Origin of the sequence: Brevibacillus sp. Leaf182, from assembly GCF_001423865.2 — a bacterium.
Lineage (GTDB): Bacteria > Bacillota > Bacilli > Brevibacillales > Brevibacillaceae > Brevibacillus > Brevibacillus brevis_C.
In genome coordinates this window covers 1-57671 of the sequence record NZ_LMPN02000025.1, presented here as the reverse complement: position 1 = coordinate 57671, position 57671 = coordinate 1, and the positions used below count along the sequence as shown (strand labels likewise).

Genomic DNA, 57671 nt, shown 5'->3' with positions numbered 1-57671 from the left:
ATCCCAGCCAGCTCTCAGGCGGTCAACAGCAGCGAATTGCCTTGGCGCGAGCGATTGCACTATCGCCGGATGTCCTGCTTTTAGATGAACCACTATCCGCATTAGATGCAAAGGTAAGACAAAAGCTGCGCCGGGAGATTCGGCGTTTGCATGAGCAGTACGGTATGACAACAGTGATGGTCACCCATGACCAGGATGAGGCATTGACCATGGCTGACAAGATCGTTGTCATGGATCACGGCGAGGTCGTTCAGGTAGGCGCACCCGAGGAGATCTATAACAAACCAGCCACTCCGTTTGTTGCTGATTTTATCGGAGCGATCAACTTTTTTGAGTACAGTCGCTTTGAGAAGGCACAATCTGATCCGAATCGCTTACTTGCAATCAGACCGGAGCATGTGCGGCTTTTGCAGCAAGAATCCGAATGCGCCATACCTGCGACAATTTCCGAGATAGAATTTCGCGGTGCTTTTTACCGAATCTTTCTGGAATGGCAAGAGGAAGGCCAGATAAAAAAAGAGCTTCTGACAATCGATTTGATAGCGGCCGAGGCACAAAGACTTGGAATTGCCCGAGGCAAAAAGGTGTGGCTGGAGTTTCCGCTGGAGAATTTGCTGACCTTTGAGCATGCGCCAGCCATAGAGGAACAGGGGTGAGCAGCATGAAGGAAATGACATCGATCTTCGATGGAAAAGCCATGCAAAAGTGGCTCATCGCTCTCGTCGTACTTGGATTGTCAGCGAGTGTTCTGTTGCCACTTGGCCAGTTGTTTTCCAAAGCATTCTATAACAAGAACGGTCAGTTCATCGGCCTGGACAATTTCGTTACGTACTTTTCCACTCCGGCACTGGTAGGGTCGCTGAATAACACCTTGTATATTTCTGCGATGACGACGTTGATCGCAGTCACACTCGCTTTTCTGTTCGCGTATGCCTTGACGCGCAGCGGGATTCGCGGAAAACGAGTCTTTCGGGCAATCGCGCTGCTGCCGCTGTTTGCGCCGACGATGATGCACGGAATTGCCCTGACTTACCTTTTTGGAAATCAAGGGCTGGTGACGACAGGGATCTTCGGATTGCTCCCGTTTCAATGGGACATCGATCTGTACGGCCCGGTGGGGATTATTTTGGCGGAGATCGTTTATGTATTCCCGCAAGCGTATTTGATTCTTGCTGTTTCCCTTGCTTTTGCCGACTATCAATTGTACGAAGCGGCGGATACGCTCGGGGCGAACCATTGGCGCAAGTTTTTTGTAGTGACGATTCCCAGCGTGAAATACGGTATCGTCAGCGCCTGCTTTGTCTGTTTTACTCTCTCTTTTACTGACTTCGGAGCACCAAAGGTTGTCGGCGGACAGTTTTCCGTACTGGCGACAGACGTCTACAAGCAGGTTATCGGTCAGCAAAATATGACGATGGGCGCAACGGTTGGGCTGCTCTTGATCATTCCCGCTCTCGTGGCGTTTGTCGTGGACCGGATTGTTGAGCGGAAGCAGCACGCGGCTGTAACAGCCAAATCCAAGCCGTATCGAATTAAGGAAAATCGTTTGCGCGACTTGTTTTACTTCATCCTTTGTGTGAGCGTCAGCGGATTTTTGCTGCTTCTCATGGCTGCGGTGGTACTGGCTTCTTTCATCAAAGTATGGCCGTACAATCTGACTTTTGGCTTGGATCATTACGACTTTTCCAACGTAGCCGGAGAAGGGATTGAGCCACTGTGGAACAGCATTCTCGTCGCCTTGCTGACGGCAGTGATCGGGACGGCAGTCACGTTTATTACCGCGTACACGATTGAAAAATCCCAAGTGTGGAAGGGGCTTCGCCAAGCTGGATACTTCCTGTCGATTCTCCCGCTGGCATTGCCGGGGATGGTCATTGGGCTAGCGTACATTTTCTTCTTCAATAATCCGTCGAATCCATTTCACAGTATGTACGGAACGATCTGGATTTTGATTTTGGCAAACGTCATTCATTTTTTCGCAGTCGGCTTCATTACAGCAACGAGCGCGTTGAAAAAGCTCGATCCCGAGTTCGAGCAAGCGGCAGAGTCTATGGGGGTCTCGCAGACAAAGCTATTGTGGCGCGTCACGATTCCCGTCTGTATGCCGGCGATTGTAGAGATGGCGGTGTACTTTTTCATCAACTCGATGGTGACGATCTCGGCGGTTGTTTTTCTGTACGCAGCGGATTTCAAGTTGGCATCTGTCTCCATCGTCAATATGGATGACGCAGGGGATGTGGCTCCAGCAGCAGCGATGTCGGTATTGATCGTCTTCCTCAACATCATCGCACGTGCTGGTGCAGAATGGATCGCATCCAAACTTCGCAAGCGGACAACAGGGTCCTACCAAGAGAAAGGTCAGGTGGCATAAAGCATGAAAGCAGTAGTATTTGATTGGGCAGGAACGATGGTAGATTACGGATGTTTCGCTCCTTTAGCTGTCTTTTTGCAGGTGTTCAAAAAACGGGGGATTGAGCTGACAGCAGCAGAAGCGCGCGAACCGATGGGGATGCTCAAGCGCGATCATATCCAGGCGCTGTGCAAAATGGAACGGGTAGCAGCGCTATGGCAAGAGCGTTATGGTCGACTTCCGAATGAAGCGGATGTGGACGAATTGTACGCTGACTTCGAACCGATGCTGATGGCGACGCTGCACGAGTATGCCACTCCTGTTCCGGGAGCAATGGAATTGGTAGGACGACTGCGCGAGCAAGGAATCAAAATCGGCTCGACCACAGGCTACACGAGGGAAATGATGAATGTAGTAGCGGCATCGGCTAAACAACAGGGCTACGAACCAGATGCACTTGTCACTCCAAGTGAAGTGCCTGCTGGACGTCCATATCCATGGATGTGCTATCAAAATGCGATCCTGCTGGACGTATATCCAATGAACGAGATGGTCAAAGTCGGTGATACGACGAGCGATATGAAAGAAGGAAGAAACGCCGGGATGTGGACGGTTGGTGTTCTGAAGGGTGGAAGCGAGCTTGGCCTGTCCTTGGAGGAAGTGACGAGCATGCCACAGGAAGAGCTGGATAAAAGGCTGGCTATCGCAACAGAGCGACTAATGGCGGCGGGTGCGCACTACGTGATCGAGGAGATCGGATGCCTGGATGAGGTTCTAAAAAACATCGAGATGCGTCATGCAGAAGGAGAGAGACCATGAATCAGACAAGATCAACCGATAATCCGTACCTGTTGCTCACCCCTGGACCATTGACCACTTCCTCAACCGTACGCGAAGCAATGCTCCGAGATTGGTGCACGTGGGATCGTGATTACAATGAACTGGTACAGGCAATCCGTCAGAAGCTCGTCCGATTGGCAACCTCGCAGGTAGAGGAGTATACGAGCGTTTTGATGCAAGGAAGCGGGACCTTTTGTGTGGAAGCGGTGGTGAGCAGTGCGATTCCCGCAGACGGCAAACTGCTCGTCCTGACGAATGGCGCCTACGGGGATCGGATCGTGGAAATGGCACAAGTCCATGGAATCGCAACGGAGGTCATTGATTTTGGCGAAGTGACAAAAGCCGATGCAGAGGCATTGGAGCAGAGATTAGCGGCGGATGCAACGATCACGCATGTGGCTGTCGTGCATTCAGAAACGACTACGGGCATGCTCAATCCCATCAAAGAAATTGGAGAAGTCGCCAAGAAGTACGGAAAAGTCTATATCGTAGATGCGATGAGCAGCTTCGGTGGCATTCCAATGGACGCAGCAGCGCTCTCAATCGACTTCCTGATCTCAAGCGCAAACAAATGCATCCAAGGTGTGCCTGGCTTCGGCTTTGTCATTGCCAAAACGTCTGCGCTCATCAAATGCAAGGGGATTGCCCGTACGTTGTCCCTCGATTTGTACAGCCAGTGGAAGACGATGGAGGAGCAAAACGGAAAGTGGCGCTATACTTCTCCGACTCATGTCGTGCGCGCCTTTTATCAAGCCCTGATAGAGCTTGAGGCAGAAGGGGGAGTTGAAAAACGGTACGAGCGTTACCAGCGAAATCAGCAGCTACTCGCAGAAGGCATGGAGCGCATCGGTTTTCGCATCCTGTTGCCAAAAGAATCGCAATCGCCCTTCATCACTTCCTTTTATTATCCTGATAGCGAGGCATTCACCTTCGCGCAGTTGTATGAGCGGCTAAAGCAGGCAGGCTTCGTCATTTATCCGGGCAAAATCTCGCAAGCGGACACGTTTCGGATTGGCAATATCGGAGAGGTTTACCCAGAGGATATCGAGAGATTAATTGCAGCAATGGAAAACAATCGTTTCTGGCTGGAGTAGATAATAGGAGGCTAGCGTGATGAGAGTGTTTTGCTTGGGTGGAGCGGGAAATATTTGTCGAGAAGCTGTGCTCGATCTCGTGATGCATTCCGATTTTGAGCAGATTACGATCGGCGATTTTAATGAAGAAGAAGGTCGCAAGGTAGTCGAGTGGCTGAACGATCCACGCGTAGATTTTGTACCGGTAAATGTACGCGATCATGCGGATACGGTCCAAAAAATGCGCGGTTACGACATCGTTATGGACGGAACCACCATCACACTGAACGGTCTGTCTACTGCTGCGATTGCGGAGGCTGGCTGCCATGGCATCAATTTGAACGGGTTTGGGGAAGAAAACGCATCGGATGCGATCTTCCGCGCTCATGGGAAGACCTGCCTGCCTGGCTTTGGCATGACGCCTGGACTGACCCAAATGATGGCGATGCATGCAGCGAACCAGCTCGATGAGGTCGACGAAGTCCGCGTCAGTCACGGCTCCTTTCGTCCGATTGCCTTTTCCAAATCGATCACGGAGACGACGACCTATGAGTATGATCCAGATCTGCCAGGGCGCGTCGTCTATGAAAATGGCGCATTCATTCAAGTCCCGCCATTTGCTCGTCCACGCGAAATAAAGCTTCCCGAGCCGTATGGAAAAACAATTCAGTACATCATTCCTCATGCAGAGACAAAAACGCTCGCACAGGCTTTGTCTCCAAAAGGGGTAAAGCTGATCGAGGTGCGGGGAACATGGCCGAAGCAAAACATGGAGCTGGTCAAAGCCCTCTATGATTATGGCTTTTTACGGAACGATCCCATCATGGTAGGGGAAACAAAGGTGGGAATCCTTGATTGTATCTCCCAATACCTCTACAATTCTAGAGAGGGAAAAGAGACGGCATTATACGGGTATTCGCTTCATGTCGAGGTAACAGGTACCAAGGACGGTCGCAAAGTCGGACACGTCCTGTACCATACACATCCGGCATCTGACGGCTCTGTAGCTGACTGGGCTGGGCTGCGCGCCTATACCCGCAACGTAGGAATCCCGCTGGCGATTGCGACTGAGCAGATCGCAAAAGGAAACGTAAAAGCTGTTGGCGTCATAACACCAGAAGAAGCATTTGATCCGGCTGTGATTTTTCACGAGCTGACAAAACGTCAGATTTACATCCATGGCGAGAAGATCGAAATGACGTAAAGTACGATATAGGGGGACATTCGGCGTGTCGTTGTTCGGGGAAGAGCGGAAGCAAATCATTTTGCAGTTGATCAATTCCAATGGCAAGGTGCGGACCAATGAGTTGGTCGAAAAGCTGCAAGTCTCGTCTGAGTCGATCCGCAGGTATTTGGAAGAGCTAGAGGCGGAGAAAAAACTGAAGCGCGTTTATGGCGGAGCAGTAAAGCTGACAGTGGAGCGCTCTGAGCCTTCTCATTTTGCCCGTGAAGTCTTGCGAGCAGAAGAAAAGAAACGGATTGGGCGGCTGGCGGCGGACTTGGTGCAAGACAGCGATACCATTGTCATTGATGAAGGGACAACGCCTTTGCAAATGATCAGCTTTCTCGAGACGAAAAAAGATTTGACGATCCTCACTAGCTCGATCACGGCGCTGAATCGATTAATCGAGTACCAAAACAATGGAATGCTTGCGGCAGACATCTACTTCCTGGGTGGAAAGGTGAGCGCCAAGCATCATCGGGTAAGCGGGACCTATGCAGAGAAGATGATGAAACAATTTTATGTGGACAAGGCGTTTATTGCGGCTGACGGCATCTTGCTTCAAAAAGGCTTGACTTGCTATGAGCCGGATCGAACGGAACTCGCCCGTTGTTTCATCGAAAATGCCAATGAAAGTATTGTGCTAGCGGACCACTCCAAGATCGGCGTCAGCACATTGTGCAAGATCGCAGACTTGGGAGAGGTCGACATCGTGATCAGCGATATGGCAGCACCAGCAGAATGGAATAAAGGACTCCAAGCAAAAAATGTAGCATGGATGGTAGCAGAGGAGTAGTAGTGAGCAGGCCAGCGATTCCCCACGACAGGGAAGCTGGCCTGTTTGCTTCAGGAAGAATGGCGCAGCAAACGTGGCAGCATATGCAGCAATCTCTCTCTGGTAAGAGCAGCGCCGTAATTCCATTTTTGCGCTTCTACAAAATAGACATAGCCGTTTTGAACGGCAGGCAGACTGTGCCACCTTTCACTTTGGATGAATGCGGTGGTAGCCTGACGCGATTCGGGGTCTTCGGACAGCAGCATAAAGATCCGATCACCTGCGTACAGGGGAATGTCCTCCTCTCGAATTTCGATAAAACCGTAGCCAGCTTGCAGTACTTTTTGAATTTTATCCACAGGAGAAAAACCGTTTGGATGGTAAAGGGCGGAGGAAAGTCCTGAAGTGCCCATTACGAACAGACGCCCACCATGCTCATGGATAAAGACGGATGCCGTCTCACCCGGCACAAGCTCGGAGCGTAGCTGATTCCACATAGTAGTAGCATTCGTGTGGTACTTTCTGAGCCATTCTCGCGCCTCATCCTTTTTCCCCAGCCAATCTCCGAGTGTATGTAACCGTTCCTCCAGCGAAGCAAATGAATGAAAGGAGAGCGTTGGGGCAATCCGGCTCATCTGCTTGTATTTGTCTTCTTCTGCGTTCGCGAAAATGATCAGATCTGGCTTCAATGTCGTCAAATAATCATAGTCAACGGGAAAGGCGATATCCTGCATGTGTCTTACCCTGTCTCGGTAGATCGTTCGTTCCATCCAGGTAAAATTCCCACCGACGATATTTTCCACCTGGAGCGCGAGCAAATCATTAAACGTCTCCCCAATATAAATGATACGTTGTGGCTGAAGGGGGATCTCTACCTCATGACCGGCCCAGTCCTGCACGAGCTCCCTGCGGTGAGTCAGCCTGGAATATTGCCTTGGCGTATAACCGGTCGACTTTCGAAAGCGACGATTGAAATAATACTCATCCGTGAAGCCGACCTGCGAGGCGATGTCCCGTAATGAATCGTTCGAGCTTTTCAAGAGCTTTTTCGCATGATGAATACGCTGCTCGGTCACATATTCCAAAGGCTTTTTACCCGTCAACTGGCGAAAGAGCAGCGTGTACTGCCACGATGGCACATTGGCCAGTTGTGCCAATTGCTTGACCGTTATGTTCTCTTGATAATTTTGCTGGATATAACGAATGCTGTTCTCGACCTCTTTGCTCTTGTTAGGGATAAGGTCAGGAGAGAGATTTTGCTCCAGCAAAAAACCGAGCAGCTTCTGGAACCGCAATTGCTGCCAAAAGCTGTCCATTTCAGATGAAGTGGAACTTCCCAAGAGCAAAGCGTCACACAAGCGCAAAAGCCGGGAAGAGGGGTGAGCGGACAGCTCGATACGGCCATCTAGCAGTGCGTATGGGTAAGAGTGGGGCCTATTGTCTGCATCGAACAAGATGACGGTAAACGAGATTTGGTAGCAATCAATCGTGCTGTCGTACAAGGATTCGATAGCAAAAGGAGTAGACGGTGAAAGCAAAAAACACTTTCCTGCCAAAGGTGAAATCGTTTGGTCGTGGATACGGAGGCTGCCGTAACCTTTTGTGAAGAAGAGCAGGGTATGGAAGGGAGTGGGGGAAGGACTAGCCGTCCGCTCTACTTTACACAACTGAAAATGAAGGGAACCGAGCAGGGGCTGAGGTGGTATAGAGTGAAGCATCGGTTGTACCCTCCTTATTTTGTGAGAATCATTATCATTCGTTCTATCCATCGTATACAAAAGAAAGAAGCTTTTCAATCATTGTTGAAAAGCTTCTCCTATTTCATTCCTTCGCCAGGATTTCAGGAATCTTTTGCAGGAGCCACTCTCTTGTTGTGGCATCACTGCTAGATTTTTCGATGTCGATAAAGTAGACAGATCCGTTTTTCACCGCAGGGAGGTCTCTCCAGATGCGTGATTTTAGCAGCTCCTGCGTTGATTTCTCAGCTTCCTCGCTCGAAGTATTCAGAATGAAAATACGATCTCCCGCTATTTCAGGCAAACGTTCTACAGAGATGAGCTCAAATCCTTTTTGTGCATCGAGTATTTCCTGAATGGGCGCGGTGGGCTTGAATCCGTTTGTATCGTAGAGGACTTGGGAAAGCCCTGTTCTTGCCATGACAAACAGCCGATCACCTGGATAATAGGTAAAGACGGAAGCGGTTTCCCCTTCTTTCATGCTGCCAGACTCCTTCAGCTTCTTCCACATTTCCTCCGATTTGCGCTTGTAATCAGCAAGCCATTTGGTAGCTGCTTCCGGTTCCCCAAGAATATCACCGAGCTGGGTCATCCGTTCTTCCAAAGGCGCGAATGTATCAAAAATGACGGTAGGGGCGATTTTGGCTAGCTGTTCATATTCTTTTTCTTCGGTATTTGCATGGATAATCAGGTCGGGCTGTAATTCCAGAACCTTTTCGAAATTAATGGGAAAACCGACATTCTCGACATCGTGCAGTTGGTCTTCAAAGATTTGGTTGGCGTACCCGAATCCCCCAATCGGCTTTACGCCCAACGCGAGCATATCGCCAAATGTCTCACCGGAATAGATGATTCGTGCAGGGGAGACCGGGATGTTGCCTGCATGCCCGAGATAATCCGTATATGGTCGCGTCTGGTTTTTCTGACTTGCCGCGCTGTTCGCTTCGCTCGTTGTCTGAGAAGCAGATGGACTGCATCCAATGAGCAAGCTGCCAGCCAGTACGAAGATTCCTAGCGTTCCGCTTATACTGCGCATTTGGTTCATTTTCATTTTCCTCCAGTAGTCGTTCGAAACAGTTTGCTTTCAATGATAATCATTATCAGATATAGCTTGCCAGCTCAATGGACAAACGTCAGATACCCATCATTGATTTTGTACAAAGGGAAGGATTTTACATGGACCGTTGTGGAGTTTGGACAAAAAATAATGGAGAAAATGCATTGTCAGATAGAGAGGAAACAAATATGATCAGGATGCAAATAGTGAGAATGAATATCAATTCGATAATCATCAACAGATGCGAGAGAGGGTAGAAAGATGGTCAGAACGGTTCGGAATGCAGGATTGGCAATGATAGCATTAATGTTGATTATGATGCTCGTGTTAACTGCGTGTACAGAAAAAGCAGCGGAGCCAACATCCACTGAGCAGAAAGCATCGACAGAGCAACCAGCATCGACGGAGAACAAGGCTGTGAAAACCAAAGTGGTGAAAGACGCCTATGGCGATGTAGAGATTCCGGTAAAGCCAGAGCGGGTAGCGGCGATTTATCAGGAGGACTTCTTGACAGCACTGGGCGTGACTCCCGTTGTCCAGTGGTATCACCCGGCGTGGGGCAAACAGGATTACCTCGGTCTGGACGTGCCGCTTTTTGATATTACAGGAAGTATGGAAGCGTTACTTGCAGCCAACCCGGATATCATCATTGTGGATGGCTACGCTGATCCCAAGAAATACGAGGAATTCAGCAAGGTAGCACCTACGTACAAGCTACCGGATGAACTCCGTAACGACACGATTGGAAGACTCAAGAAAATCGCCGAGGTCCTAGGTGTTCCAGAAAAAGCAGACGAAGCGATCCAAAAGTACAATGAGAAAATTGCGGATACCAAGGCAAAGCTTGAAAAGGCAATTGGCAACGAAACGGTGGCCGTCATTCGTTTGAACGTGGGAAATAAGCCGAATTTGGCCCTTTTCGGAGATGGCAATGTTTACACAGGCATGCTCTATAAGGAGCTGGGACTTACGCCGTATTCTGCTGCCAAAAATCAAGAAACGCACGTAGTGTTATCAGAAGAAGCTATCCCGGCTATTGATGCAGACCATATCATTGTGTTCCCGTCGAACGGTACGTGGACTTCGGAAGAAAACAAGGATGCGCTCAAGATTTTGGAGAGCCCCATCTGGAAATCTGTTCCTGCTGTGAAAAAAGGTCATGTCTACCCAATGGAGCGGACACATTGGCAATCTGGTGCCATGCTGGCCAATATGAAGAAGGCAGACGACTTGGTCAAAGCGTTTGTAAAGTAATCGAGTTCAAGAGAGAAAGCGCGTCATTTGGGTTGATGCGCTTTCTTTTTCATTTGTGGAGCTTGTCGTCGGGATGTTTACTCATTATAATAGTAAATGATAATCATTCTCACGAAAGGGGTGAGGGAGATGAATAACGAAGCATCCAGGGCCAAGCTATCTCCACCATCATTTTTCGCAATGACGTCCATCCAAAAGGTAAATGTGGAAAGATGGCAGGACTATCAAGAGCCGGAAGACTACGCGATGATTGTAGTAACAGACGGAGAGGGGCTCATTGAAATCGAATCATCAACATATCGGTTCTCTCGGGAGCGTTGCTGGATTGCAGCACCGCGTCAGAACGTTTGGATCAGTTGCACGAGTCACGTTCTCGACTACTATTATCTGACTTTTCGTGTCGTCCACACGGGAGCTCTGATGGAGGAGCAAGCTGCCGAGGCTTTTTTCTGTATGGGGGAGTTGACCTGTACGCCTTTTTCACGTGTCGTTGAATTGATTGCGGAGATTTACAAGCATCGGGATGCCACGGAGGCGCTGCAACGATTTTATAATCACGTGCGGTTTGAGGAATTGCTATGCGTTTTGGCCCTGCAAAATGTACCAGGCAAAACAAGTTTGGACCCGAGGCGGGCTGTTGAACGTTCAATTGCGTATGTAGAGGAGCACTATCAAGAGCCGCTGACCGTAGACCAGCTAGCACAGGAAGCGAATGTTCCACGTTGGCGGTATACGCAACTCTTCAAGGAAATGACGGGAGAAATACCGCTCGATTACATGAATCAACTGCGGATCAATCGGGCGAAGCAACTCTTGCTCATGACAGGTGATCGGATCAACGAGATTGCCCAAAACGTCGGATTCAACAGTGAGTATTACTTCAATCGTCGTTTCAAGCAGCGTGTAGGGCTTGCGCCAGGTAAATATCGCAACATTCATCGGGATGATTTACGAGTCGTCTCTCTTTATATGGAGGATTATTTGCTGGCCCTTGGCATTCGACCCGTCGTTCAATGGGCGCATACATATTGGGGCAAGCAGGACTATTTGGGCCTGCATGATGTACCGACGTACGATGTGCTGACAGATGACGTGCAGCTCTTGTCCAGTCGTGCCCCGGATGTCATTATGCTTCGGGAGTGTACAGGCTGGCAGGCAGATGTGTATGCCAAATGTGCCCGGATTGCCGTTACATGCGTGATTCAGCAGTTCGGTCCTGAGTGGCGAAAAACATTGCGTACCCTCGGTGATCGGTTGGGCCGAAGCGAATTGGCAGAGCAGTCAATCGAACAGTATGAACAAAAAGTAAGAGCTGCCAAAAATGTAATAGGACGCAGTCTCAAAGGGCAGAAAGTAGCCTTTTTGCGCATCTCGGCTGATCAAATCCTCGTGGAGAAAAACTACACATCGCAGGTGTTGTTTCAAGATTTGGAAATGGAGCCGGCTCCTTTCGTAATAAAACAATTTGCCAAGCAGGTGAGAGAAGGGGTATCGTGGGAAGAGCTGTCTACGCTGGATGCTGATCATATTTTTTTCGCCTTTGACAAATGGCATGAGGGAAAATCAGGTGCCGAACAGCTACAGCTCAACCATCCCGTGTGGCAAGCGCTTCCTGCTGTCCAAAGCAATCGGGCGTATCAGGTGGATTTCATGACCTGGATGAATCACGGTGTGATCGCCAACGGAAAAAAGGTCGATGAAGTCCTAAAAGTATTAGCGTAAATGTACAAAGACAAGTTCGCGATTGTCCATTGACACAGTTTTCATGCATCGCCTAAAATTCTTTTATGATAATAAGAATCAATATCACCAAAAGCAACTTAGCTCCAAACTAACGAAAAAAAGGTGGCACGTATGAGTCAACACGCACATTCTCTGAAAGAGGGGAATAACGGAAAGCCGGTTGCGTTTCGCTCTCGCCCTTGGGCAGCGACGCTCATTTTGACTGGCGGGGTTTTCGCATTAATACTGGGGATGTTTTTGTCTGTGTCATTTGGAGCAGCCGACATCCACTTTGCTGTCGTATGGGAAGCTATTTTTCAATTCAATCCTGATATTACGCAACACCAAATTATTCAGGAGATTCGTTTGCCTCGTCTGCTCGGCGGTGCAATGGTCGGGGCCAGCCTCGCTGTTGCAGGTGCGATCATGCAAGGGATGACACGCAACCCGCTGGCAGATTCCGGATTGCTTGGGTTGAACGCAGGGGCCGGATTTGTTTTGGCTCTCTGCTTCGCTTTTTTCCCGGGTCTGCCGTTCATGTACCTGATTCTCTACAGCTTTTTGGGTGCTGGCGTTGGGGCTGGTATGGTTTACGGGATTGGTTCCCTGGCAAAAGGCGGCTTAACTCCGGTGCGCCTCGTTTTGGCGGGAGCCGCATTGACCGCCCTTTTGTCTGCGTTAAGCGAAGGGATTGCCCTTTATTTTAAAATCGGACAAGATTTGGCCTTCTGGTATGCAGGCGGTGTGGCGGGAACCAAGTGGTTTCAGCTTGAAGTCATGTTTCCGTGGATTCTCGCAGCTCTTATTGGAGCGATGATGCTGTCGCGTTCCATTACGATGCTCAGTCTTGGAGAAGATGTAGCGAAAGGATTGGGGCAGCGTACGGCGTTAGTGAAACTGGCAGGCATGATCATCGTCCTGATTTTGGCTGGATCAGCAGTCGCCGTTGTTGGGGCTGTAGGTTTTGTTGGATTGATCGTTCCTCATTTGACCCGCTTTTTGGTTGGGGTCGACTACCGATGGATCATTCCTTGCTCAGCCATTTTAGGCAGCCTGCTCGTTGTTTTCGCCGATTTGGCCGCAAGAATGGTAAATCCGCCGTATGAGACGCCGTTAGGGGCACTTATTGCGCTTATCGGTGTACCGTTCTTCCTTTACTTGGCGCGTAAAGAAAGAAGGGAGATGTAATCATGCAGCATATTGTTTCCCATTACCAAACGCGTAAAAGAAATAGAGCTTTTGCGGTTATGACGATACTCGCTATCCTCATTTTTATCGCGTTTATCATCAGTATGAACACAGGCTACATACGGTTGTCACCAAGCGATCTCCTAATGACGCTAATCGGTTCTGGAACAGACAAACAAAGCTTGATCTTGTTTGAATTCCGCTTGCCGCGGATTGTTATTTCCCTCCTGATCGGGGCAGGACTTGCCGTATCCGGGTGTATTATTCAAGGGATTTCTCGCAACGCGTTGGCCGAACCTGGTATTTTAGGGATCAACGCTGGTGCTGGCTTGATGGTGATGTTGTTCATTTCGTTTTATCCATCAACGTCTGCGGCACCTGTTTTTTTGCTGCCAGTGTTGGCGTTGATTGGAGCCAGCGTGACAGCAGCGCTGATCTTCGCATTGTCCTATAAAAGGCATAAGGGATTGTCTCCAACCCGTATCGTATTAACGGGGATTGCCGTGGCGGCTGGGATGAGTGCTGCGATGATCGTCTTGACGCTGAAGCTGAGTCCGGACAAGTACCAGTTTGTGGCGACTTGGCTCGCGGGTAGTATTTGGGGGACCAACTGGAAGTTCGTTCTTTCGTTGCTGCCTTGGATCGCCATTTTAATCCCCTATGTTTTTTACAAAGCACGTGTTATGAACGTGCTCAATTTGGGAGAAGAGTTGGCGAAAGGCTTGGGTGCACCCGTTGCCAAAGAGCAATTGAAGCTGCTGGCTGCCGCAGTCGGGCTTGCCGCTGCCTGCGTGGCAGTGAGCGGAGGCATCGGTTTTGTCGGGTTGATCGGTCCGCATTTGGCCCGCAGACTAGTGGGGCCAAAGCATGAGATGCTTTTGCCTACATCAGCGCTGACGGGTGCGCTATTGGTCATCGTGGCTGATACTATCGGACGCTGGATCATGCAGCCGTCAGAGATTCCGACTGGTATCGTGGTAGCCGTTATCGGTGCTCCGTATTTCTTGTACTTGCTGGCACGTTCAAAAGCATAGTTTTTGCAAGTTGTGGATTTTGCGAGCGTTTTCCCGTCTAGGTACGAGGAAGACGCTCGTTTTTGTATAGGGAGAAGTGGGGATGAGGCAATTTGGGAATTGAAAAGAGGGAAATGTTGGAGGACAATGGGGAGAAGAAGCAACCGCCTTGTGTTTGCTATAATAACAGCATGAGCATGTATCGGGACGAGAAGGAGTAAAGGCATATGATCGATCGATTAGACCACGTGGTTTTGACGGTAAAAGACATCGAAGCAACCTGTCACTTTTATGAAAAAGTCCTGGGAATGAAGGTTGTAACCTTTGGCGACGGCAGGAAGGCTCTGCACTTCGGCCAGCAAAAAATCAATTTGCATCAACTCGGACAAGAATGGGAGCCAAAAGCGATGCATCCAGTCGCAGGCTCCGCTGATCTTTGTCTTGTCACATCGCTTTCACTGGAGCAAGTCATTCAGCATATTCATGCATGCGGCGTCCATTTGGTGGAAGGACCTGTTCCAAAAACAGGCGCCATTGGGCCGATTCGTTCGGTGTATTTCCGTGATCCGGACCATAATTTGATCGAGGTTTCCCAGTACCTACCACTAGAATCAGGGGCGGCTTCCCTTGCTCCTGCTATCAAGGAGATTTCCAAGAGATTGCAAGAACGTGAACGAGGGACGATCGGCGCATACAGTGTCTTGCTCCCGCTCGTCAACATGGCTGATAACCAGCTAGGCATTTTATTTGAAAAAAGAGCCAGTACCATGCGGCGACAGGCTAATGAGGTATGTTTTCCGGGCGGGCGAGCTGAGAAGAGCGACGAATCTCGTTGGGCGACGGCTGCTCGGGAAACAAGCGAGGAGCTGGGTATTCCACTTGAGCAGATTCATTATGTAGGCGAGCTCGATCAGGTGATTGGGCCAGGCTCCTCTATCATTACGCCTTTTATTGGATACGTGGAAGGAATTCCTGATATGAAGCCGAATCCAGACGAGGTCGGAGAGGTCTTTATCCTTCCACTTGATCGTCTGTTGGCAACGCAGCCAGCGAAGTATCTTTCCTCTGTCATGACCGAGCCCGAAGAGGATTTTCCCTATCATCTGATCCCGGGTGGCAAGCGATATCCGTGGCGAAAAGGGACGGTTGAGCATTTGTTTTACGAGGTGGACGGGCGTGTCATCTGGGGGTTAACCGCCCGGGTGTTGGCTCAGTTTCTTGAATGGATTCGAAGCGACGACCAATCAACTAAGTAAACCAATATAGAGGAGTGAGAAAAACCATGTGGACAAACAATCCTATCACTTCGCGTTTCCATTTGAAATGGCCGATTATTCAGGCGCCAATGGCAGGGGGAGCGACCACACCTGCCCTGGTAGCCGCTGTCTCAGAAGCGGGGGGACTCGGAACGCTCGGTGCCGCATATATGTCTCCTGAGCAGATTCGTGGGGCGATTAAGTCCATTCGGGCGTTAACGGACAAACCGTTTGGCGTGAATTTGTTTATTCCCGAAGATTTCGATGCCGATCAGCCGATCGCAGAAGGCGTTGCCCAGGCCATGAATGATGTGCGAGATCGATTGGGCATCCCGCATAATCCGCAGGTGACGCAATTTACAGAGCCGTTTGCTGAGCAGATGGCTGTCGTCTTGGAGGAACAGCCCGCTGTTTTCAGCTTTACCTTTGGTGTTCTGGATCATCGCTTGATGGCAGAGTTGAAACAGCGGGGAATCACTGTCATCGGAACAGCGACAACCGTTCGCGAAGCGATTGCATTGGAAGTGAGCGGAGTCGATATGATTGTCGCCCAAGGCAGCGAAGCAGGCGGGCACCGAGGGTCCTTTTTGCCGGATTCACCAAGCAATATGATTGGAACAATGGCGCTCGTCCCGCAAATCGTGGATCGGGTCAAGATTCCCGTAATCGCGGCTGGAGGGATCATGGATGGGCGAGGGATCGCAGCAGCACTCGCGCTAGGGGCACAGGCGGCTCAGCTCGGAACGGCTTTTCTGACCTGCAAGGAGAGCGGAGCACATGCCCTGCACAAGAAAGCCATTTTGGAGACGAGAGAAGAGTCCATCGTGATGACACGTGCTTTCTCTGGAAAATGGGCAAGGGGCATTCAAAATGAGTTTATGACAACACTCGCCCCGCTTGATCCTGAGATTCCGACCTATCCGGTACAAAATGCCCTGACCAAAGACATTCGAGCCGCTGCAGGTAAGCAGCAGCAAAGTGCATACATGTCGATGTGGGCGGGGCAGGCAGCTCCACTCAGCCAAGAAATTAGCGCGGGTGAGCTGGTTGAAAAGCTGGCAGCGGAGACGACGAGGATTTGCAGCAATCTGGGGCAACCTCAGTAGAATAAAAACGCGCAAAGAAAGCCACGCGAAAGACGGAGGAAATCAAATTGAATCAGGAATACGCTCTCAAGGGTAACCTTGTCGCAGATGGACAGGAAATGCATAATGGTCTCGTCGTCGTGGGAAATGGAACGATCTCCTATGCTGGCAAGGCCGATGCGTATGGAAAAGCTTTGCCAGATCATGTGGTGACAGTAGAGGATGGCTGGATTTGCCCTGGCTTCGTCGATATGCACATGCATGGGATTGACGGATACGACACGATGGACGGGACGCCGGAATCACTTCAGGCCATCTCGACTGCACTCGCGCGGCATGGGGTGACGTCGTTTTTGGCGACGACGATGACGGCTCCTTATGATCAATTGGAGAAGGTGCTGGTAAACATCGCGCAGAACAGCAGGGAAGGACTTCCGGGGGCACAAGCGATCGGTATCCATCTGGAAGGTCCGTGGATCAATCCTCGTTATAAGGGAGCGCAAAAAGAAGAAAACATCGCGATACCCAAGCTCGATGCAGTGCAAAAGCTTTACGGACTATCAGAAGGTCTGATCAAGGTCGTGACGATTGCGCCTGAACAACCGGAAGCACTTGAAGCGATTGCCTGGTTAAAAGAACGCGATGTCATCGTGTCTGCTGGACATACAGGCGCTACGTTCGCTCAAGCGACGGAAGCGGTAGATGCGGGCGTACGCCATTTTACCCATTGCTTTAATGCCATGACAGGGCTGCATCATCGGGAGCCGGGCGTAGTGGGCGCCGCGATGTATCATGAGCAGTTGAGCACAGAGCTGATCGCAGATGGCATCCATGTGCATCCAGCAGTCATGAAGATTTTGTATCGGGTCAAAACGGCAGAACGTCTCGCCCTCGTCAGCGATTCCATGCGGGCAGCCGCGATGGGCGAAGGGACGTACGACCTCGGTGGACAAGAGGTTCACGTTCAAGACAATCAGGCGAAGCTCGCTGATGGGACGCTTGCCGGAAGCATTTTGACGCTGAATCGGGCGGTCGGCAATATGGTGACGCTGAGTGGTGTCTCTGTGCCAGATGCAGTGGAAATGGCTTCCCTGACACCAGCAAGCATCCTTGGCATCGGTGAGCGAAAAGGACGTCTGACGGCAGGGTATGATGCGGATATTACGGTATTGAATTCACAATTTGACGTGACCATGACGTTTGTTGCGGGTAAAGAAGTCTATCACCAGTCAAAATAGTTTCTAAATAAAAAAGCAGTCCCCGGACGGTTGTGGTCGGGGTGAAGCCCGGTCACATGTTTTCCAGTCGCCTGTATCCTCACTTCGTTCGGGCGGTCTCCTTCCAAACATGTGACCGGACTTCCGTACAGCTTTCGTTTCCTTCCTGGTTTTACCCCATTTTTAGAGGTCAACTCAATCCTTCGAAGAATGGCTTCTAGCATCACCTTTTTTACAAAAGCTGCGTAGGAAGAAGTGCATTTCCAGTCCAAGCGCCTCTGGAGCCCGCCCCAGCGTAGGAAAAAATGGCGGGGAATTTCAGCTTCACCCATGGGCTACTTCCTCGAAACTTCTACGTTTGAAGCGCTCCCGCCATTTTTTCCGAAGCGGACAGTCAATCCCTCTTGCGGGGCGGAGGCCGAAGCGCAGACTGGAAATGCACTTCTTCCCCCTCCACAGCTCCTTTTCACAACTGCTGCTGCAACGCATCCGGTTGAAACCAGATCTTATGAAAGTCCAGCCAGCCCGACGAATTGATCGACACGCCTCGTAGAGACTTGTGGAACGACGTAAGGGTCTTTTTCTGAACCAGATACAAAACAGCATAGTTTTCTTTAATCATGGCCTCAATCCTGGCGAGATGGTGCTCTCGCGCAAGCCTGTCTGGCTCCTGAAACGTCAAGCAAAGCTCCTTGTTGATAGCCAAAGCCAACGATTCATCAAATGCGGGGAGAAAGTAATTTCTTTGCAAATACATCTCCAGCTCGCTAATTTGATCGCTGCTAAACACATTGCCGTACAACTGGCAGTCATGTTCGGGCAAACAGTCGCGATTCGAAAATTCCCATGGTTCTCTCACAGCGACTTCCAGATGAATGCCATACTCACGGCATCGTTGTTGAATCCATAGCGCATCTTCTTCATGGTAGGCTGTTGTCACGAGACGCAATGTCTCTCCCTGATAGTTGCTTTCCTGTAGCAGGGACATGATTTCGGCATGGCAGGGCTGCTCGTTCTCTTTCGCTCTTACCTCCCTTAAAACAGGGTGATACGTGCGGAAGCCTTTTGCCGGATAGATGCGATCACCGCCCAAATCGGCAATCATTTGATCGCGATCAATCAGCTTATCAAGCGCCTGACGGAATTTGAAATGATTGTGTGGACCGCTCTTCCACTGGTTAAAAACAAGCAAATTACAGCACGAAAAAAACGCCTCCGTATCGCACCAGTCCTGACCATCCTGAATGACGGCTTCCTTCAATGCTAGTGCTTTCGACTGGACACCGTGCGACACCATTACAGAGGCCCAATTTGGTTCTTTTAGGCACCCCATGTCCAACTCGGGAAAGATCAAAATTTCCACACGATCCAACTGCGGTCTCCCCAGAAAATGAGCAGGAAATGCCTCTAGAATACAGATCCCCTCGTTAAGTCGGACCAGTTGAAAGGGTCCTGTTCCAATTGGCTTTTCTCCAAAGCCTTTCTCATCCTGCCGAACGATTTCTTCTGGAACAATGCTTGCGGGTATCGTCGCCAACAGCCTCAGAAGCAAGTAATTCGGTTCTTTCAGCAGGATACGCACAGTTCTGTCGTCAATGGCTATAAGCTGATCTATGTCACGAAACATCCAGCTTGCTTCATACGTGTCTGGATGCAAGCGAAGCCGATTCAGGGAAAAAACGACGTCATGAGCAGATAGTTCCCGTCCGTGATGAAACAGCACGTTTTTTTTCAAATAAAAGGTCCATGCCGTGGCATCTGGACTGCTTTCCCAAGAGTGGGCGATGGAAGGTAAAATCGAACGACTATTCAGATCGTAAAGAACGAGCGTATTAAAAATTTGGCCCGCGAGATGTGCATCGAAGTGGTAGTAAACCAGACCAGGGTCCAGCGTCACAATCCTGCGGTAAACGGGAAAGCGCAGGATATCTTGGGAACGGTTCGATACAGAGTCGCTGGAGAAGCCCATTCCTTCCGAGAGCCAATCCATGATCTGGTCTTTGACGGCTGTTTTGCCGTAGCGATTCATGAGCTCCATTGCTTCTTTGATGTCGCCCTTGTCTATTTGCAGCTTGACCTCGGCCAGAAGAATTTCATCGGAATCAGAATGGAGCGTCATGACCGAGACATTCCCTCGCCCGCGTCCCGCCTTCCATTCGGCCCACCCCAGCTCGACTAGCTTACGGACAATCAGCTTGGCGTAGCGAGGCGTACAGTGCCAAATCCCAGCCAGCTTTTCGATAGTGACAGGGAATGGTTTCCCGATTTCTTCTTGATGAAAAAACGAACGAAGCTCTAAAAAATGCAGAACGGTAACCATGCAGGCCCTCATTTCTCAGATAAAAATGCATGCTCGAAAAGGTGATCGGATTCAATCAAATCGAACCCTTTTTCCCCTTTTTCTAGTTCCATATACTGAAGATAACACGAGAGATAACAAACGGGAATGGGAAAGAGAGATGGGGAGAATGAGATTTCATCCAGTAGCATGGGGAGTTATTATCGGAACATTTTTGTCACGCACAGGATTTTTTATGACGCTTCCGTTTTTGGGCATTTATTTAGGAAAAGTAAAAGGAATTGATCCAGCGATCGTTGGCTCGATCCTCGCACTCAGCTTGCTGGTTGGGACGATTAGCAGCTTTGCTGGGGGAGCACTGTCAGACCGATTGGGCAGATATCCTGTGATGATTACTGCGATGGGAGCGTGGAGCATCGTCTTGATCGGGTACGTTTTTGCGACGGAGACGTGGATGTTCTTTGTTTTAAGTGCCTGTAACGGTCTTTTTCGAAACGTATTTGAGCCCACAGCACGCGCCCTGCTGGCGGATGTCACGTCTGATGATCAGCGGGCAGCGGTTTTTAACGCCAGGTATTTTGCGATCAACCTGGGCGGAGCAATCGGTCCGTTAATCGGCTTGCAATTGGGCGCAGGGAGTACGTCCTTGTTACCGTTCCTCGTCACAGCCATCATTTTTGCTGTGTACGCAGTTGTGTTGGTGGTGTTTATGGTCATGTTCAAGGAACAATTGAAGAAGGACGTGGCTGCTGATCCGGTCACTATGAATCAGATGGCACGCATTGTTTTTACAGACAAAGTATTTCTTTACTTGTTGCTCGGGAATTTGTTCGTTGCTGGAGCCTACTCTCATCTGGACACGACACTCTCCCTGTACATTGGGCATGATCGCATAGAGGCGTATTCCTTTTTATTTGTAGTGAATACCATCTCGGTTTTAGCGCTTCAATATCCGCTCGCCAAGTTTATGAAGCGGTACTCATCGATGACCGCGTTGAAGCTGGGTTGTCTCTTGTTTGGATTAGGGCTGTTCGGTTTCGGGCTATTTGCGAATTTGTTTTGGCTGTCCGTGTCGATGGTGGTATTTACGATCGGCGAAATCTTGTGCTTTGTCGTCGGAGATATCCTGATCGGGGAGATCGCTCCCCAGCATTTACGTGGAGCGTATTACGGAGCCAGCGGTTTAGCCTTCCTGGGACAGAGTGTGTGTGCCTGGATCGGCGGGGTGTTGCTCCAGGTACTCGGCTTTGGACAAGGGCCGCTCATTTTCGCAATCCTTATGCTGTTGACCTTTATCGCGCTTCCGTTTTATCAACGCGGCCAGTACTTATGGGAGCAGCGGCAACAGCAAAGAAAAAGCTGTGAAAAGTCTTCCCAAGTTATGATTTGAATAGGGTGCGATCTCTTGTTTTCCATATCCAACTGACTAGTTGTTCTTCTGAATGACGCCCCACATGTTTCCGCTCGGGTCAAAAAACTTGAGCACCCATCCGAAGCCATCGTTTTGGTAGTGGGTAATCGAGACTTCATGGGCCTGCAAATAATCATGGAGTGCATGCACATCGGAAGTAGTGTACAAAAAGACGGGCATGGGTTGATGATCAACGGTAAAGGTTGTGGTCGTCTCTTCATCCGTTTCCCATATCATCAAGGTGGGTCCGGCAGACAGGGCAAGAAAAGCGGAAGTACGATACCGCGCCTGTAAGGAAAAGCCAAGGTGATTGCAGTACCAGACAATGGCCTCATCCAAATTTTTCACGGGAACTTGTACGTGCAACAACGATTCCAAATGTGCCATGATCAATCATTACCCTCTCATCCTTTTTCTTTATATTGCCATAATCCCCCATCATTCGTTATCATTTTTTGAGAGGAAAGATAGGGGAGGCCATGACATGGGACAGGTAGAACGGGAAAGAGGTCTGAAAAAAGGCACGATCCTGCAAAAAGCTTATCGGATCAAAAAGATCATTTCCACAAGTGAGCTGTCGAATGTGTATGTGGTCTACCATATGAAAAGCAAGCGGACACTCATTCTCAAAGAGTTTTTCCCTCAAGCATTGGCGATGCGAGATTTGGATCACGTGAAGGTCATTTGTCGCAGACCATCGTTAAAAACCAAATTCGACATGCTGCTAGACGGCTTTTGGCAAGAGGCGTCCCTACACAAAGAACTGAATCATGAAAATATCATCGGATACATCGATCATTTTGCCGAAAATGGCACAGGTTATCTCGTCGTGGACTATTGCAAAGGGAAGACGCTGGATGCGTATGTATTAGCACAAGCAGAGCTTGATCTGGGAGCATTTTTGCATGAGACGGTACTTCCGATATTTGACGGATTAGACTATTTGCACAAAAAAGGCATCATTCATCGCGATATCAAGCCCCAAAACATCCTGGTTACCGAAGCTGGCCAGCCTGTGCTGATTGATTTTGGCTCGGCGATTTATTTTGTGAGTGATGAACCCAAGCCGATTGTGACGACAGAAGGGTATTCACCGCTTGAGTTTTACTCGGGTCAATCCAAGCAAGGAGTCATCTCGGATATTTACAGCCTGGCTGCCACGCTGTATTACTGTTTGACGAAAGAGCGTCCCGTTGATGTGGCGGCAAGAGTCATTGAGGATCGCTTGCCATCACTTCGAACGATCAACCCTGAGGTTCCGCTGCTGCTGGCGAATGTCATCATGTGGGGATTGGCTGTCGACTCGAAAAAAAGATGCCCCACACTCAAGCTGTTTGCGACAGCAATTCGTGCAGAGCATCTGATTTGGAAGGGAAAGACGCGCTTCTCTCTTAGGAAGCTTCCTCATTAGACGATTTCTTAAAGCGAATTTCGATCTCCGTCATCCGATCCTCGAAGGTCACATACACCTTGTCGTTGTATTGGAGGACGAGCTTTTTATGTCGGGGCATGGTTTCCTTGCCCCGCTCAACTGTGCAGTGACTATGGTTGACCAAGAGTAGCGTCTGATTTTTTCCAGGCTGGAAGTAAATCTTCTGCGCTTCGGGCAAATGCTCATTCACATCCAAGCTGGTAAACAGCTCCTGCAACGTGATTCGCTGTTTCTTGCCAAAGGAGGCGAGAGGCCAAAACTTGACTGGTATGTCGTGACCGCTTGCCGTGTGCAGGAAATACCCCTCCAGACGACCTACAAAGGCTGGTTTGGGACGTGTAAGCAGGTAAACACCGTAGCCGATCGCTGCTACGAGTAACACAATTATGCTGATGGTGATGTAGCGATCCCATACCGAATGCACGGTAATGACGAGCGGGCCTGTGACGCTTGCTCCTTCCGCATCCGTGGCGGTAATGGTGATTTCTGATGTGCCACTTTTCTCTGGTGACAGCTTCAGAGCCGCGTCTTGGATCGTAGCAACAAATCGTTCGTCTGGATCAGCGGTGACTATGGTATAGGTCAGCTTGTCGTTATTGGCATCTGTGAAGAACGAACTCAAATCGATAGCCTGCTCGCCGTTTTCCTTCTCGATTGTCAAGGTATTGACCGAGGCAGCAACTGGCGCGATATTCGTCATATCAAAAACGCTCGAAGCCGTCTCCCGATAAAAGTCCGGGCCGCTCATAAAGATTTTCCACTCGTACTTGCCTGTGTGAGGGAAGACGTAGTCGACCGTAAAGCTATCACCAAGATTCTTCATCGGGACCTTTTCTTCTTTTTTCCCCGCGAGATCGTTTACGATCAGTTCTGCTTGCATGGATGCGTACACATCCTTGTCATCCAGTCGTTTGCCCCCCTCCAGATGGTGGAGATAGGTAGTAAACGTAGCAGGATTCCCCTTGATAACAGGTTCAGGCTTGACCTCTACACCCGCCATCAAGCTGTAATTCCCCAGTAAATTGATTTTCACCAAATCCCCGGGTTTGCCCCTAAATTTAACGAGATAGTTGCCCTTCTTCGGCTTTTCGATTTTCATCAGCGAGTATTTTTTCGATTTCATAAAATGAACATTTTGCGATTGATAGTACACTTGCGATTCCAGCAGCGGATTGTTGGACAACAGGATGATGTTCGCTTCCTGCATGCTGGAGTTAGGAATGGTCACGGTCACTTCCTGCAACCCCCCGGTAGCTGTCATGGCTGCCACCGACACGAGCTGCGATTGAATATGCTTGGCAAAAATCTGATTGAAGATTTCGGGCAGGTCATCCGTACTCTGTGTGACAAAGGAAGTTCCGCCTGTTGCCTCTGCGATTTTTTTCAATTGATCCTTTTGGACGGAGCCATCGCTATTGAGGCCAATCGTATAGATCGGATAGCCTTGCGCTTTTGCTTTCGAGATAGCTGTTTCCGCATCCTTGTTGGATGCTGCCACACTCCTGCCACCCGCATTTTGTCGCAAATCTGTTCCCCCGTCTGAGAGAAGGATCAAAAATGGCTTGCGAGCCGGGTCCTTTGCTTTTTCTATCATCTCTGCCCCTCTGCGCAAACCGAGCCCCAAATCCGAATACCCGGAGTAACGCAACCCTTGAATGGTTCGCTTGAGCTGTTCCCGATTTCTTGCTTCGGCCATGCTCGCAGGAGACTGAGCTTGTACAATCCGATCATTATAGGCGACAAAGCCAATGCGGGTACGCGTGGCCTCGCTCATATCAATGAACATACTCATGACCTCTGCGGCTGTTTTGCCGGGGTCCGTTTTGTTCATGGAATTACTCGTATCAACGACAAAGACCGCGTCTACTCCTGCATCTACTGTTCCATTTGCCCCCGCAGTAAGAGGGGCGGACAAGAAGAGCATGGGGAGAAGCAGTCCGATGACCACCATTCGAAAAAGTGGCGGCAGAGAGAGGGTTGACTGACGATTTTTGTACATACATTCACCTTTTTTCTGAAAAAAATTTTAAAAAGTTCATGACTTACTAAAATGGGACGATTTACCTATAAATGTTTGTTCGTATAAAAGATCGGTTTCCTATTGCCGATGTATATAAAAGTTAATAACACCCATTTTTGTAAATATGAGGTGAATGCATAATTCTCCCCAGCGGCAACTAGGGAGAATTATCTATCAGTCCTTGTGCTTCTTTCCTAGCAAGAGAGGGGACAAGGCGAGGCTTACCCCTACTTTTCCGAAGACCTAGGAAAGGAGACTCGGTGTCTTCAGCATAAAACGGGAATCCAAGAAAAGGAAGATTTGTGGAATAAAATGGGTCTAAATACTGAGAATGGTCGCAGAGGTATAGGAAATTTGTCACAATCGGCGGAATGTTGACAAATAATGCGGGCAAAGTTTAATTTAGAGGCAAGATTTTTTGTTTGTTTTTGGTATAAATGTCACGATTTGTATCTTTATTCGTGCAGTAGGACTCATCATTTATCAAGTAGGACTAAGTGGTTATGCAGACAACAGAAAGGGGCCATTTATGGACATTATTAACCAGACCAACCGAACCATGCTGTTCGAAGAGATCAACCCGGAAAAATTGGACCTCATCACCATTGTTGGAGATGTAAAAGGCATCGACAGTCTCAGCGATGACAAAATCAAGGAGATCAACGAGCATCTCCTCGTGCGCAGCTTCGATGAGTTTTTGGACAAGTTCTCCCCGAGTGTGTATTCGTTCTACAATGCAGCAAACCAAAAAGTGATGTACACCTTGAAAAAGCCTGATGGAATTGCAGAGGATGCGATTTCCGAGATCAAGATCGATCAGAGCAACGACTTCTTGAAAATGCTCTTTACCCTGATTGATACGAAGCGCAGCCAAGGAATCACCAATGTGGATTTCAAATTCGAGAATTTGCTCGATATGATTTCCCCGAAAAAAGTGATGGATGACATCCGTCAGGTGCGCAAAGAGATTCACTACTTGTACGGCCATTACGAAAAACTCGATGATGGCGATCCGAAGAAGCTCGATCTCGGTGACAAGCTGAACACGATGTTCGAGGATGCCAGCAAAAACTACAACAACGTCATGGCAATGCTGCCGCTGGCGATTGAAGATATCAAAACACGCCTGCTCTTGGGCGGCGCACAAGAAGAGAACCAATCAGAAGCGATTCAGATCGGGATGCTGACGATTGGGGAAGACGGAGAACTGAAGATCATCGAGGCACCGAAGAGTGACAGCCGCGAGCTGATGGTTCTCGATGAAAACAGCGGAAACGGACTTATGAACGTTTTCGAAGAGGATTACGAGTCGATTACAGAGACGCCATCCTCCTATGTAAAAGATCTCGTGGTGCGCACCTTCTGCCCGCTGCCGACGGTACATACCGAAGTCAACATTGAGACAGAAGTACAGAACTACAATACGTATCTGGAGTTTTACAAAAACGCCAAGGACGACTTCGTAAAAACAGTGAAGCCTTTGGTTGAGAAGATTTTGGGCGTGAAGATGTTCTTCGATCAGTACGTGACCAAGAACAAAGGCATGCAGCCAGCGATGCTGATCACGAATACGAAGCTCGACATGCTCGTGAAGTCCAGCAACATTCCACGTCTGGAGACTTACCTGAACACGGTTAACGCGAAAAACGATTTCACGGATACAATCTGGTTCGGAATCGTTCCATCGGTTGATATGGATTCCGCCGGAAAAGCACAAGTGACTCGCGAGCGTTTCCGTGGGAACGAAAAAGTCGTCAAGCAGGACGGCAATACGATGGAATCGCTCACCATGCTGCTCCAAGTCGTCAAGGACTTCAAGGTACAAGTGTTCTTCAGCTTCAGTACAGGTGAAGAAACGACCTTCAACAGCATGGCGACAGCGGGCATTGATAAATACATCGACAAGTGCGGAATCCTGGTGCGCAAAGAATTCAGTGAATTCGCTATCCCGTGCATTCCGAACTTCACGATTATTCCGAAAGATAAATCAGGAGTTGTCATCGATAGCAGAATGCTGCAAACCGAAGACGGCGTGAAGCTGTCCCAGGAAAAAGAAGACATCCTGAAGCTGTGGATCGAGGGTGTTTATGTCGGTGCCAGCTATGTAGCTGCTGGTATCGTGGCAGCGTACCAGTGTCCAGAGTACTTGCGCGAGACATTCAAAGTGGTTAGCCGCGAATATCCAGGTGTGCGCTTTGACATCGAAGCAGGTGAAAATGGACTCCGCGCTGTCACCACAATGGCCAAAGAAATCTCTGGCTTTACCAACAACATCAAAGACTCCATCAACCGCAAAAACTTTGGATTCGTCTTCTCTTCGGAAAATGCACAAATCCAAGGCAAAGATATCAAGCGCATTACAGTGTACAAGGCACGCAGCCTCGCTATGGCAGAGGACGGCTTTGATTCCATCTACAAAACACTGGTCAGCACCTATATCGAGCGGATTCTCCGCTTCCAGACGGGTGATTTCAAACACGACAACATCGTGAAGTTCTTCAGTAACAATCCGAGCAGCCAAAAAAGCAAATGGCTGGGCACACGCGGCTTCGTGAACTCCATCATTCACGATGGAGATGACATGAGCTACATCATCGATGACAAGAGCAATCTGTGCCATATCGATCTGGTGTTCAACGGCAATGTGAAAAACCTGGAGGTCACCATCACCAAAGGAACGACTCCGGTCAAAGCATAGCATTGATCCCCTGGAGAGCTGTTTATGAAACTTTTTGACACATTACGCAGGTGGTTAGAGGTGTGTTTCCCAAAACGCACCCTTACACATAAGCCTCGAAGCCAATCAGGTAATTCGAGAGCAAGATTTCATTCCAAGGAGGTTTTATTCATGGGTTTTCGACTCAAAGTAGAAGGTTCTGAAACAATTGAGCTGGGCATGGACAACATTCAGACAGTAAAGTACGACACTGACACGCCAGACGATTCCAACGCGCGTTCCACAGATGTGGGTGCAACACTGAAACTGACTGGCAAAATCATCACTGCAACAGATGGTGACAGTGCGGATGACACCATGAAGCTGGCTCTCTGGTCTTTGGTACCAGCAGAAAAAGCGGATTGCTACCGAAAAGTAACACTGGAAGTAATCGCTGCTGATCAAGTGATCCGCAAAATCTACTTCCCGAACGCATTCGTAGTGGATTACAACGAGAGCTTTGGTGATACCGAGGGTGTAGGAACATTCAGCATCTTCATCAAGCAAAAGAAAGACAAAACCGAACTCACCAAAATCGAAGGCGGCTACGCTGTTTAGGTTTTGCATGAAGTAAGGTAGGAAGAGCCGTATCTCGAAAGCCGTGTTCGAGGTACGGCTCTACAAAATAACCAAAATCATTGCCAGACAGAGGGTGCATGCATGAAAAATTATTACGAGATTCTGGGGCTAACCAAACAAGCTTCCACGAATGACATCAAAAAAGCATACCGTCAACTGGCAAAGCAGCATCATCCGGATGTCAATGCCGGGAGCAGTGAGTCAGAGCGAATCTTTAAAGAAATTACCGAGGCCTATCAGACATTGCAGGACCCTGCCTTGCGCGAGGCGTACGACGCGCGTTACGAAGCTTTTCAGCAGAAGAAGCAACAACAGACTAGTCATACAGGCAGCACAAAACAAGGGCAAAGCAAACAGCAAGCACAGACTGCAACGGGTGTGAACTTCGAAGATTTGGGGAGCACCTTTGAACGATTTTTTGGTTTTCATCCGAAGACAGGCGAGATTAATCCAAACACCATGAAATCCGACAAGAAAAATCCACTGGATACGACGGATATGTTTGAACAGTTTTTCCGCATGAAGAAAAAATAAGAGGGAAAAATCGGGCTTGGATGACAGCTCTTTCATGACATAGAGGTAGTTGCAACCTGCTCCTGTCTTTGGATGGATGTCTATACATACACCATTCGCCCAAAGCTCGGAGCATTTTTCTTAAAAAGGAGTTTAAAAATTCATCTTTTGATCACGAGCATACATAGGTAGTTGATTGGGGGTTAAGACGTGGCGAAGAAAAAAGGGTACCAAAAGTCCATCAGAGTGAAGCTCATAGAGCTGCTGATTTCCATTCTTGTGATTAGTGCACTCATTTATGTCTTTGGTTATACGGACAGCAACACTCTGAAAATTATTACGGGAATTGCCTTCGGACTCTTTTTGTTCGGGGTCATTATCGTCAGATTCGGAAGCCCCGACGAACCGGAGCCAAAGAAAGAGGATGGCGTCACCAAACTGGTTCTGTTAGATGAAGAGGGAGAGAGCGTGAAGGAGTGGTTCATCCAAGGGGAGACATCCCTTTTGATCGGGAAAAGCTCCGCGCAAAACGAGGTCGACATCGACTTGGCCGACGCGGAATATGCTGCCTTGATCAGCAAGCAGCATGCGGTTCTGAATCAAGCGTCTGGGGACTGGTTCATCGAGGATATTCATTCCAAAAACGGCACAGGTATCAAGCAGCCGAACAAACGTGACAAGAGCAAGCTGGAGATTGAACAGCCGCATAAAGTGAAGGCTGGCGACATCATTTACATAGCCAATACCCGCTTGTTGTTGAAATAACAACGGGGTAAACATCACTTTTACACACATACATATCGTCCTTGCACGGAACGAAACGGGGGAGCAGAAGAATGAGTTTGACAAGATGCGCGAATGGTCACATGTTTAGCACCAGAAAACACGGAAGCACCTGCCCTTATTGCAGTATGGTCGTCGAGCCTGGGGCAAAGCCGGACAACAAAGCACCAGCAAGAGTGGCAGACGACGATAAGACGATGCCGTACCTGGGGGAAACGGAAGGGATCGAACCTGTTACCGGATGGCTGGTATGCATTGAGGGGCCGCAACAAGGTCAAGATTACCGCATTATGGCGGAGAAAAACTTCATTGGTCGTGCAGAAGATATGCATATCCGAATCGTCGGAGACAACACGATTTCTCGTCGCAATCATGCGGTGATTGTCTACGATCCGAAAAAACGCAACTTTTACTTGCTCCCGGGCGATGCGTCGGGGCTTGCCTATCATAACAATGAAGCAGTGTATACACCAGTCGAGCTAACCGCGTACGATGTACTCCAGCTCGGAAAGAGTACCTTTATTTTCATCCCGCTGTGCGGTGTTCACTTCGAGTGGGACAACTCCAACAAAGGCAAGGAATGATGAGCATGTTTCAACAGGGCGCAATCCCGTATCTGGTCGTCCTTGGCGTGATCATTGCCATTACTCTTTTGTTTCGTCTGCGTGCAGCTTTGATCCGGCAAGAAAAGAATCCCGTCATACAGATCGGAAATGGCCAGACGATCGGCAGACGAGAAGAACAGGATGATTACTTTTCGACAGCAACATCATCTCATGGGACGATTGCGGTCTTGGCTGATGGAATCAGTGGACTGGCTAACGGCAGACTTGCTTCAACGCTTGCCGTGACTACATTTATCCGCGAGTTTACAAAGCTGGACAACCCGAAGCATACATCCCTCTTCTTTTCACGGGCTGCTTCTCTTGCCAATTCAGAGATTTTGCAGGCACTGAGAGGAAGTCGGGGTGGGACAACACTGGTGGCTGGCGTAATCGTAGAGGACAAGCTGTATTGGGGAGCGGTTGGAGACAGTATCATTACCGTTTTCCGGAATGGAGAATTCATCCCGATCAATCAAAAAGACATTTATGAGTCGGTGCTGGAGGCGCGTTTTCTGTCCGGCGAGATTACGAAGGACGAGGCGTTGGAGCATCCACAGAAAAAACAGCTGATCAACTACTTGGGCTACGAGAGTTTTCAAAATATCGAAATTGGCCGTGAGCCGTTTCCTCTTGAGAAGGGAGACAAGGTCATTCTGTGTAGTGACGGTGTCTACGATACGTTAACCGAGATGGAGCTGGAGCAGATTTTGTTTCAAAATATCGCTGCCCATGACGCGGCTGACCAAATCATTGAAGCGGTGGAAAGCAAGCAAAAAGCCAATCAGGACAACGCAACCATTCTCATCCTGGAAAAAGGCTGGTAACGGGGGAGCGGGTAGTACGAATGAGAAAGGACAACAGTGAATTCATTACCGGGTTTCTATCCGAATCAGGCAGCTTCGTTCGCAACAAGGATTACTTTGCCTACGCCGAGCTGGATGATATCGCGTGCTGGGTAATCGCCCGCGGATTGGACAATGATCAGGAAGTAGAAAGCGCGGAGTTGGCGGCGAAAAGCGTTCTGGGCTACTTTTTGCAGAAGCCGTCCATTTCACGTTATCGCATTCGCCGCTATTTGCAGGAGGCCCATCGTGTCCTGCAAGCGGAGAGCCATCGCGTCAGACTAAAAGCGAGCTTGACCGTAATCGTAACGGACTATGCCAGAGTGAGGTACGGGGTCGCTGGTAACACCCGGCTGTATCAGTTTCGCAATGGCCGATTGCAATGGCAGAGCAAGGATCAGAGTCTCGCCCAACAAATGGTAGATGGGGAGGAAATCGCAGAGGACACGCTTGATCAGCACGAGGAGCGACATAATCTCTTGAGCTATTTGGGGACACCCAATGAATTTCGTCCGTTTGTCTCCAAGAAGCTCCCGCTCTATGACGGTGATGTTTTTCTGCTTGCCACACCAGGTCTGTGGGAGAGGGTAAATCCGGCCGAAATGCAGGACGGGCTTCAAGAGGCGACAGATCCTGAAGCATGGATCGATACGCTGGAGGACGTGCTTTTGAGCAAGCAAGAGCATGTCGTTCAAAACTACACGGCAGCCGCTATTTTTGCGAACAAAATTTTCAAGACAGACCCGCAAAAAAAATGGCGGATTATCAAACGGGTGGCACTCATCCTTCTCGTGCTTGCCTTGGCTGGAGGCGGAGCTCTGCTGTACAAGATGAAGGAAGCAGAGCGCATCGCGGATGCTGCGACAGGGATGTTCGAGCATGAAACAGCCGGAGACGCTTTCATTGCGGAGGGCGATTATCCGAAGGCACTCAAAGCGTACAGCGATGCCCGAAATGCTGCAAATATCGTCAAAAACAAAGTTCAGGCCGCTCTCTTGGCGAAAAAAATTCGCATTACTCAGTTGATCGTAGATGGGGATACGGCTGTAAAAGATGAGCAGTACGCCAAAGCATTGGATAAGTACGACAAGGCGCTCAAAGAAATGAAAGGGCGCGATGATTTTAACGAACCGGAGATTTTGGAGAAAAAAGAAAAGACGCAATCGTATGTGCTCGTCATGCAGTGGAAAAAGGAAGGCGATCTCTTGTTTGAGGCGCAGGATTACGCTGGTGCGGAGGCCTATTACCAAAAGGCTCGCAAGCTGGCATTGGAAACGTCTTTTGTAACAGGAGAAAAGGAGCTTCGCACCAAGCTGGACGAGGTAGCTTCCAAAAAGACCGGCATCGATAAGGAAAAGAAGACGCTCGACGGCGACAAGCTGGAGAAGCAAGGCGACGAGAGCTATGCGGCGCAAGACTTCGAGGGAGCGATCCAATCGTATACGATGGCGCAGGAAATTTATCAGGAGATTGGTGTGCTGGAAAAAGTTTTGGCGATGGAGCGCAAGGTGACAAAGGCAGAGGAGAAGCTGAACCCTCCTGCTGCTCCGCCTTCGGCAGGTGCGCCAGCAGGTCAGCCGCCTGTGCAAGGGACGGGTGCTGCGAGTCAACCACCGGCAGCTCAGGTGAATCAAACGGCCCCGGTTAATCAAACCGCACCAGGTAACCAGACGGCTCCTGTAAATCAGACGGCACCGGTGAACCAAGCGGCCCCGGTTAACCAGTCAGTCCCAGTCAATCCGGTGGCTCCAACGTATCAGCCAGTTCCGGCGCCTCAAGTAGTGCCGACCAATCAAGCAGTTCCGCCAGCCACGACAGCTCCGGCGACTCAGCCAGTTCAGCCACCACAAGCTAATCCACCAGCTACAGCCAATCCGACACAGGAGGAGGCAGCGAAAACGCCATGAAAGAGATCGTACTGGATCGTTTGAACAAAATGGAGGAGCTGGAGCAGCGCAGGTTGCTCAAGCAGATCATGAACGGTGTCTTCCTCAACCTGGTCGAGTATCAGGAGGAGATGCAGAAAAAGCTGGAGGAGCGTGTTTTTACCGAGATCGAGGACAAGGAAGATAAGCATGACATCTACGTGACCCTCTGTCATCGCGATGACTTTGATCCGATCCACGAGTATTTGTACCCGATGATCCCTGGCGATGAGGAAAAGAAGATATGTGATCGCAAAGAGTTGGCGGTCAAGCTCAGCAACCAGGAAGAAGCGGTCATGATGACGATTTTTTTAGAGTGTGAGTACGACAAGATTCAGGCGCTGATGATGAGTAAGCGAACCTTCAAGGGACGTCTGAACACGGCAGGCAACCACTATCCAATCGAAGTGCGCCTTCAACAAAGTCGTGTCTATATGGATGAGCTGGAAAAGCTGTACAACATGTTTCAAAAGAACGGAATGCCGTGGAAAACGGTGAATCACCCTTACGCCAGCAAGTTTTTCGATGTCATACTGGTTGCCTGTGAGGGCACGTTTACAGAAGACGAAGAGATACTGGAAATGTCGATTACTCTCGATGAGTGGGAGCCTTACAAAAAGCTGGATGTTATCCCGTTGTGGAACATCGAGCGTTTGGCTTTAAAAAACGTCGGCTTTCCCGTACCTGCCATTGACCGGGTGAACTTCGAGCATGTCCTGTCGTTACGCAAGACGGGCAGTGAGCACGGATATTTGGTGGATGGAGATGAGGAGCTGATTCGCTACATCAAGCGATCACCGGAAGAGCTGACGATTGTCTCTCCTCAGGAGAAATCGGGAGTTTGGAACGTATGCAAAATCACGCAGCCTGTCACGACCCGAATCGGAAGACTCGACTACGAATTAGTGTCCAATCGACGCAAAAACAGCTTCATCGGGAGCTATGCCCGGAAGCAGGCAATGACCGTACGAGCCAAAGGGGAGATTATCCGAATCGTCCATTCCTTTGAGGCCGCTGAGCAGTTGGAGCTCGTGAATGTAGAAATCCGGGACAGAAACAATCAGCCTCCTGCTACGTACGGCTTGAATCCGTTCATTAGCGATAACGTCCGGGTAGAAAACGATAAGAAGATCATGGCTCTCGGCTTTCGGAGACGTGGGGCGAACAGCTTTCTTCTTCAAGACATGATGAGCTTCCTCGTGTCCGAGGTTCAGATGTATTTTCCGGAATACAAGTGTGAAGGAGAATGGGCTTGAATTACATCTGGGATTTGGTTATTCGTGCAAAACGCGCCGGGATCGCCAAAAAAGACATCCAGTTCAAAGCGGCCAAAGTGTATTCGCCCTACATGGAGCTGAGTCATGAGGCCATTAACGCCAAAACGGTGGACAAGACAGTAGAAGTGAATCCGTACTACCGCTTCGACGATATTTTCCGTGACCTTTTTGACGCCAATTACTCGGATGATGCAGAGCTTCGGCATGCCTTGTTTGATATCATCATCCATTTGCTGGCGGAGATTGATCTGTCGCAAGGGATGAACAAGCGTGAATACCACATCCGCTTTGTGTTGCGCGACTTGGAAGCGGGGCTGTTCGGCAGTCGGGTACAGGAAAATATCCGCCTTTTTACCAAAGAGGAGCGAGAGATTATCGCAGGCAATATTTTGCGCTTGTATGAGACCGGAGAAGCGGTGTACCTGCTCAAGGATACGATGCGCAAAATTTTCTCTCACTCTACCATTTACGCCAATTGCGAAGAAAAAGATGAGCTACTGATTTACGTCGGGCAGTCGGAGAGTGAAACTGCACATGCCAAGCTCGCTTTAATCAAGGATATTTTTCTACCGGTTCGGTTTCATACAGAGATTTATTGGCGAAATCATTTCGGCATCTTGGATGTCGAGGAAACGATGCAAATAGACAGTGTCGCACTGTACTAGAGGTTTGACCGATTGACCCCAACAAAGGTCGGGAGAGAGGAGAGTTGGGATGTCTACCTATTCATATAAGCTTCATCTCCAAAAAGGCAGCGGGGATGGAAATCAACGCAATCATTCAGGCGAAGCGACCTACACACGGGACGAGCTGATGGAGATGACGACCTTTCAGCTCCGCAATATTTGCTACAAGGAAAAGCTGGTTCGCTCTGTCGTGAACAATCTCGATCGGGAAGGACTGCTGCACACGATTCTGCGTTTTCGTGGCGCAGAAGAAAACCTCCTGATTGAGCGTGTTGTTCCAGGTGGTGTTGAACGACTCGAAGCCGTACTCCACAAATATTTAAACACACCGATGCCAGGTGTAGATGCGATCAAAATTCCAGCGAAGATGTGCTTGTACATGGGTCTCGCCATTGACAGGCTGGACAACTATCGCGTCGAATCCTCGCAAGGCTTGTCCGAATCCAATGTGCTTTTGGTGAATGACCATATGGAGCTATGCGGCATTCTGCATCTGCGCAAGGACAAAGACGATAGGAGAGCGGGGCATTTTACGCTGCACGCTCACCAAGATGCTCCATTGAGAAAAACCGTCAATCAAAACTACAGCCTGCTCTTTTTCCGCAAGCAGGATTCGGAGTATCTGTACAAGGCGTATCACCAGGACCATCCGTTGCCGCCTGTCAATCTCCACTACTACAAAGTACCGGTAACTGACCTCGAGATCAGGGAATTGGAAGAAACAGATGCCGTTCTCGCGATTGATTTTGGTACCTCCTCGACGACAGCGGGTGCTTTTCTCGATCATCAGTATGTGAGCTCCCCTTCTAGCAACGACTTGTTGAATGGACGTATACGCTTGAATGCGATCAATTACGTCTCTTTCCCCGATACGACGCAAAAAAACGAGGAATGGATCGAGGTGCTGCCGACGGCTGTCAGCGTGGCGGATTGCTCCTCCCCGCATGACGTTCGCTTTCACATCGGTTATGAAGCACTGCGGCACATGAAAAAGAACGGATACAGCACGAACGCGACGGTGTTTCAAGGCATCAAACGCTGGGTGAACAGCTATCAAAAGATTGAAGAGGTCATGGACAGTCAAGGAAATACTGCGACTGTGAAACGAAGCGACATCCTGCGTCAGTACCTTCTTCACGTTATTCAAATGGCCGAGCATCAGTTCAAATGCCGCTTTCGTCATCTGCATATCACAAGTCCAGTCAAGCTGAAAACGCAGTTTCTTGAGATGTTCACCGAGATTTTGCCTGAGTATCGCATCGAATCAGAGCACGCCCTCGATGAAGGGATGGCCGTCCTGTTTAATACGATTGCGGATCAAATTGACAAAAACAGCTTTCTGGACGGGGAGACGTATCAAGCGCTCGTCATCGATTGCGGCGGAGGAACGACGGATCTGTCATCGTGCCATTTCCGGATAGAGGACGGACATATCTCCTACCGTATCGATATCAATACGACCTATGAAAACGGCGACACCAATTTTGGCGGCAATAACATTACGTATCGCATCATGCAATTTATGAAAATCGTCTTCGCGGACTATTACGGAAAAGGGCGGCAAGTGACCGACATCGACCAGATCATCGACATCCCTGGATCGGAAATTTTCCGGTACGTGGATGAATACGGCGTCGACTCCATCTATGAACGCTTCGAGGCGAGATATCGGGAAGCTGAGGCGATTTTGCCGACTCGCTACAAGGAATACGAGAACAAGAGCCGGGACGAGTATCAGCGTGTCCGCAACAATTTTCACTTTTTATGGGACCTCGCTGACCATATGAAAAAAGAATTTTTCCGCCAGACCGGCATTCTGCGCAATCGCTTCACATCCGATACGGAAAATCGTCAAGAGCCTGATCTAAAGCTGACGGCAGTCGAGCGATGGGTGTTGTCGATACGGGAAGATGGTCGCTTCCGGGATGTGTTTGATTTTCCTGATGTCGTCTTCAACGCCAAAGAGATCAATCACCTGATCAAGGCGGATATTTACGAGATTTTGCGAGACTTCTTGGACGATTTTTACCAACAGGGAAGGCTGGCTGACTTCTCGATCATCAAGCTGACTGGGCAGTCGTGCCGGATTGATGTTTTCCGTGAAGCACTCAAAGAGTTCGTCCCTGGACGCAGTATCGAGTTCCGGCAAAAGTCGGAGGATGCGGGCAAGGTTCCAGACCTGAAGCTGTCTTGCTTGCGTGGAGCACTGCGCTATCAAAGTGCCAAAAAGGCAGGCTTCATCGAAGCGCAGATCACGAATCATGCACCGATCGTCCCGTATTCCGTGACTGCCTTCACTCATAACAAGCAAGAGAGGGTACTCATTCATAGTCAGGAAAAGCTGAGTCTCGTGCATGGCTCTATCTCGCGTCCCTACGGCGTGAGTGAGGTTGAATTTTATCTCAAGGAAAATGATGGCCAACTGCGCCAGCGGTACTTGTACATGGATGATCCTGCTCAATACAAGACGGTGCTGTATGAGGACATTGCGGGCAAGTACGGTACACATATCCCGCAGGATGAGACTGACTCCATTCAAAATGGCGAGTCGAAATACTTCGTTTTTGCGAGTGGCAGCGAGTGGGGATTCCATGTCGTGCCAGTAGCTCGTCTGAATGAACAGCTTGCTTTGGGGAAAAAGGTTTTCTTTGCTTTTGAGAGTGACTTGTCCGAGCTGGATTTCTTTGACGGGATGAAATGAGCAAATAACCAGGCAGCTTAAATGAACAGGAAGGGGGAACAGCGGTGTTTTCCCATCTCTATCCCAATTTTCATAAAGGGCGAATTCTCAAGCGAGAGATGCTTGAAAATCTGCGTGATTACCCGCGACATTTTGTAGATTTATACTTTCAGGATTATACAGACGGCATTGTTTCCGGGGTGGATGTAACGATCGGCGAAGGGCACCTCACTGTCGGCAGAGGGATCGTCAAGCATCAAGGGCGGATTTACTTGTTCGAACGGGAAGAGCGTGTTCCTTATGAGGCCACAGGTATGGAGACGGTACTCAAGATTCGCTTTCAAGAGGAGACTTCGCTGACCGACTATTACGTTTACGAGACGTCATATGTTCTCGATCAGGACATAGAGTCACGACAGGATGAAAGGGAGTTGGGTCGCTTCAAGCTCAAGCAAGGGGCAAGGCTACGCGGCGATTATCAAGACTTAGCCGATATGGCGACTGAATTCAATACATGGAATATCGTGCATGTCGAACATGCTGGGAGAAACGAGCCAACCCTTGCTCCCTACATCCTGCGGTATTTTGCGAATGAAATGCTGAAAACTGTGACCAATCACCCGTATGATCTCGCCTTTGCCATGCAGTGCTTGAATGCAGACAGAGTAGAGCGGGGGCTTATTCTTCATTATATAGGCAACAGACTGGGGACTGGTTACCGCGAGTACACGAACCTGCAGATTCTCAAATACCTCGCACGCATATTGGATGACGCCAAGAGTGGCGGAAAGTCCTCAAAAACGGAGTGGAAAACAGGCGGGCGTCAGCGGGTTATTGTTGATTAACGAGAGGATGGTGAATGGAAATGGCGCGTATGGATGAAAGCATTATCGGCATGTTGAATGAGCTTTCCGGTGAGGATGCACAGCCAGCAGCAATACGTTTTGGTCCAAAGGGCAAAAATCGACTGGATGTAGTGAACAAAACATTTATTACAGTCGGTGAAGAGAGAATTCCCATGGAGGACAAGCGCGTCCTCGACGATCTCGTACAGATTCGACTCCCGAAGACATTTTCCATCATGAGTCCAGAAGTAGCAGCTTTGAAGTATCCATCAGAACGTAGGCCTTCCCTGATTTTTACCAACGAAACAGCGTCAATTAACCTGGCTTTTACTTATACGGAGAGCAAGCTGACCGATTCTCCTGCGCAGTTGAAAGCCTTCATGGATGTCATGAAGCAGGTTTTGCGAAGAACACAGCCGCTCGCTCGTTGGCAGGAGGAAGGAATACGTGAGATTGCCGGGGCCAGTGTTGGATTTTTCGAGTTTGTTGCACCAGCATTGGATACGGACATTTACAACCTGATCAGCTTTGTCTCCCTACAGGGACGCGCTCTTCTCTGCACGTTTAATTGCACGGAGCAGGAGCTGTCAGATTGGAAGCCAGTAGGCTGGGGGATCATGGATTCCCTGACGCTCGTATCCACCAATTCGGATGAAAATGGGAAGGGAGAAGGGAAAATATGAGTCTTCCTGTCATTGCCTACAACAATTTGCAAATCTCTCCTTATCAATTGACGCATCTGGTAGAACTGACGATTACGAAAAAGATTAATGAGCACGCTCGCCTGACATTTACGGGGATCGTACCAGAAGAATTGAAGGACAGCTATGTAGAAATGACAGAAGCACAGACCCCGATCGAAATCAGTCAGGTGGATAACGACGGCAATGCCACGCCGCTTTTTGCGGGGATCGTTCTGGAGATAGGCATCAAAGCCGTCCGAGACGTTTATTATTTGTACGTCGAAGCTGTCTCGCCTACGTACAATCTCGACGTGAAGCGCAAGAGCCGTTCATTCCAAAACAAAGCCATGACCTACGGTGCCCTTTTGAAAACAATCGCAGGAGAATATCCAGGCATGGACATTATGGACATGGCCTCCAATGGTGGGAAGCTTGGTTCCTTTACCATGCAGTATCAGGAGACGGATTGGCAATTTCTCAAGCGGCTTGCTTCGCGTTTTCAGACTGGACTGATGCCAGCATCCGTTTTTGAAAAGCCGAAGTTCAGCTTTGGTGTGCCAGAGGGTGCCTCGAAAGGTAAGCTGGACGATTTTCACTATCGGGTGCGCAAAAATTTGAATGAATACCGCCATTCCTCGGAAAACGGGGTCAAGGGCGTGGACGAAAATGACTACATCTTTTACGAGGTAGAGACGGATCGCGTGCTCGATTTGGGCAACGGTGTGGATTTCAAAGGGAAGAGCCTGTATGTGTATGAGGCCCATACCGAGATGAAGAAAGGCTTGCTGAAGCACAAGTATTTGCTCGCGTCCAAAAAAGGAATGAGCCAAAAGCCGCTCCACAATTCGCTCATCGTAGGGGCATCGGTGCAGGGGAAAGTCATTGAGGTCTCAAAAGACAACGTCAAAATCCACCTCGATATCGATGAGAGCCAGAGTAAGAGCGAAGCGCACTGGTTCCCGTATTCCTCGGTTTATACAGCCGAAGGAAACAGCGGTTGGTATTGCATGCCGGAGCTCGATGACTACGTCCGCGTCTATTTTCCGAGCAACAAGGAAAGTGACGGGATTGCGATCAGCTCTGTCCGGAAAAATTCAGACGAGGGCGAAACGAACAAGCTCGGGAATCCCGATATCAAATACTTCCGGACGGCTAACGGAAAAGAACTGATGTTCAGCCCGTCGGAGGTATTGCTTAGCGCAAAGGACGGGGAAATCCTTATTCGCATGACCGACGCGGACGGCATCCAGATTTTCAGCAAGAAAAATATCAAGGTTGTCTCCGAAAAGGACATTTTGATGGACTCAGCCACGAAGGTGATCATCTCGGCGAAAGAGGAGATCAGTCTCACCTGCAAAGAGAGCAACATCAAGATGGACGGTAATACAAGCATCGTCGGGCAGGAGCTCAAAACCAATTGACACACATGGTTGCCACGCGGGTAACCGTGTGTTTGGTGTATGCAAAAACGGTGAGAAGAAGGGGGGATTGGCATGGATAGAGAGGAAGCCTTGCAGCATTTCAAGGAGCACGAGGTGCCGAAGAGAACCATTGCCAGCCTGCATGCCTTGGATGCGTACTATCAGGCAAATAAAGAAAGGCTCGCAAAAGAATTTCTCCGTTCATTTGAAGCAATATGTCAACGCGTGGTTGATAAGCAGGAGCAAGGGACAAAGGGCAAACTGGCGTACTTGACCTATTCCATGCTGCGGACGGAGCTTCTTGCGGGAAGCAGTCAGTATTTGCTGGAAGCTACGGACAGCAGTTGGTTCTTCGATCCGGTGGAGTGTCAAACCAGCTATGATGCGAGCTGGGCGTACCACTTTTTGGATCGGCTCGCAATCGAATGGAACGAGGCTGCCAAAGAGTACGCCGGACACGTAAGACTTCCCGATATCGAACGGATCAAGCTCGTGGAGGCAGAGAAGTTTCATCAATATGTCGTTCACCTGATCCGTTATGCCATGGTGCAGGCTGTTCAGTTGGAAGTCTTTCAACAGGTGGACAAGGAGCCGGAGATCGAGGTGCGTGTCGGAGAGTATCTGGATCAAAGCGAGATCGTGTACTGTCTGGACACTCGCCCAAAAGATTCCGAGATGATCCGTGCTTGGCTGGAAGAAAAGCAAGAGCTGGAATACGGCTACAAGGTTTTGGCTGGCCTCGATCTGGGACAAGGGCAATTCGATAGTCTGGATCTTCGTTATTCGGACCTCTCTGACAGTCAGTTAATGAAAGCAACCCTTCGCGAAAGTGTTTTGGTCGGAACGAGATGGCATCGTGCCCAGCTAAAAGCGGTTGATTTCGGCGACAGTCTCATTCATGGAGCGGATTTTACCGGAGCGAATCTGTTAGGTGCGAGCTTTCGTGAAGCGTCCGGGCCAAGGGGTCTGTTGGAACCAGATGCGTGGGAGATGCCCGGTTTTGATGGCGTCTTGTTCATCGGAGCGGACTTGACCGGGACTGATTTTACCGGAGCAGATCTGCGCGGAGCAGACTTTACTGATGCGATTTTGACCGGAGCGAATTTTAGCGGAGCGCTTCTCGAGAGAGCTGTATTCTCGGAGGAGGCCAGGGGGTCCATTCTGTTGGACGAACTTCAGGAGCGGCATGTCGTTTGGCGAGAGGGGAGTCGGGCATGAATTATTTCATCTTGTCACAGGACGAGCGAATCGCGAGTGCAGTAGAGCCAACAGGCGTTTTTGACGTCATCCGGAAGGAGTGGCTCACCACAGAATATCAGGAAGAGTTGGACGAGGCCGTCATTCAGTTCGACATCAAGCAAAAGAAAGAAAACGACTACCTGGATTTTCTCGACAGACCGATCCCGCTCTATTCCAACCGTTTAAAGACAATCATCCACAAGTTCGCGCCGAAGCTGTTTGTCAAATCTGTCGTGCTCGTAGACAGGGAGCGGATCAAGCAGGATTTGTACTGGATGATGATCCTGCCGCGCATGAACTGCCTGTCCGAGCAAAGCGAGTTTCACAAGGACGGCTCACTCAAAAGGCTGGTTCTCGATCCAGAAAAGATTGGGCGTCATACGATTTTTCAAATCGAAGGGATTCGTGAGCCGTATATCATCATCGATTTGCGGCTGGCGGAAGCTTTGCTGCGCAGGGACTTTTTCGGTATCCGCTTGAAAAAAGCAGAGCAAGCAGGGAGGAGAATGAGTCATGCCCATGATTGAAGATGTCGATGTTGTAGCTTCGTCGGCTCCGAAGAAAAGCTACGTCGTGGCGGGAGCAATTCTTACGTGCGACTACGGGAGCCAGAAGAACAAGCTGAAAACGCCGTTTAGTCATGGCGTGTACATTCGCAACCAGGCACAAATGAATGTGAATGACTATATGCCGCAAGTGAACATCATGCCGTTTGGCAAATGCAAATGCGAGAAAAATCCAACCGTCGCGGCTGCTACTGCTGCCAACAACGGTGTACTCAAGCCAATGCCATGCGTTCCTGTGGTCACTATGCCCTGGATCGATGGCAAGGCAGATGTACTCGTGGAAAACCATCCCGCCCTGTTAAACACCAGCACGAACATGTGCATATATGGAGGCTGCATTCGCATCGAAGACGACGGACAGGAGCAATAGTGAGGGGGATTGTATGAATACGACAGAGAAGCTGGCTGGATACGAGAATATTCAGTTGGTCTCACCCTTTGAAATCCAAAGCCTACAAGATGTCAGAATCGTGAAGAAAGTCAATGAGCACGCCAGACTGTTCGTCACCGCAATCATCCCGGAGGAAAAAAGCGACCGTTACATTGAGATGGCGACGAGTGAGGATACAGTCGCGCTGAATTTGGTGGAAAACGGTTCGCTTACAAAGACACTGTTCAAAGGACTCGTGGATTCCGTCAGTGTGAACTTCGTTCGAGGTGTGTACCACTTGGAGCTGGAAGCCGTCTCGCATACACAGCGAATGGACGGACAGCGCAAGATGCGCTCCTTTCAGCATAAACAAATGACGTATGCCAGTCTGCTGGATGAAATCACAAAGGACTATCCCGGCTCGGATTATTTGGACCATGCTTCGAACGGAGCGCCGCTTGGAACCATTGCCATCCAGTATCAGGAGACAGATTGGCAATTTTTAAAGCGACTGGCCTCTCGCTTTGGTTCCATTCTCGTCGCCGAGGCTGTCGCGGATAAGCCAAAGTTTTGGTTCGGCTTGCCCGAGGGACGTACTGCCCAATTGACAGACGCCAGCTACACCATCAGTAAAAGGCTGTCGCCCTATATGGAAACGACAGAAAACGGCTACGCGGCAGGTATGTCGGAAAATGATTTTCTCACCTATGAAGTAGAAAGTGGACAGGTTCTCCAGCTCGGGGACCGCGTGAACTACCAAGGTAAAGAGCTGGTCGTCGCCGGGTCAACAACAAGGATCGACCATGCCCTTCTCATTCACACCTATCAGCTCATGCCCGAAGCAGGCATCCGTCAAAACCCTATTCGCAACGATGATATATGCGGCGCTGCTCTGGAGGGCAAGATCATCGACATCCAGAAGGATACCGTCAAGATCCACCTCGACATCGATCCGAAGCAGCCCAAGGCAGAGGCGAGCTGGTTTCCGTATGCTACGGTCTATTCGGCAGAGGGCAACAGCGGTTTTCACTGCATGCCGCAAATGGGCGACTCCGTCAAGCTGTACTTCTCCACGCCAGACGAGGAAGGTGCCATGGCAGTCAGCTCCGTGCGAAAAGGCGGAGGCAGCACCGCAAAGACGGGCAATCCGGGCATCAAGTATTGGGGAACCAACTTCGGCAAAGAGCTGATGATGGGCGGCAAGGAGCTCGTTCTTACTGCCAAGGAGAGCAAGGAAGGCAATATTTTTATCAAGCTGCATGAAGAGGATGGCATCGAGATTCACAGCATGCATCCGATCGTATTTTCCTCGGAAAAGGATATGGAGATTACCTCAGATACGAAGGTCGAGATCAAGGCCAAGGAAGCGATCTACCTCATGTGCAGCACCAGCAGCATGATTTTGGACGGGGAAGTGGATCTCCAAGCGCCGAAGATTGAGATGGTCGGGCTGACGAAGGCGCCTGTGGTTGTGGAGGATTTGCCGCAGGAGGAGGAAGAAGAGGAAGAGGAGCAGCAGGAAGAGGAAGAGTCTGGCTGGGGTGGATTTCTGGATGGTGTACAGCTAGCGCTGGATGTTGTGGGACTCATTCCGGGTCTGGGAGAAGTAGCTGACCTGGCGAATGCGGGTATTTCGCTCGCACGAGGAGACTATGCAGGAGCAGCGTTATCTCTGGCTGCGTGTATTCCTTTTGCTGGTTGGGGAGCAACGGGTGCAAAGCTGGGGATGAAGGCTCAAAAGGCCATCACGAAAGGCAAGAAAGTCGCCAAGGCCACGGAGAATGCGACAAGCTCTACGAAAAAGGCAAAAGCTATCGTGAAGAATAAATCTCCGGGAAATGGCAGGGGAAAAGTGAGAACCGCAGCGCGCAATGCAAAAGAGGACATGAGCGAGCTGGAGGCTGTCCAGAAGATGAAGGATGGCATGCTGGCCAAGGCGATGCAAAAGCCTGTGGTACAGAAATCGATAGAGATTGGAAAAGAAGTTGCTCTGGAAGTGGGCATGGAACTTCTGGACGAGGCAACAGGTGGCGTGGCTTCATTGGCATTTGGAGTTGCAGGATCGCGTAGGGGGAGGAAGACTGGCGGTTCTGCAAGCGGGTCTGGCACGGGTAGATCAGAACCACAAGCAACCCAAAAGGATCGGTCACCCGACAAGGATCAAGCGAATGAACAGAAGTTACGGAAAGTGGCAAATGGAGATTCAGATTATTCCGGGGAAGTTCCGAAAAAAGGGGATACAAGTAAGCAGTTGGGAGGAGGAAATAGCCAACATACGGAGAAACCACCTAGTAAGCCTCCAGAAGGTGGGCGGACGGGTAAAGATAGTGATAAAAATATTACAGGAGAAACAAGTAGCACAAAGGTAGGCAAACAAGTTCATAAGAAAAAAGCTGACGAGCGTCGGAAGAGTGGCGAGTACGATATGGTTAACGAGCCATTCAAAGACAAAGATGGAAATATTATAGAGGTACCAAAACGTATTAATGCCAAGACAGGATTACCGTCTAGGAAAAAACAAAAAGCGATTCCTGATGCGGTGCAAGGACCACCAAAAGGAAGAATTATTGACGATAAACCTGCTGGTCGACCAATATCGAAAGATAAGCAAGAAATTCGCCGATTTATTGATGCATACAAGCAAAAATACGGTGAATCGCCAAAAGAAATTGTTATCGAAAGATATGATCCAAAAACAGGAGATTTAATAGAAAAAGAAAAATTCGACCCTGACGATTTCAGAATACCATAGGAGGTATATATGGTGTATAAGGTTTACAATGAGAATAATGTACTTGTAACAGTGACTGAGGAACAGCTAGAGAATGCCATAGGACAAGATGGGACAGAGTTACCTGTTGAGATCATTAGTGCAATGAGTGAATCAATCGATCCCAGGTTTGCACCTAGTCTTCAGGAAGCTCTATACCATGAAATGCAAAGAGCGAGAATAACAGCAATATACGGATTGTTAAGCCTATTAGATAAAAGATTTATAGGGCTATTTCGCGAAAAGGAACAAAGCATTCCAAAAGATGATTTGAACCAACAAATTAGTGAGAAGGCAATTTTACAAGCGGTTATTATTTTCCTAGAAAACGGAGTCGAAGGGGCAAAAAATGCATTTTTCAAAGGAGAAATTGAACCTAAAATAAAATCTCTCCTTCTATTTAACTACTCTAGCAGTAATTTGCCGCTGACTAAGAAAGACATAGATTTCATAATCTCCGCTTTAGAGGCTTATATAAATAAAAGTGAGCCTTGGATACAAAAAACCAAAAAAGATGATTATGAAGAAGATGTGATAGCTTGTTTAGAATCGTTCCTTAGGGCTTCTGAAACAAGCACAATACTTTGTCAATTAAGAGATGACGTTTATGAAAAGTTGAGTAGTGTTTGTTCAGAGGTATTAAAAATGAAAATTGATCCATATGCAAAAGAGGTCATTGCGACGTTTGCACGTGCTTTACCACCAAAGCACGCATATGCTATGTTAGAACCCATAATGGGTGGACGTGCACGAGGGGACATACGAAAGGAGCTAGAATATTCAATTGAAATACTACGTCAAAAAGAGCAGGAAATGGGGTAAGCTATGGAGCATAAAGCCTTTCTCTTTGACACAAGTGGTTTTGATCGAGAACTTCGTAAGATCATAATCACATCCGGTGAAAACAATGATCCGAATTCATTAATTGAATATATCATGAATAACAAAGGGAAGATTCGTTCGGTGTATACTGGGGAATTATTAGAGATTGATTGGCAAAATGAACTTGAACTAGGGAACGTGCAAGAGCTCGCCGATTTTGCCTTAACAAGATTCTACTCTCCAGAAGATGACAGTGGACTTTCCTATTCATGGGATGGGGTGCTAGAGGCATTAAAGATGCTACCTACAAGGTTTAATCCCGAATATTGTGTTTTGGGTCGCTCTATTGAATCGGAAAAGTTTAGACTTGACCCAGGAGGAATGGGAATGGGAATAGTTCAGTCAGAAGATGTTCCCCTTATTCTTAAAGACTTAATTGATTTGAAAAGTACCTTTATACAAAATGGATTGCCGCCAATAGAGGATTCATTGTATGAATATAATTTACAAGAGTTAAATGAAGCATATAATCAGTTGATTTTACTATATAGAGAAGCTAGAGATAATAACAAAGGATTATTAATGACTTTTTAGTTTTGAAGTAGAGGATTAAATTAAAATTCCCTATTTTAATGTTTACAATCTTATTGTGCTATGCACTTTGACAACATGTTTACCAAGTTAAGCAGGCTTATTCCAACTTGAATGATGAGGAGGAATGAGCCTTTTTGCATGTTCAAAATAACAGGCGGAAAGAAAGCGAAAGGCCGATCCCGAAACAAACGGCCGTCAAGAACTGTGCTTCTCGACTCCAGATGAAAGAAGGTGCCATGACGCTCTGTGCGAAAAAGTGGAGGTAGTACTTAGCGCTGAATGTTGTGGGACTCATTCCGGGTCTGGGAGAAGTAGCTGACCTGGCGAATGCAGGAATCTCGCTCGCACGATGAGACTATGCTGGAGCGGCGCTATCTCTGGCGGCGTGTATCCCCTTTGCAGGCTGGGCGGCAACGGGAGCCAAGGCGCATAAAGAAGAACACAGTGCAAGAAGCAAAAGAAGTATTCAAGTCTGGTGACAAGGAGAAAGCAGCGACATCCTTGCAAGAGGCTGCTGATCTGTTGAAAGAACTGATCGAGGTACAAAGCGAGATTTTGGAGCAAAAGCAAGCGATTTCCGAGATTATTCAATAAGGAACGTCTACGAGAATAGTGACAGCCCGAATCCTGTTATTTACTAGACAGATGTTCCCGCCACATAAGAGACAGAAAGTCCGTTGCACGCCAGCGGGCTTTTTTCATTCCCCAATTCGTCAAATTCCTTTGGAACAACTATATTAAAATAGAAGATAAAGACATAGGGGGAGGAGGAGTTTCGCATGGATATTCTAGAGAGAGCGGGTACGGTTGAGAGTAGGGAGGATATGGTTCAATTCATTTCTCATTTGATTAAGGATTATCAGCAGAATAAAAAAGAGTGGGCGAATATGTCCCTGGAAGAGTTCCTTAGTGGGATGGAGTCATGGATTGAAGATTGTGATAATATGTTAGCTGATCTTGAAGATGTAGACTGGAATTTGTTTGCTACCATTTTAATTGCAGGAAGCCGTTATGAGTAAATAGGAAAGGCCCTTGAACCAAATTCAAGGGCCTTTGACGATATAAGGGTTATCAATTTCTTCCCCGAGATTATCCAAATCTCGCGTAATATTGATGGTAATTAAGTATCTCGACTTGCCTTTATGCTTTCCCAGATCGACAACTTGATGTACCTCAATTACATCGTTTTCATACTCTTTATGAGAGTAGCACATTTCATCTAGCGTGGATGTAAGGTCTGTGTTGTCCCAATTCGCTATCTCCAATTCTACATATAATTGATTTTTCTTTATGTTCACCTAGCTTCTCTCCCTTGTTTGATTTCTATTAATCCCCTTATCATCTTATAAATGGTAACCAAAGTGCAAATAGCAGGAATAGTCGAGGCGAAAAAGCCCCTCTCCATGCGTTAAAATCATATCGTATAGAGCTAAAGACCCATTCGCAAAATCCTAAATAATACCGATTGTAAGATTGTGTGTAAAATAATGGTCTTATTTGGAAGGGTGAATCCATTCACAAGGACAATGTGCGGGCCAAGCTGGACATGGATGATCAGCAGGATCAGAGCACGGCATCGCGATCAGCTCTGTTCTCAAGGAAATCCCGGACGACGGCAAGGGAGACAGAATGAAGGACCCTGCTGTAAAGACGTTTCGTACCAAAGCAGAGCCATCTTCTCTTATGCCGAGGGACAAGGAGTTAGTGCGGACGAGCTGCATCGTGTACCGGGCTTACTCGGTGTCCAATTTGCATATGCTGATTTGGAGCGGATTTTCGCCATTCTCGTCTGTATCATGCGAATTTTCATGGAGCGAATATGCGAAATGCCGTTTTTTCGTGAAGGACCGTGAATGCTTTGCATTGAGTGAAGCACAGAGGCAGCAGATTGAGTGGTAAATGGAATAAAGGAGGCAGGATGACATGCGCGATTATTATTTGTTAGCAGATGACGGTCGAAATGCTCAAAAGGCCGTACCATCGGGTCTAGGGCTGTTAAAAGGAAAACGCCCTCGAGCAACTCCCGCCGATATCCGTTCTCGAGGTCAACGCGGATGGGGCTCATGCCAAGTACCTGCTGTAGATTGCCTTTCCATGGAGACTGCGTTTCATTTGAATGGAACGGTAAAGAAGCTTGTATTAGATACCGATAAGATAAAGGCACATCATTTTTTTAAAGTTCAAGGGATTTTGGAGCCGTATATCGTGGGGAGTCTGGATGCTGCGGAAAGCTTTCTGCGCACGTCAACTCGCTGAAATGGAAGAACAGCAGGTGCCATTGACGCTTGTGGAGTGTCTGGATGGATGCACGGGAGCTTTCATTTTGAGTCTGAGGAAGTGCTCGTGTGGCAGCATATTGGCCCAAGCGTTGATTCGCACGCTGCGGGTAGAGAACATTTGATCATAACAGAACAGGGAGGTTTCCAATTGGAACAGCAGCAACATCAACAGCAATGGCAAGTGAACGTGCCTGAAAACGAACGGGTAATGTCGGTTAAGGAATGGATGATTACTTTTTTAATTATGATGGTGCCCGTGGTCAATCTCGTGATGTATTTTGTTTGGGCATTTGGCAGTGAAGGCAATCTAAACAGAAAGAACTGGGCCAAAGCGAACTTGCTGATCATAGGTGTTTGCATCGGATTGTACTTGAGTGTCTTCTTTTTGATTCTGATCTTGGCATTCATTGGAGCAGCGGTTGAACAATAGCGAGAACGGTGGATTGGCAAAAAACATGGAGGGTGTAGAATGGATCACCAAACGTATGTGGAAGGAAGCGTAGCGGAAAACGAAAAGGTCATGACAATGAAAGATTGGATACTCGTCTCGTTGTTCATGATGATTCCGATCGCGAATATTGTTTTGTTATTTGTCTGGGCTTTTGGTTCAGACGGGAATCTGAATCGTAAAAACTGGTCAAAAGCTACCTTGTTGTTAATGGCCATTCTTTTGGGTTTATACTTCGTCTTTGGGACGATAATCGCCATTATCACGTTTATTTTACTCGCCATGGAAGGGCAATAAGGGACGATGCTAGTACGTCGATCAGGCGTATTCCAACTCGAATTACCGAGGAGGAATATGCCTTGTTTTTTTATACCAGCTTTGCTTTTTTGACGTGCTTTTTCCTCCGTACAAGAATCATTCCTGAAAAATAGAAACCCTCATTTGTTCATCACGTATTACTACAGTGAAATCCAGACCTTACAAGTGAGGTGTCGTACATTGGCAATAGAAATATCGAAAGTAAGTACTTCAAGAGGGAAGATCCAATATCATTGGGGCGGAAACGGCCAACCCAATATCGTTCTCATTAACGGTGGCTCAGGACCCATTGAAGGCTGGATGAAAATACAACCGGATCTTTCTGAGACGTCATCTGTCTTTTCCTATAATCGTCTTGGTGTTTCGGGTAGTGATAAGCCGCAAGAACCCCAGGACGGACTCACGATTGTAGAAACGTTACGGGAGGCATTAACGTTAGTAGGTTTTGAACCCCCATTTTTGCTAGTCGGACATTCATTAGGAGGATTATATGCAAATTTATATGCCCGGAGTCGTCATTGATACGATCAAAGACTGTGTCGAACAAATCCAACAAAAAACGTTGTAGCCCACCTGCCAAGCCGCGCTTTGCTACGCATTCATCAGCCAATTATTACCTATTCTTTGTAGCAAAAGTGTAACGGAGCTTTTCCTCTATTCGTGATATCCTGAAGATAGCAGCAATTCCGATCACACAGAAAGGAAGAGGTCCATGTCAGATGAGAAAGAGTCCCGACTCTGCCAACGCTCCAAACAGATTCATAACCGCACGTTTGTCGTGACCTGCAAAGAGTTTTTGGTGAAGCAAGCAGACTTTCTGTTGGACGTATTCTCCGATGTTGAAGGCGAGATGGGTCCTATCAAGAACGGTGCGAAAATTCAGGTAGGCTGGACCATTCTGCTGGTTTTCGAACGGGATGGGTATATGGAGATCGTCGCACCCAACTACGACACGAATCCTTTTTCCGAAACAACCTCTGACCTGTCTGTGTCCTTGGTCGTGCAAATGGCGCAAAACAACTGTTTAAAAACCGTGCGAGCAGAAGGGGAAGCTGCTTTGTTCCAAGATAAAATTGTGGTGGCAAAAGGTGCATTTGAACAAGAACATGTCTATTTGCAGCGCGCAGAAGATGTTCGAAAAGGTGATTCCGGGTGGTATCTCGGGCCTGTGGAAGGCGAAGTAGATAGTGACCAGCTAGAGTCATACTACGTTTACCAACTGCTAAAGCTACGTCCGTCTCTCTTGCAAGCATTGGCTCTGCCAAGAGGCTACCTTGTCGTTTTCCAAGGAGAGCAGATCGAAGCAGTCTTGGACGAGCACGATGAAAATGTATGGCCGACACTTCATTAGCGGCCGCTATTTAACTCCGCCAATACTTTATTCACGAGCTGATCCGCTTGCCGTGTTGTTTCGGGCAAACGATAATTGGGAGAGAGCTTGGTGATCCAAGCGCATGCAGTTGGCAAAGAAATTCCGTGTCCGATCGAGACGAATATCGGTTTGATATTCGGTTGTGTACGCAAGACTCCACCGATGATTTCACCCTGATCGATCAAAGGGGAATACGCCCCTCTTTCCTGTGCGGGTTCTTCGTATTCACCTAGCAGTCTCGTTTTTCCACAGCCAATGGTAGGAATGTCAAACAGGACGCCCAAATGACTGGCTAGTCCGAATCTTCGCGGGTGAGCGATCCCTTGCCCATCGCAGACGACGAGCTGCGGCGTTGTTTTTAGCTCCTTGAATGCACTCACCAACGGAGGCAGCTCTCGAAAAGAGAACAAGCCGGGAATATACGGGAATTCGACGGTGTCTTGAATGACGACAGACTCGACGACTTGCAGGGACGTGGCGTCGAGGATGACGACACCAGCGACTAACAAATCAGACTCGGCATGATAGGCGACATCGACTCCGGCGATAAAGCGTACGTCCGCTAGTTGATCTTCTTTTTTTACTTGCTGCGCTAGTTGTCGTTGCAAGTTGATGGCGTCTTGCTCATCAATGTTCCAAGGATGGTGGATATTCGGCTCCATCTGTTTACCTCCGGATGATAGAAGATTTGTTCATTATAACCAATGGAAGCATTGCGCTCCAAGTCTTAGGAACAACCCTGAGAAAATACGTTGACTTCTCGGATGAAAAGCACTATTTTGTAACCGACCGAATGATCATGTTCGGGATGGAACGAGGAGGGTTCGTCGTGAAAATCGCAGTAGTAGGAAGCATCAATATGGATCTTGTAACCCATGTACATCATTTGCCCAAAGCAGGAGAAACGATCGCAAGCCATCACTTCGAGCTGATCCCGGGAGGAAAGGGAGCGAATCAGGCAGTAGCCGCGTCTCGCCTGGGTGCACATGTCTCCATGATTGGAATGGTAGGAGAAGATGAGAATGGCCGCGTCATGCTGGAAGGGCTAACGGATGCGCACGTTCACATAGAGGGGATCAAATGCTCGGGTACGACAGGTATGGCTTTTATCAATGTAAGTGATGATGGGGAAAATAACATCGTGCTCGTTCCGGGTGCGAATGGGCTCGTCAGCACCGAGCATCTTGCAGACAATCTGTCTATTTTAAAGGACAGCGACGTCGTATTACTCCAACTGGAAATCCCGATGCACGTCGTGGAATATACAGTCAAAGAGGCTGCTCGACTCGGAAAGCTGGTCATTTTAAATCCGGCACCTGCACGAGAGCTATCCAGTGAGCTATTAATCCATGTACATACCTTAACCCCAAATGAAACAGAGCTTTCTATTCTCACAGGAATGCCTGTATCTACGATAGACGAAGTACATGCGGCAGCCAAAAAGCTATTGTCTGCTGGACCAAAGCGCGTCATCGTGACATTGGGGGAAAAAGGGGCTCTGTTAGTAACCGCCGATGAGGCGACCCATATCCCGGCTTTCCGCGTAGAGCCAGTGGATACAACTGCGGCAGGCGATTCCTTTACAGCAGCTTTTGCCGTTGGAATCACACAAGGAATGACAGAAACCGAAGCGGCCACTTTTGCCAGCAAAGTAGCAGCGATTGTCGTTACAAGGAACGGTGCTCAACCATCCCTGCCTACTTTCGATGAAGTACAAGCATACTCTTTTTAATGGGGGAGAATGATGGAGAAGGTCAATGTAGCTGAAAAGTTTACGTTATTTCATGAGTATTGGAATCCCAAAATTGCAGGCGAAATCAATGACTCCTATGTAAAGCTGGCGAAATTGAAAGGTGAGTTTGTCTGGCATCAGCATGAAAATGAGGATGAGATGTTTTTCGTTGTGAAAGGGAAACTGCTTATTAAGTTTCGCGATAAAGATGTTTGGTTAAACGAAGGCGAATTCCTCATTGTGCCAAAAGGTGTAGAGCATATGCCAGTTGCAGAGGAAGAGGTTCATGTATTATTGCTTGAACCAAAGACGACGCTCAATACTGGAGATCAAGTAAACGAAAAAACAGTAACAGATTTAGAGAGGATATAATCAAAGATCAAGCCTATTTTGAGAGATGATTTTCAAAATGGGCTTTTTCTATAGGCATGGTTTACAGTTGCAGATATTTCATTTATTGACCGAACGGTACATAATGTGTAAGATTTCCATAACAGTTGGAAACGAAAGGAGGATTCCGTTGAGTAAACGTGGCAGACCTCGTGATTTTGATTACACGTCCATCGTAGATGTGGCCATGAAAACGTTTTGGTCAAAAGGCTACAATGGTTGTTCTACGCATGATTTATGCAGTGATACTGGACTAGGGAAAGGCAGCCTGTACAATACGTTTGGCAGCAAACAGGATCTTTATCTAGCGGTGGTGGAACACTATCACGATACTGGGATTCGAGAACAGCGGGCATTATTGGAAAGTCCGGGTTCCGTGAAAGAACGGTTGCAAAACTTTTTAGCGTGGGCATTGGTGGAAGACTTTGAATCAACGAATCCAAAGGGATGTTTGCTGATCAATGCGGGATTGGAACGGGCAAAAGACGATCCCAAGATTGAAGAAATCGTCTCCAGACATGTTGAACTTTTGAAGCAAACGATGGAACAAGTGATGGAGGAAGGCTTGCGAACGGGTGAAATCGCCAAAAAACGATCTGCTGTGGATTTGGCTAGCCTATTTTTAAGTAGTTACTATGGCTTCCGTGTGTTGAATACATCCACACAAAATCGGGCATTGGCTGAACAAATCATGAATGGCACCATGGAATCTATCTTCGGCGCGTAAAGCGCTCTTTTTTTGAGTGATTTTTGTACCGATTGTTACAATAATAAGTGAGGAGTGTTCCTTCATGCCGTCGATGATTTATTTGTTAGCGGTAGCGATTTTTGCGATGACGACTTCTGAATTTATGGTGGCTGGGATGATGAATGAGCTTGCCGAGGATTTCGATGTGACGATCCCATCCATCGGGTATTTTATTACAGCGTATGCAGGAGCAATGGTGATAGGTGGCCCCATCCTTACAGCAACTCTCTTGCACATTCGCCGCAAACAAGCGCTGCTTTCATTGATTGCCGTCTTCTTTTTTGGTCAAGCGTTAGGAGCAATGGCTTGGAATTACGAGTCGATGATGCTTGCGCGTATCCTAACGGGTATTGCTTCATCCGCAGCGTTTGGCATCTCCGTCAGTATTTCAGCCAGCCTGGTTCCCTCTCATTTACGGGGAAAGGCAGCTTCGATTGTTTTAGCAGGCTTAATGATAGCTACTGTCATCGGGCTCCCGCTGACAACCGTGATTGCACAATATTACGGCTGGCGAATGAGCTTTTGGGCTGTTGCCGTTGTCGTATTGCTATCAGGGACCTTGATTCAATGGTTGCTCCCTTCCTCCGCAAAAAAAGACCAAATGAACATAGCGGATGAGCTTGGCAGTTTTCAAAATCGGCATCTTTGGGCCGCGTATGCAACGAGTATGCTGATCATTGGCGGTACCTTCGCAGCGTTTAGTTATTTTACTCCGATTCTTACGGATGTAACGGCATTTTCGGATGCGAGTATCCCGTATTTGCTTGCCCTTTATGGGATCGCGACCGTGATCGGAAATATTGTGATTGGCAGACTTGCTGATCGTTTTACCATGCGAATCCTTGTAACAGGATTAAGCATACTCCTAGCGGCATTGGTTCTGTTTGCCGTAGGAGCCGAAAATACATGGATCGCTGTGCTGTCCATTGTTCTGATTGGGTTGACGGGTGTAGCGATGAATCCGGCCATGATCGCACGAGTTATGAACACCGCAGGCAGTGGGACGATGGTAAACACTGTGCATACTTCCTTTATTACATTGGGTGTTGCGATTGGGTCTTCCTTAGGTGGGATCGGGATCAGCAGTGGCTACGGGCTTGTATCACCATTGTGGGTAGGTGCTTGTTTAGCTGGTATAGGGTTACTTTCGATCGTTCCCTATCTGCGAAAGAGCAAAGTGTAAAAAACCATACAATCCCTCTTGAAAGTCAAAGAAGGTCAAACTATAATAAAGTCATCGAAGGTCAGGAAAGGTCAAAGATCAAAAGACCTTCTGAATTCCAAAACAACGCTTTTGGGGGGATTGAATATGCATTGTGAAATCTGCAAACAACGAGAAGCAACTGTGACTGTTCATATACGCTTACAAAATCAGCAACAGAAATACGATCTGTGCCAAGACTGCCAGACAAAGCTGACCAACAAAATGGGAGTGGGCATGGGCTTTAGTCCTTTCTCCTCCTTCTCTGGATTGGATGAGTTCCTGCAAGGCTTTGCGCAAGGTTCGATGAACCCGGGCAAATCTTCCAGCCAACCGCAGCCACAAGCACCAGAGCGTGGTGGAGGCATTCTCGATGACCTGGGTCGTAATCTAAACGATGCGGCACGTGCCGGACTGATTGACCCTGTGATTGGACGCGAACAGGAAATTGAGCGTGTTATTGAGATTTTGAACCGACGCAACAAAAACAATCCAGTTCTGATCGGAGAGCCAGGAGTCGGGAAGACGGCGATTGCGGAAGGCCTCGCCCTGCGTATTACGGAAGGGCAAGTACCGACCAAGCTGAAAAACAAGCAGGTGTACATTTTAGATGTCGCCTCTCTGGTTGCAGGGACGGGAATTCGCGGACAGTTCGAGGAAAAAATGAAGCAAGTGATTGCCGAGCTGCAAAAACGCAAAAATGTCATCCTGTTTGTGGATGAGATTCATCTCTTGGTGGGAGCAGGCTCTGCGGAGGGGTCCATGGATGCAGGGAACATTCTGAAGCCTGCGCTAGCTCGCGGTGAGTTGCAACTGGTTGGGGCAACAACGTTAAAAGAGTATCGTGTGATTGAAAAAGACGCTGCTCTGGAGCGCCGCTTGCAGCCAGTTATGGTCAAGGAACCAACCGTAGAACAAGCCATCGAGATTTTAAAAGGATTGCGTCCGAAATACGAAGCATTCCACCAAGTTGCTTACTCGGATGATGTCATTCGTGCCTCCGTGGAATACTCCCATCGTTACATCCAGGATCGATTCTTGCCTGACAAGGCGATTGATCTCATGGATGAAGTGGGCTCTCGCTTGAACCTGAGATCCTCCGTGGTTGATACGGCAGAGCTGCATGAGCGGCTGGCACAAATCAATCAGGAGAAAAAGGAAGCGACGGAGCAAGAGGCATACGAACGAGCTGCCCGTCTGAGAGACGAGGAAGCGGGCATTTTAGAGAAGCTGGATCAAATCGAGGGCAAGGAGCAACGCGTTCAGGTTGAGGTCACGGATATCCAAGCCTTGATCGAGCAAAAGACTGGGATTCCGGTTACCAAGCTGCAAAGTGATGAGCAGATGAAAATGAAAAACCTGGCCGCTCATTTGGAAGCAAAAGTCATTGGTCAATCCGAGGCGGTCACTCAAGTAGCGAAGGCGATTCGACGCAGTCGGGCAGGTCTGAAACCGAAAAACAGACCGATTGCTTCCTTCCTGTTCGTCGGTCCAACTGGCGTAGGGAAGACAGAGCTGTCCAAAGCATTGGCAGAGGAGCTGTTTGGTACCCGCGATTCCATGATCCGCCTCGATATGAGCGAGTACATGGAGAAGCACTCGGTATCCAAATTGATCGGTTCTCCTCCTGGCTACGTCGGTCATGAAGAAGCAGGTCAGTTGACAGAGCGCGTACGCCGCAACCCGTACAGCATTATCCTGCTGGATGAGATCGAAAAAGCACACCCGGACGTGATGCACATGTTCCTGCAAATTCTGGAGGATGGTCATCTGACAGACAGTCAGGGTCGTACGGTGAATTTTAAGGAGACGGTCATCATTGCTACGAGCAATGCCGGTGTGAGCGAGCGAAAAATCTCCGTCGGCTTTGGAGCTAAAGCGCCCGAGCCTGCTACTCTGCTGGATTCTCTCGGAGCGTACTTCAAGCCGGAGTTCCTGAACCGTTTCGACTCGATCATTTCCTTTGCCCATCTGGAAAAACAGGATTTGGTCAAAATTGTCGATCTGCTGCTGCAAGATGTGAGGGGCAATCTGTCTGAGCAAGGAATGGAGATCACCGTGACAGATGCCGCAAAAGAAAAGTTGGCTGAGCTGGGCTACAACCCTTCCTTCGGGGCACGTCCATTGCGACGCGTGATTCAGCAATATGTCGAGGATGGCATTGCGGATCTGGTGATGGAAGAAGACGATGTGACAGCTATGGTCATTGATGTCGAGGATGATGTCATTCGAGTGAAAAAAGGATAACCGTCGTAAAAAAAGAAACCCCGATCTGATATGATCCCCTCATAGTGGACAGAAAAAAGTAAGCACCTTA

Annotated in this window: 55 protein-coding genes (1 of these 55 running past the window's edge); 47 read left to right on the top strand and 8 right to left on the bottom strand. The window is 48.6% G+C overall.

Translation table 11 applies throughout. From position 1 onward, the window contains the following. The 6 genes in view from ASG16_RS18260 to ASG16_RS18235 are tightly spaced (at most 25 nt apart) and all read left to right on the top strand, a layout consistent with a single transcriptional unit that may run on beyond the window. Positions 1-656, top strand: the 3' portion of a protein-coding gene (locus ASG16_RS18260; protein WP_056493673.1) for a putative 2-aminoethylphosphonate ABC transporter ATP-binding protein. It extends 394 nt beyond the left edge of the window; only the last 656 of its 1050 coding nucleotides appear in the window; its start codon lies off the left edge, out of view; it ends in the stop codon at positions 654-656. Positions 657-661: 5 nt separating this feature from the next. Next, complete coding sequence (locus ASG16_RS18255; protein WP_056493671.1) at positions 662-2371, top strand: putative 2-aminoethylphosphonate ABC transporter permease subunit; 1710 nt, start codon at positions 662-664, stop codon at positions 2369-2371. Positions 2372-2374: 3 nt separating this feature from the next. Beyond that, positions 2375-3169: a phosphonoacetaldehyde hydrolase gene (gene phnX, locus ASG16_RS18250; RefSeq protein ID WP_056493667.1), complete on the top strand. Its 795-nt coding sequence runs from the start codon at positions 2375-2377 to the stop codon at positions 3167-3169. Further along, positions 3166-4284 carry a 2-aminoethylphosphonate--pyruvate transaminase gene (gene phnW, locus ASG16_RS18245; RefSeq protein WP_056493663.1) on the top strand — a complete coding sequence of 373 codons (1119 nt, stop codon included), beginning with the start codon at positions 3166-3168 and terminating at the stop codon, positions 4282-4284. Before phnX ends, phnW begins: the two co-directional genes overlap by 4 nt. Before the next feature lie 19 nt (positions 4285-4303). Continuing rightward, positions 4304-5467 carry a saccharopine dehydrogenase family protein gene (locus ASG16_RS18240; protein WP_056493661.1) on the top strand — a complete coding sequence of 388 codons (1164 nt, stop codon included), beginning with the start codon at positions 4304-4306 and terminating at the stop codon, positions 5465-5467. A 25-nt stretch (positions 5468-5492) separates the two neighbouring features. Further along, positions 5493-6281, top strand: coding sequence for a DeoR/GlpR family DNA-binding transcription regulator (locus tag ASG16_RS18235; protein ID WP_056493658.1), 789 nt, complete (start codon positions 5493-5495; stop codon positions 6279-6281). A 50-nt stretch (positions 6282-6331) separates the two neighbouring features. Here the strand turns inward: ASG16_RS18235 and ASG16_RS18230 are convergent, their stop codons facing one another. Together ASG16_RS18230 and ASG16_RS18225 are read right to left on the bottom strand one after the other, a co-directional pair. Beyond that, positions 6332-7978, bottom strand: coding sequence for an AraC family transcriptional regulator (locus ASG16_RS18230; protein WP_056493657.1), 1647 nt, complete (start codon positions 7976-7978; stop codon positions 6332-6334). A 103-nt stretch (positions 7979-8081) separates the two neighbouring features. Then, positions 8082-9041, bottom strand: coding sequence for an ABC transporter substrate-binding protein (locus ASG16_RS18225; protein ID WP_056493655.1), 960 nt, complete (start codon positions 9039-9041; stop codon positions 8082-8084). A gap of 273 nt (positions 9042-9314) precedes the next feature. Here ASG16_RS18225 and ASG16_RS18220 point away from each other — a divergent pair, with 273 nt between their 5' ends. The 7 genes from ASG16_RS18220 to nagA all read left to right on the top strand — a co-directional run bounded on the left by ASG16_RS18220 (position 9315) and on the right by nagA (position 17809). Continuing rightward, positions 9315-10307 (top strand): ABC transporter substrate-binding protein, encoded by a 993-nt coding sequence (locus ASG16_RS18220; protein ID WP_056493654.1) that lies wholly within the window; start codon positions 9315-9317, stop codon positions 10305-10307. 129 nt (positions 10308-10436) lie between these two features. Next, a complete protein-coding gene (locus ASG16_RS18215) occupies positions 10437-12029 on the top strand; it encodes an AraC family transcriptional regulator (protein ID WP_056493651.1) in 1593 nt (530 codons plus the stop codon). 132 nt (positions 12030-12161) lie between these two features. Next, positions 12162-13217 (top strand): FecCD family ABC transporter permease, encoded by a 1056-nt coding sequence (locus ASG16_RS18210; protein ID WP_056493650.1) that lies wholly within the window; start codon positions 12162-12164, stop codon positions 13215-13217. A gap of 2 nt (positions 13218-13219) precedes the next feature. Next, positions 13220-14251, top strand: a complete 1032-nt coding sequence (locus ASG16_RS18205) for a FecCD family ABC transporter permease (protein WP_056493647.1) — start codon at positions 13220-13222, stop codon at positions 14249-14251. A 206-nt stretch (positions 14252-14457) separates the two neighbouring features. Further along, complete coding sequence (locus ASG16_RS18200) at positions 14458-15486, top strand: VOC family protein (RefSeq protein ID WP_056493645.1); 1029 nt, start codon at positions 14458-14460, stop codon at positions 15484-15486. 26 nt (positions 15487-15512) lie between these two features. Continuing rightward, positions 15513-16592, top strand: a complete 1080-nt coding sequence (locus ASG16_RS18195) for an NAD(P)H-dependent flavin oxidoreductase (RefSeq protein WP_056493642.1) — start codon at positions 15513-15515, stop codon at positions 16590-16592. A gap of 47 nt (positions 16593-16639) precedes the next feature. Beyond that, on the top strand, positions 16640-17809 hold the full coding sequence (gene nagA, locus ASG16_RS18190) for an N-acetylglucosamine-6-phosphate deacetylase (protein ID WP_056493639.1): 1170 nt from the start codon (positions 16640-16642) through the stop codon (positions 17807-17809). Here the strand turns inward: nagA and ASG16_RS31260 are convergent. Both ASG16_RS31260 and ASG16_RS18180 read right to left on the bottom strand, forming a co-directional pair. After that, positions 17794-18120, bottom strand: a complete 327-nt coding sequence (locus tag ASG16_RS31260) for a hypothetical protein (RefSeq protein ID WP_241970790.1) — start codon at positions 18118-18120, stop codon at positions 17794-17796. The two genes, nagA and ASG16_RS31260, sit on opposite strands and share 16 nt — an antisense overlap. Positions 18121-18254: 134 nt before the next feature. After that, positions 18255-20108 carry an SgrR family transcriptional regulator gene (locus tag ASG16_RS18180; protein ID WP_056493636.1) on the bottom strand — a complete coding sequence of 618 codons (1854 nt, stop codon included), beginning with the start codon at positions 20106-20108 and terminating at the stop codon, positions 18255-18257. A gap of 148 nt (positions 20109-20256) precedes the next feature. On the opposite strand from ASG16_RS18180, the gene ASG16_RS18175 reads away from it, so the two are divergent. Further along, positions 20257-21477 carry an MDR family MFS transporter gene (locus ASG16_RS18175; protein ID WP_056493634.1) on the top strand — a complete coding sequence of 407 codons (1221 nt, stop codon included), beginning with the start codon at positions 20257-20259 and terminating at the stop codon, positions 21475-21477. Positions 21478-21513: 36 nt separating this feature from the next. Here the strand turns inward: ASG16_RS18175 and ASG16_RS18170 are convergent, their stop codons facing one another. Next, positions 21514-21885 (bottom strand): VOC family protein, encoded by a 372-nt coding sequence (locus ASG16_RS18170; RefSeq protein WP_056493722.1) that lies wholly within the window; start codon positions 21883-21885, stop codon positions 21514-21516. 97 nt (positions 21886-21982) lie between these two features. Here ASG16_RS18170 and ASG16_RS18165 point away from each other — a divergent pair, with 97 nt between their 5' ends. Further along, positions 21983-22909, top strand: a complete 927-nt coding sequence (locus tag ASG16_RS18165; protein ID WP_056493632.1) for a serine/threonine protein kinase — start codon at positions 21983-21985, stop codon at positions 22907-22909. Here ASG16_RS18165 and ASG16_RS18160 read toward each other — a convergent pair. Further along, positions 22890-24929, bottom strand: coding sequence for a VWA domain-containing protein (locus tag ASG16_RS18160; protein WP_056493630.1), 2040 nt, complete (start codon positions 24927-24929; stop codon positions 22890-22892). The genes ASG16_RS18165 and ASG16_RS18160 overlap by 20 nt on opposite strands. A 550-nt stretch (positions 24930-25479) precedes the next feature. Between ASG16_RS18160 and ASG16_RS18155 the strand changes: the two genes are divergently transcribed. The 21 genes from ASG16_RS18155 to ASG16_RS18055 all read left to right on the top strand — a co-directional run bounded on the left by ASG16_RS18155 (position 25480) and on the right by ASG16_RS18055 (position 47885). Next, positions 25480-27648: a hypothetical protein gene (locus tag ASG16_RS18155; RefSeq protein ID WP_056493719.1), complete on the top strand. Its 2169-nt coding sequence runs from the start codon at positions 25480-25482 to the stop codon at positions 27646-27648. Between the two features lie 150 nt (positions 27649-27798). Next, complete coding sequence (locus tag ASG16_RS18150) at positions 27799-28224, top strand: hypothetical protein (RefSeq protein ID WP_007728098.1); 426 nt, start codon at positions 27799-27801, stop codon at positions 28222-28224. A gap of 102 nt (positions 28225-28326) precedes the next feature. Continuing rightward, positions 28327-28779: a J domain-containing protein gene (locus tag ASG16_RS18145; RefSeq protein ID WP_056493627.1), complete on the top strand. Its 453-nt coding sequence runs from the start codon at positions 28327-28329 to the stop codon at positions 28777-28779. A gap of 189 nt (positions 28780-28968) precedes the next feature. Further along, a complete protein-coding gene (locus ASG16_RS18140) occupies positions 28969-29523 on the top strand; it encodes an FHA domain-containing protein (RefSeq protein WP_056493623.1) in 555 nt (184 codons plus the stop codon). Positions 29524-29594: 71 nt separating this feature from the next. Beyond that, positions 29595-30125 (top strand): FHA domain-containing protein, encoded by a 531-nt coding sequence (locus ASG16_RS18135; RefSeq protein ID WP_017252081.1) that lies wholly within the window; start codon positions 29595-29597, stop codon positions 30123-30125. A 5-nt stretch (positions 30126-30130) separates the two neighbouring features. Further along, positions 30131-30970 (top strand): PP2C family protein-serine/threonine phosphatase, encoded by an 840-nt coding sequence (locus ASG16_RS18130; protein ID WP_048034253.1) that lies wholly within the window; start codon positions 30131-30133, stop codon positions 30968-30970. 20 nt (positions 30971-30990) lie between these two features. Then, on the top strand, positions 30991-32895 hold the full coding sequence (locus ASG16_RS18125; RefSeq protein WP_056493622.1) for a PP2C family protein-serine/threonine phosphatase: 1905 nt from the start codon (positions 30991-30993) through the stop codon (positions 32893-32895). Beyond that, positions 32892-34169: a hypothetical protein gene (locus ASG16_RS18120; RefSeq protein ID WP_056493618.1), complete on the top strand. Its 1278-nt coding sequence runs from the start codon at positions 32892-32894 to the stop codon at positions 34167-34169. Before ASG16_RS18125 ends, ASG16_RS18120 begins: the two co-directional genes overlap by 4 nt. Continuing rightward, on the top strand, positions 34160-34855 hold the full coding sequence (locus ASG16_RS18115) for a hypothetical protein (protein WP_056493616.1): 696 nt from the start codon (positions 34160-34162) through the stop codon (positions 34853-34855). The genes ASG16_RS18120 and ASG16_RS18115 overlap by 10 nt, the downstream gene beginning before the upstream one ends. Before the next feature lie 49 nt (positions 34856-34904). Then, on the top strand, positions 34905-37577 hold the full coding sequence (locus ASG16_RS18110; RefSeq protein WP_056493607.1) for an acetate and sugar kinases/Hsc70/actin family protein: 2673 nt from the start codon (positions 34905-34907) through the stop codon (positions 37575-37577). 44 nt (positions 37578-37621) lie between these two features. Further along, the gene (locus ASG16_RS18105; protein ID WP_056493604.1) at positions 37622-38401 is read left to right on the top strand and encodes a hypothetical protein; all 780 of its coding nucleotides are present in this window, start codon (positions 37622-37624) and stop codon (positions 38399-38401) included. 14 nt (positions 38402-38415) lie between these two features. Next, positions 38416-39084, top strand: a complete 669-nt coding sequence (locus ASG16_RS18100) for a hypothetical protein (protein WP_048034247.1) — start codon at positions 38416-38418, stop codon at positions 39082-39084. Beyond that, positions 39081-40505 (top strand): contractile injection system protein, VgrG/Pvc8 family, encoded by a 1425-nt coding sequence (locus tag ASG16_RS18095; RefSeq protein ID WP_056493602.1) that lies wholly within the window; start codon positions 39081-39083, stop codon positions 40503-40505. Before ASG16_RS18100 ends, ASG16_RS18095 begins: the two co-directional genes overlap by 4 nt. A gap of 72 nt (positions 40506-40577) precedes the next feature. Continuing rightward, a complete protein-coding gene (locus ASG16_RS18090) occupies positions 40578-41723 on the top strand; it encodes a pentapeptide repeat-containing protein (RefSeq protein WP_056493597.1) in 1146 nt (381 codons plus the stop codon). After that, the gene (locus ASG16_RS18085; protein ID WP_056493595.1) at positions 41720-42271 is read left to right on the top strand and encodes an imm11 family protein; all 552 of its coding nucleotides are present in this window, start codon (positions 41720-41722) and stop codon (positions 42269-42271) included. The genes ASG16_RS18090 and ASG16_RS18085 overlap by 4 nt, the downstream gene beginning before the upstream one ends. Then, on the top strand, positions 42258-42680 hold the full coding sequence (locus tag ASG16_RS18080) for a DUF4280 domain-containing protein (protein WP_056493593.1): 423 nt from the start codon (positions 42258-42260) through the stop codon (positions 42678-42680). Before ASG16_RS18085 ends, ASG16_RS18080 begins: the two co-directional genes overlap by 14 nt. Positions 42681-42693: 13 nt before the next feature. Further along, positions 42694-45432, top strand: a complete 2739-nt coding sequence (locus ASG16_RS18075) for a contractile injection system protein, VgrG/Pvc8 family (protein WP_241970789.1) — start codon at positions 42694-42696, stop codon at positions 45430-45432. Between the two features lie 9 nt (positions 45433-45441). Next, the gene (locus ASG16_RS18070; protein ID WP_056493590.1) at positions 45442-46272 is read left to right on the top strand and encodes a hypothetical protein; all 831 of its coding nucleotides are present in this window, start codon (positions 45442-45444) and stop codon (positions 46270-46272) included. Between the two features lie 3 nt (positions 46273-46275). Further along, positions 46276-46866: a hypothetical protein gene (locus tag ASG16_RS18065; RefSeq protein ID WP_056493587.1), complete on the top strand. Its 591-nt coding sequence runs from the start codon at positions 46276-46278 to the stop codon at positions 46864-46866. Between the two features lie 327 nt (positions 46867-47193). Beyond that, entirely contained in the window at positions 47194-47460 is a 267-nt protein-coding gene (locus ASG16_RS18060) for a hypothetical protein (protein WP_056493581.1), read from the top strand. A gap of 185 nt (positions 47461-47645) precedes the next feature. Then, positions 47646-47885 (top strand): DUF7660 family protein, encoded by a 240-nt coding sequence (locus ASG16_RS18055; RefSeq protein ID WP_056493578.1) that lies wholly within the window; start codon positions 47646-47648, stop codon positions 47883-47885. A gap of 24 nt (positions 47886-47909) precedes the next feature. Here the strand turns inward: ASG16_RS18055 and ASG16_RS18050 are convergent, their stop codons facing one another. Beyond that, positions 47910-48164 carry a hypothetical protein gene (locus tag ASG16_RS18050; protein WP_048034233.1) on the bottom strand — a complete coding sequence of 85 codons (255 nt, stop codon included), beginning with the start codon at positions 48162-48164 and terminating at the stop codon, positions 47910-47912. 331 nt (positions 48165-48495) lie between these two features. Between ASG16_RS18050 and ASG16_RS31750 the strand changes: the two genes are divergently transcribed. The 6 genes from ASG16_RS31750 (at position 48496) to ASG16_RS18020 (ending at position 51262) form a co-directional block, all read left to right on the top strand. Continuing rightward, positions 48496-48765, top strand: coding sequence for a hypothetical protein (locus ASG16_RS31750; RefSeq protein WP_241970788.1), 270 nt, complete (start codon positions 48496-48498; stop codon positions 48763-48765). Positions 48766-48789: 24 nt separating this feature from the next. Beyond that, positions 48790-49122, top strand: a complete 333-nt coding sequence (locus ASG16_RS18040) for a hypothetical protein (protein ID WP_111914450.1) — start codon at positions 48790-48792, stop codon at positions 49120-49122. Positions 49123-49170: 48 nt separating this feature from the next. After that, positions 49171-49575 (top strand): hypothetical protein, encoded by a 405-nt coding sequence (locus ASG16_RS18035; protein ID WP_241970787.1) that lies wholly within the window; start codon positions 49171-49173, stop codon positions 49573-49575. 39 nt (positions 49576-49614) lie between these two features. Next, complete coding sequence (locus ASG16_RS18030) at positions 49615-49890, top strand: hypothetical protein (RefSeq protein ID WP_048034230.1); 276 nt, start codon at positions 49615-49617, stop codon at positions 49888-49890. Positions 49891-50076: 186 nt separating this feature from the next. Beyond that, positions 50077-50433 (top strand): alpha/beta fold hydrolase, encoded by a 357-nt coding sequence (locus ASG16_RS31535; protein WP_255413017.1) that lies wholly within the window; start codon positions 50077-50079, stop codon positions 50431-50433. 190 nt (positions 50434-50623) lie between these two features. Further along, on the top strand, positions 50624-51262 hold the full coding sequence (locus tag ASG16_RS18020; RefSeq protein ID WP_056493573.1) for an immunity protein Imm33 domain-containing protein: 639 nt from the start codon (positions 50624-50626) through the stop codon (positions 51260-51262). Here the strand turns inward: ASG16_RS18020 and nfi are convergent. After that, complete coding sequence (gene nfi, locus ASG16_RS18015; RefSeq protein WP_056493570.1) at positions 51259-51945, bottom strand: deoxyribonuclease V; 687 nt, start codon at positions 51943-51945, stop codon at positions 51259-51261. The two genes, ASG16_RS18020 and nfi, sit on opposite strands and share 4 nt — an antisense overlap. A 167-nt stretch (positions 51946-52112) precedes the next feature. On the opposite strand from nfi, the gene rbsK reads away from it, so the two are divergent. The 5 genes from rbsK (at position 52113) to ASG16_RS17990 (ending at position 57601) form a co-directional block, all read left to right on the top strand. Beyond that, positions 52113-53015 carry a ribokinase gene (gene rbsK, locus ASG16_RS18010; RefSeq protein ID WP_056493714.1) on the top strand — a complete coding sequence of 301 codons (903 nt, stop codon included), beginning with the start codon at positions 52113-52115 and terminating at the stop codon, positions 53013-53015. Between the two features lie 9 nt (positions 53016-53024). Continuing rightward, a complete protein-coding gene (locus ASG16_RS18005) occupies positions 53025-53387 on the top strand; it encodes a cupin domain-containing protein (protein ID WP_198674242.1) in 363 nt (120 codons plus the stop codon). 148 nt (positions 53388-53535) lie between these two features. Continuing rightward, on the top strand, positions 53536-54132 hold the full coding sequence (locus ASG16_RS18000) for a TetR/AcrR family transcriptional regulator (RefSeq protein ID WP_056493562.1): 597 nt from the start codon (positions 53536-53538) through the stop codon (positions 54130-54132). A 64-nt stretch (positions 54133-54196) separates the two neighbouring features. Next, positions 54197-55336, top strand: a complete 1140-nt coding sequence (locus ASG16_RS17995) for an MFS transporter (protein WP_056493560.1) — start codon at positions 54197-54199, stop codon at positions 55334-55336. 126 nt (positions 55337-55462) lie between these two features. Then, positions 55463-57601 carry an ATP-dependent Clp protease ATP-binding subunit gene (locus tag ASG16_RS17990; RefSeq protein ID WP_056493557.1) on the top strand — a complete coding sequence of 713 codons (2139 nt, stop codon included), beginning with the start codon at positions 55463-55465 and terminating at the stop codon, positions 57599-57601. Positions 57602-57671 lie beyond the last annotated feature (70 nt).

What these genes read in the sequence shown, in the direction of transcription:
- ASG16_RS18255 (WP_056493671.1), top strand. Translation starts at nt 662, where the DNA reads ATGAAGGAAATGACATCGATCTTCGATGGAAAAGCCATGCAAAAGTGG.
- phnX (WP_056493667.1), top strand. Translation starts at nt 2,375, where the DNA reads ATGAAAGCAGTAGTATTTGATTGGGCAGGAACGATGGTAGATTACGGA.
- phnW (WP_056493663.1), top strand. Translation starts at nt 3,166, where the DNA reads ATGAATCAGACAAGATCAACCGATAATCCGTACCTGTTGCTCACCCCT.
- ASG16_RS18240 (WP_056493661.1), top strand. Translation starts at nt 4,304, where the DNA reads ATGAGAGTGTTTTGCTTGGGTGGAGCGGGAAATATTTGTCGAGAAGCT.
- ASG16_RS18230 (WP_056493657.1), bottom strand. Translation starts at nt 7,978, where the DNA reads ATGCTTCACTCTATACCACCTCAGCCCCTGCTCGGTTCCCTTCATTTT.
- ASG16_RS18225 (WP_056493655.1), bottom strand. Translation starts at nt 9,041, where the DNA reads ATGAACCAAATGCGCAGTATAAGCGGAACGCTAGGAATCTTCGTACTG.
- ASG16_RS18220 (WP_056493654.1), top strand. Translation starts at nt 9,315, where the DNA reads ATGGTCAGAACGGTTCGGAATGCAGGATTGGCAATGATAGCATTAATG.
- ASG16_RS18215 (WP_056493651.1), top strand. Translation starts at nt 10,437, where the DNA reads ATGAATAACGAAGCATCCAGGGCCAAGCTATCTCCACCATCATTTTTC.
- ASG16_RS18210 (WP_056493650.1), top strand. Translation starts at nt 12,162, where the DNA reads ATGAGTCAACACGCACATTCTCTGAAAGAGGGGAATAACGGAAAGCCG.
- ASG16_RS18205 (WP_056493647.1), top strand. Translation starts at nt 13,220, where the DNA reads ATGCAGCATATTGTTTCCCATTACCAAACGCGTAAAAGAAATAGAGCT.
- ASG16_RS18200 (WP_056493645.1), top strand. Translation starts at nt 14,458, where the DNA reads ATGATCGATCGATTAGACCACGTGGTTTTGACGGTAAAAGACATCGAA.
- ASG16_RS18195 (WP_056493642.1), top strand. Translation starts at nt 15,513, where the DNA reads ATGTGGACAAACAATCCTATCACTTCGCGTTTCCATTTGAAATGGCCG.
- ASG16_RS31260 (WP_241970790.1), bottom strand. Translation starts at nt 18,120, where the DNA reads ATGGGTGAAGCTGAAATTCCCCGCCATTTTTTCCTACGCTGGGGCGGG.
- ASG16_RS18180 (WP_056493636.1), bottom strand. Translation starts at nt 20,108, where the DNA reads ATGGTTACCGTTCTGCATTTTTTAGAGCTTCGTTCGTTTTTTCATCAA.
- ASG16_RS18175 (WP_056493634.1), top strand. Translation starts at nt 20,257, where the DNA reads ATGAGATTTCATCCAGTAGCATGGGGAGTTATTATCGGAACATTTTTG.
- ASG16_RS18170 (WP_056493722.1), bottom strand. Translation starts at nt 21,885, where the DNA reads ATGGCACATTTGGAATCGTTGTTGCACGTACAAGTTCCCGTGAAAAAT.
- ASG16_RS18165 (WP_056493632.1), top strand. Translation starts at nt 21,983, where the DNA reads ATGGGACAGGTAGAACGGGAAAGAGGTCTGAAAAAAGGCACGATCCTG.
- ASG16_RS18160 (WP_056493630.1), bottom strand. Translation starts at nt 24,929, where the DNA reads ATGTACAAAAATCGTCAGTCAACCCTCTCTCTGCCGCCACTTTTTCGA.
- ASG16_RS18155 (WP_056493719.1), top strand. Translation starts at nt 25,480, where the DNA reads ATGGACATTATTAACCAGACCAACCGAACCATGCTGTTCGAAGAGATC.
- ASG16_RS18150 (WP_007728098.1), top strand. Translation starts at nt 27,799, where the DNA reads ATGGGTTTTCGACTCAAAGTAGAAGGTTCTGAAACAATTGAGCTGGGC.
- ASG16_RS18145 (WP_056493627.1), top strand. Translation starts at nt 28,327, where the DNA reads ATGAAAAATTATTACGAGATTCTGGGGCTAACCAAACAAGCTTCCACG.
- ASG16_RS18135 (WP_017252081.1), top strand. Translation starts at nt 29,595, where the DNA reads ATGAGTTTGACAAGATGCGCGAATGGTCACATGTTTAGCACCAGAAAA.
- ASG16_RS18130 (WP_048034253.1), top strand. Translation starts at nt 30,131, where the DNA reads ATGTTTCAACAGGGCGCAATCCCGTATCTGGTCGTCCTTGGCGTGATC.
- ASG16_RS18125 (WP_056493622.1), top strand. Translation starts at nt 30,991, where the DNA reads ATGAGAAAGGACAACAGTGAATTCATTACCGGGTTTCTATCCGAATCA.
- ASG16_RS18120 (WP_056493618.1), top strand. Translation starts at nt 32,892, where the DNA reads ATGAAAGAGATCGTACTGGATCGTTTGAACAAAATGGAGGAGCTGGAG.
- ASG16_RS18115 (WP_056493616.1), top strand. Translation starts at nt 34,160, where the DNA reads ATGGGCTTGAATTACATCTGGGATTTGGTTATTCGTGCAAAACGCGCC.
- ASG16_RS18110 (WP_056493607.1), top strand. Translation starts at nt 34,905, where the DNA reads ATGTCTACCTATTCATATAAGCTTCATCTCCAAAAAGGCAGCGGGGAT.
- ASG16_RS18100 (WP_048034247.1), top strand. Translation starts at nt 38,416, where the DNA reads ATGGAAATGGCGCGTATGGATGAAAGCATTATCGGCATGTTGAATGAG.
- ASG16_RS18095 (WP_056493602.1), top strand. Translation starts at nt 39,081, where the DNA reads ATGAGTCTTCCTGTCATTGCCTACAACAATTTGCAAATCTCTCCTTAT.
- ASG16_RS18090 (WP_056493597.1), top strand. Translation starts at nt 40,578, where the DNA reads ATGGATAGAGAGGAAGCCTTGCAGCATTTCAAGGAGCACGAGGTGCCG.
- ASG16_RS18085 (WP_056493595.1), top strand. Translation starts at nt 41,720, where the DNA reads ATGAATTATTTCATCTTGTCACAGGACGAGCGAATCGCGAGTGCAGTA.
- ASG16_RS18080 (WP_056493593.1), top strand. Translation starts at nt 42,258, where the DNA reads ATGCCCATGATTGAAGATGTCGATGTTGTAGCTTCGTCGGCTCCGAAG.
- ASG16_RS18075 (WP_241970789.1), top strand. Translation starts at nt 42,694, where the DNA reads ATGAATACGACAGAGAAGCTGGCTGGATACGAGAATATTCAGTTGGTC.
- ASG16_RS18070 (WP_056493590.1), top strand. Translation starts at nt 45,442, where the DNA reads ATGGTGTATAAGGTTTACAATGAGAATAATGTACTTGTAACAGTGACT.
- ASG16_RS18065 (WP_056493587.1), top strand. Translation starts at nt 46,276, where the DNA reads ATGGAGCATAAAGCCTTTCTCTTTGACACAAGTGGTTTTGATCGAGAA.
- ASG16_RS18060 (WP_056493581.1), top strand. Translation starts at nt 47,194, where the DNA reads ATGCAGGAATCTCGCTCGCACGATGAGACTATGCTGGAGCGGCGCTAT.
- ASG16_RS18055 (WP_056493578.1), top strand. Translation starts at nt 47,646, where the DNA reads ATGGATATTCTAGAGAGAGCGGGTACGGTTGAGAGTAGGGAGGATATG.
- ASG16_RS31750 (WP_241970788.1), top strand. Translation starts at nt 48,496, where the DNA reads ATGAAGGACCCTGCTGTAAAGACGTTTCGTACCAAAGCAGAGCCATCT.
- ASG16_RS18040 (WP_111914450.1), top strand. Translation starts at nt 48,790, where the DNA reads ATGCGCGATTATTATTTGTTAGCAGATGACGGTCGAAATGCTCAAAAG.
- ASG16_RS18035 (WP_241970787.1), top strand. Translation starts at nt 49,171, where the DNA reads ATGCACGGGAGCTTTCATTTTGAGTCTGAGGAAGTGCTCGTGTGGCAG.
- ASG16_RS18030 (WP_048034230.1), top strand. Translation starts at nt 49,615, where the DNA reads ATGGATCACCAAACGTATGTGGAAGGAAGCGTAGCGGAAAACGAAAAG.
- ASG16_RS18020 (WP_056493573.1), top strand. Translation starts at nt 50,624, where the DNA reads ATGTCAGATGAGAAAGAGTCCCGACTCTGCCAACGCTCCAAACAGATT.
- nfi (WP_056493570.1), bottom strand. Translation starts at nt 51,945, where the DNA reads ATGGAGCCGAATATCCACCATCCTTGGAACATTGATGAGCAAGACGCC.
- ASG16_RS18005 (WP_198674242.1), top strand. Translation starts at nt 53,025, where the DNA reads ATGATGGAGAAGGTCAATGTAGCTGAAAAGTTTACGTTATTTCATGAG.
- ASG16_RS17995 (WP_056493560.1), top strand. Translation starts at nt 54,197, where the DNA reads ATGCCGTCGATGATTTATTTGTTAGCGGTAGCGATTTTTGCGATGACG.
- ASG16_RS17990 (WP_056493557.1), top strand. Translation starts at nt 55,463, where the DNA reads ATGCATTGTGAAATCTGCAAACAACGAGAAGCAACTGTGACTGTTCAT.